Source organism: Corynebacterium sp. TAE3-ERU2 (genome assembly GCF_019209955.1).
Lineage (GTDB): Bacteria > Actinomycetota > Actinomycetes > Mycobacteriales > Mycobacteriaceae > Corynebacterium > Corynebacterium megadyptis.
Genome location: NZ_JAHUTL010000002.1, coordinates 1 through 57,671 on the forward strand (window position 1 = coordinate 1; position 57,671 = coordinate 57,671).

Below are 57,671 nucleotides of genomic sequence, written 5' to 3' on the forward strand. Positions count from 1 at the left end.
ATCCCAGTATCGCGCACGCAGAACAAGGCATTGTTCTCTAAAACAACATGCATGCGGATGTAGCGCAGCTGGTAGCGCATAACCTTGCCAAGGTTAGGGTCGCGGGTTCGAGTCCCGTCATCCGCTCGGATACACCACCCCTTCGGGGGTGTCCTCCTTACACTTAAGGTGTGTATCGTTGTAAATACTAAGTGACACGGTGGAATGGCCGAGTGGTGAGGCAAAGGTCTGCAAAACCTTGTACACGGGTTCGATTCCCGTTTCCACCTCCACTTAAGCGCGTTTAGCTCAGCGGGAGAGCGCTTCCCTGACACGGAAGAGGTCACTGGTTCAATCCCAGTATCGCGCACGCAGAACAAGGCATTGTTCTCTAAAACAACATGCATGCGGATGTAGCGCAGCTGGTAGCGCATAACCTTGCCAAGGTTAGGGTCGCGGGTTCGAGTCCCGTCATCCGCTCTCTTAGAACTCCCGTCTTCTCCTTCTCGGAGAGGGCGGGAGTTTTCTCTGCGTGGCACAATGACCGTTATGGCCCCCACTCCCCTCACCCGCAGTGAGATCCTTGGTACTGAGTGCTCGCCCTCGCAGCCCGAGATCCGCGCTGTCTGCGTCTCCTCGCTCAATGGTTCCGCCACGCTCGAGGGAACCTCCGGCTCCTTGGGCAATGCCAACGACACCCGAGTGCTCAGCACGCTGCGTGCCTGGGCCGATGTGGTACTCGTTGGCGCTGGCACGGTCCGCGCCGAAAACTACGGCGGGGTGCAGCTTGATCCCCAGCAGCGCCAGCACCGCCGCGACCAGGGGCAGGCGGAGACTCCCCCGCTGGCCGTGATCACTGGCGCAGCGGAGATGGACACCACCTCCCGCTTCTTTCGCGACAACACCACCCCACCGATCGTCATCACCGGCGCAGACAATGCGCACACCTCAGCCGAGTTCGCGGCCGCGGGTGCTGAGCTGCTCCTGCTTGAGGATCTCTCCATCGACCACGCCATCACGGCGCTGCGGGAGCGTGGCTATCACCGCATCAGTATTGAGGGCGGGCCCAGCGTCTACGGCCATGTGCTTGCCCAAGGGCTGATCGATTACCTCCACTTAAGCCTCGCCCCGGTGATCACCCCCATGGATCAGCCGCTGTTTAGCTATCCCGCTGCCTCCACCCGGCTGCAGCTCGATGCCGTGCACCACGATGAAGAGGGCTATCTTTTCACCCGCTACCGGCTGCCACGCACCTAGTCCAGCAGTGGTTGCTGTGATGACCACAGTCTCGTAGCCACTGGGTGTGCCGCAGCAAATACCGCGAGGCGAAGCGATTACACTCACTGGGGTGATCGCACCCAATTCCCTCCAGCATCGTGGCCTGATGATCGCGCTGTGGCCGATCGCGCTCGTGATCATCGCCTACCGCGTGGCCATCCAGGCCGCTGCCGGCGGCCGCGCCGATGATTTCTCCACCGTCTATTTCGCTATTCGACGCCACCTCGACGGCGTAAACGTCTATAGCGAGGATTACTCCACCGTGGACCCGCACTACCTCTATAACCCCGGGGCCACGCTCATCCTCTCCCCGCTCGGCTGGTCCACGGATTGGACCACCGCGCGCATGCTCTTTATCTGCGCCAATGCCGTGGCTATTATCGCCGCGATCGTGCTGCTCTTCCGCCTTACCGGGCGCTCGATCCGCACCCCGTGGCTACCGCTTGCCATCTCCCTGGCCTTTTGTACCGAGTCCGTGATCAACACCCTGTTGTTCTCCAATATCAACGGGTTGCTGCTATTGGCGCTGGTGAGCTTCTACGCCCTCACCCACGCCTCCAAGCCCTGGGCGGCGGGGCTGGTTCTCGGCCTGGCCATCGTGATTAAACCCCTCTTCGCGCCCCTGATCTTCATTCCTGTGGTGCTGCTGCGTAGTCACTGGCCGAGCCTGATCGGCGCGCTGGGTGTGCCGGTGATCGCGAATATCATCGCCATGCGCATCGTCACCGGAGCCGGCGAGTATTTCTCTGTGGTCGTGCCCTATCTCAGCCAGGTGCGTGACTACGCCAATGCCTCCCTGCGCGGGCTCACCCTCTACTTCGGGGTGCATCCGGTCGTGGCCATGGCGCTATGGCTGCTGCTCGCCGCCTTTGTGGGCGCCGGATTGATCGCCCTGCTCGCAATCCGCAGCAGCAATCAGGTGGTGTGGCTGCTCACCACTGGTTCCCTGCTGCTCGTCGGGGTGTTCGTGCTGTCCTCGCTGGGGCAGATGTATTACTCGATCTTGCTACTGCCGCTCGTTGCCACCGCCGGCATGCACCGCAGCATGCTGCACAATCCGCTGACTATCTTGGCGATGTTCCTGTTCTACTTCCACTTCCGCACCGATGATCTCGGGGTCTCCCTCTGGGGCTATCTGGTCGGCACCACCATCGGCTACGCCGGCTGGGTGCTGCTCATTGTGGTCATTGCCACCACCGCGGTGAGCTGGCTATTCTGGGAGCCCGATCGGGCCGCGGCACTCGTCGGCCGACTGGGAGACCCCACCTTCGTCCCCGCGGCCCACAGCGCCCGCGCCAGCAGCCACGCCGGCACCCCATACCGCACCCATACACAGCCTGGGCCGAGTATCGCCCACCGAGAGGAACAGACACAATGACGGATTATCGCGAACTCAGCGACAGCGAATGGAAGCGCCGCCTCAACCCGGAGGAGTTCCGTGTGCTGCGCATGGCCGGCACCGAAGCTCCCCATGTGGGCGAATACACTGATACCACCACGGCCGGGGTGTATTCCTGTAAGGCCTGCGGCACCGAACTATTTCGCTCGACGGAGAAATTCCAGTCGCACTGCGGCTGGCCCTCCTTCTTCTCCCCGCTCGCCGGGGAGCGCATCATCGAACGCGAGGATCATAGCCTCGGCCGGGTGCGTACCGAGGTGTTGTGCGCCAACTGCCATTCCCATCTCGGCCACGTCTTTGCCGGCGAGGGCTATGACACGCCGACCGATCTGCGCTACTGCATCAACTCCATCTGCCTCACCCTCGAAAGCGACCCTGAGGCCTAGTACAGGTACAGCAGAATAGACACCGGCGCCCAGCGGCGAGACATCATCTCGCACCGCTGGGCGCCGGTTAGTTATGCGGACATAACCGCATCGCTGCGCATTAGGGCAGCATGCTCACGATCTCTTCGATATCGGAGACGCGACGGCCGGTGAAGAAGGGGGTTTCTTCCCGCACGTGCAGGCGGGCTTGGGTGTAGCGCATGCGATGCATGAGGTCCACCAGACGGTGCAGCTCGGGGCCTTCGAAGGCGAGCACCCACTCATAGTCGCCGAGGGCGAAGGCCGGCATGGTGTTGGCCCGCACATCCGGGTAGTCACGCCCCGCCATGCCGTGCTCGGCGAGGATCTTACGCCGCTTGGACTCGTCCATGATGTACCAGTCATAGGAACGCACGAAGGGATAGACGGTAATCCAGTCGCCTGGCTCCTCGCCCATGATGAAGCTGGGCAGGTGGGACTTATTGAACTCCGCCGGGCGGTGCATGCCGTTGCCGGTCCACACCACCTCAGTGAGCTGGCCCAGCGTGGTCTCGCGGCGGAAGCGGTTGTACGCCTCCTGCAGCTGCTGGTACTCCTCGGCGTGCCACCAAATCATGAAATCCGCATCAGCCTGGATACCGCTGATGTCATAGATCCCGCGCACGACCAGCTGATCGCCGTCGTCAATGCTGGCGAAGAACTGGCGGGCTTCGGCGATCACTTCCTCGCGCTCGGAACCGAGGGCGCCCGGAATGGCCCGGAATACCGCCCACTGGGTGTAGCGCTGGATGGAGTTGAGCTTGGCGTAATCTGGCCGTTCACTCACGAAAAAGACCTCTTTTCACTCTGTTGAGAAAAGTACTGGTCGCGTGGGGAGAAACCACGGGATTTCCTGCATATCTGAGAGTCGACTATCCACGCGATTGCTGACTGTGCAAAGTCTAGCTAACCTCCACGCAATTTAGCCATACCCACCCCGCGTTCAGTGCCGCGGCGGCGGGGCGGATGTGGCGGCGAGATGGCGTCGATAAGCATGCATAGCGGCCGTGGAGAGCGCTGACAAGGCTCGGCGCGCCTCCCGCGCGGCCCCGCGTGCAGAAGCTAGCTTGGATCACGTGAAGGAATCTGACGCAACCCTGGCATCCGCCCCGAATAGGACGTCCTCGCAGGGCTACCCGCAGGAATTTGCTGCGGCTGTGGAGTCGCTGCATAGCGTGTCGCTGCGGCCGGAGATTTCTCTGGGCACGATTCGCCCGCCCCAAAAGCTCGCGCCGTATTCGCATGCGATCGGGCTGGAGGTCGAGCATCCCCTGCGGGAGAACGAGCCCATTCCCACCGAGTCCGAGGGCGACGCCTTTGGCCGCTTGATCGTGCTCTACGATCCCAACTCGGAGGATGGCTGGAACGGCAATATGCGGCTGGTGGCCTATATTCAGGCCGATATGGACGATGCCGTCGCCAACGATCCACTCCTTCCCGAAGTGGCGTGGCAGTGGCTCTCCGAGGGACTCGACGACTCCGGCGCCTCCATCACCGATGTGGGCGGCACGGTCACCTCCACCGCCTCGGTGCGTTTCGGCGATATCGGCGGCTCTCCCCGCTCTTTCCAGCTGGAGATGCGCGCCTCGTGGACCGCACTGGATCAGGACCTCAGCGATCACGTGCGAGCTTTCGCCAATGTGCTCGCCCTCGTGGCTGGACTGCCACCCGAGGGAGTCCGCACGCTGCGCTAGCACTAGAATGCTTCTGGAGCCAGCCATGCCTTAGCCGCTGGTGCGGCTCATTTTGCTTATCGACGCCAACCTCAGGAAGCACAGTGCAGCTTGACGAGCCACGAGACGGCCTGCCCCCTGTTCTCTCCACGCCCACTGAATTTCAGCACGCCGCGACTGCCTTGGCTGCCGGTTCCGGCCCCATCGCTGTAGACACCGAGCGGGCCCAAACCTATCGCTTCGACGATCGTATTTTCCTGCTGCAGCTGCGCCGCGCGGGGGCGGGAACATTTCTCATCGCACCCGAGCGCCATCGCCGCGAGGTCGCGCGCATTCTTGGCCCCGTGCTCAACCCAGAAACGTGGATTCTGCACGCCGCCCACAATGATCTGCCCATGCTGCGCGAATTGGGTGTGTATCCCCGCGGGCTCATCGACACCGAGATCGCTTCGCGTTTGCTCGGCCTGGATAAACCTAATCTCTCCTCCTCTCTGGAGCACTTCCTCGGCATTTCTCTTGCCAAGGGGCATGGTCGAGAAAACTGGTCGCGCTGGCCTTTGCCTTCCTCGTGGCGTAACTACGCAGCACTCGATGTGGAGCTGCTCATTGAGCTTGCGCAGGCCCAAGCGCTGCAGCTTAAGGAGGCCGGAAAGAGCGAGTGGATGGCCCAAGAGTGCGCCCACATGCTTGAGTTATGCGATGTCGATTCCCCCTCCCCCAGCTGGACCGAGGTCAAGGGCGTGGGCAAGGTCCGCAGCCGCAAACAGCTCGCCTATGTGCGCGAAATTTGGCTGGCGCGGCGCACCATTGCGAAAAAGCACGATCTGCCGCCCTTTAAGGTGCTCGCCAATCAGCTCGTGCTGGATCTGGCGCGGCGCCAACCGCGCAGCAAAAAAGAGCTGAAGGATGCGGTGCAGCCGCAGCGGCGGCTGAAAGATCTCCCCCAGCGGGTACGCATGGAGTTACTCGATGAGCTCAGCATGGGGCTCGGCCGTGCCCGCTCTATGAAGAAGGACAGCTGGCCGCAGCGCCCCAGCGATGGCCCCCGCCATCCCGAGTATTGGGTGAAAAAAAGTGATCCCCTCTACAGGGCGAGCCTGCAGACCGTGCGCGAGGATCTCGACGATCTAGGCCAGGAGTTAGACCTCGATCGGAGTTTGCTGATCGACGCCCGCGCGATGAAGAAGATCGTCGCGCACAGCGTGAATATCGGCCCTCTCGATGATTCCACCCTAGATGCGGATTATCAGCGCTTCGGGGTGCGCCCCTGGCAGCAGGAGCTCACCCGCGCCATATTCCATCGGCACCTCCAAGCCTCGAGCAATTACTAGTTACGGCCGGCCCAGCTTAGGACTGATCGGCTGCGCCAGCACGCCAGCCGCGCAGGACGCGCGGCATGGTGGTGAGCATGAGACCGCCGAGCACATTGAGCGGGATCACCCACCACACCCAGCCGAGCCAGGCGAGGAAGCTCACCTCCGGTGCGCCGGAGAAGATCGCGCCAAAGATGATGATGGAGTCCAGTACCGAGTGAAAGAGCGGCGGACCGGCAAGCAGGAAGGCGCCGGCGACCGCGGCAGCAATGGTGGTGGCGCCGTCTTGGGAGCCCACCTGCATGCGCGTCATCAAGGTAATAGCTCCGCCGGCAAGAAATGCTAGGGCCACTCCCTGCACACTGAGTCCCGTTTCGAGGAAGCTGTGCGCGCTCTCGGCCATGGTGCCGTGCAACTCCGGCAGGGCCAGCTGCACCAACCAAATGGAGAAGGCACCACCGATGAAGTTCGTCACCAGGGTAATCGACCACATACGCAGCACTTCCCACCAGCTGCCCTTGCCGGCAGCGACGGCCACCACGGGATAGTAGAAGCCTTCGGTGAACAGATCAGAGTGGGCCAAAAGAAGCGCCACGAAACCGATGGAGAAGGCCAGGGCCGCCAATAAGTGGCTGCCCGTTTCATGCAAGGTCAGCAGGTAGGCCAGCACACCGAAGGTGATCTCGATACCACCCAATAAACCCGTGGCCGTCATCACCCGCCAAGAGCGTTGCAGGCGTTCGGCGCCCGTGACGGCGGCATCGACATAGGCGTCAATGATCTCTTCTTCGAGACTTTCCCGCCCGCGCTCGTACTCCGCTTGATTATGCTCTTTGAGCTGCCGTTTTTTTAATTCAGAGTTTTCTTTCTCAGCCACGAGCTCACAGTATAGGTGGAGCGCGGAGAAAGTGATAAGCGCCCCGCGTGGGGGTGGCTAGCTCTCCGCGGAGTCGGCGTCTGCGTCGCTATCGGCTGCGGGCGTGGCTGCGGGGTTCTCCGCGCCACTCACGGTGGCGCCGATGCCGTCGAGCCAGCCGCGGGTGGAGGCGGCGATGCCGGTGGCATCGAGGCCGATCTCCTCCATGATTTCGTTACGGGAGGCATGCAGCAAGAAGCGCTGCGGTACGGCCGCGTGCCGGGTGGGCACATCCACCTCGGCGGCGTTGAGGGCTTGGGCGATGCTGGAGCCCACTCCGCCGTGGGCCACACCGTCTTCGATGGTGACCACGAGGTCGTGATCGGCGGCCAGCCCGATGAGCGAGGCGGGCACGGGGATCACCCAGCGCGGGTCGACCACCATGGTGGATACCCCCTCCTCCTCGAGGGCACAGGCGGCGTCGAGGGCCGCATGGGCCATCGGGCCCACGGCGATGAAGAGCACCTTGGGGGCGTCACTGTGCTCATCGTCGTGATAGCGCAGCACATCTACCCCATCGTTGAGCGTGCCGACGGCGTCGAGCTGCGGTGGGCGCGCCCCCTTGGGAAAACGCACCACGGTGGGACCGTCGCTGATGTCGAGGGCCTCGCGGAATTGCTCGCGCAGCTGCTGTGCATCGCGGGGTGCGGCGAGCCTGAGCCCCGGCACGATACCGGTGACGGCCATATCCCACACGCCATTGTGGCTGGGCCCGTCCGAGCCGGTCACCCCCGCCCGATCGAGCACAAAGGTGGCGGGCTGCTTGAGCAGCGCCACATCCATCAGGAGCTGATCGAACGCCCGGTTGAGGAAGGTGGAGTAGATGGCCACCACCGGGTGTGTCCCACCGAGCGCCAGTCCCGCTGCGGAGGTGGTGGCATGCTGTTCGGCGATACCCACATCGAAGAAACGATCGGGGAACATCTCACCGAATTCGGCCAGGCCGGTGGGCCCCGCCATGGCGGCGGTGATGGCCACAATATCGGTGCGTTCCTGACCGGCCTTGATCAATTCTTCGCTGAAGATCTTGGTCCACCCCGGCGCGGATTTGGCCAATGGCTCGCCCGTGGTGGGGTCGATGGCGCCGGTGGAGTGCATGAGATCGGCGACGTTGGCTTCGGCGGGAGCATAGCCGCGCCCCTTTTCCGTGACCATGTGCACGATCACCGGCTTGTCGTACTCCTTGGCGTATTTCAGCGCGGAGTTCACCTGCTCTTGATCGTGGCCGTCCACGGGGCCCACATACTTGATTCCCATTTCGGGAAAGAGCACGGTGGGCAGCACGGCGTCCTTGAGGCCCTCTTTGACGGCGTGCATGGTGGTAAAGGCGCGGCGGCCTACCCAGCCCATGTTCTTCAGGGTGGATTTGCCCTGTTCCATAACACGGTCATAGAAGGGCTGCATGCGCAGTTCGGCGAGGTTATTGGCGAAGCCGCCGATGGTGGGTGAATAGCTGCGGCCATTGTCATTGACCACGATCACGAGGTTGCGGTCATTATCCGCGGCCACGTTGTTCAGGGCTTCCCAACACATGCCGCCGGTGAGTGCGCCATCGCCGACGACGGCGACCACACAGCGGTCCGTGTCTCCCTGGAGGGTGAAGGCCTTGGAGAGGCCATCGGCCACGGAGATCGATGCCGAGGCGTGCGAGGATTCGGTCCAGTCGTGCTCGGATTCCCCGCGATCGGTGTAACCAGAGAGACCACCCTTTTGGCGCAGGGTGGCAAAATCATCGCGGCGTCCGGTGAGCATTTTATGCACATAGGACTGGTGCGAGGTGTCGAAGATGAGCGGGTCGTGCGGCGAGTCGAATACGTAGTGCAAACCGATGGTCAGCTCCACCACGCCGAGATTGGGGCCGAGATGGCCGCCGGTTTGGGAGACGTGCTTAACCAGGAACTCCCGAATCTCCCGCGCCAAGGCCTTTTGGCCGGCGATGGTTAATGCCTTGACGTCATCCGGAGTCGAGATGTGTTCCAAGAACCCCATGGATCGGTCTTCCTTTCAAAAGATCTCGGCGCCGTGTTCGGCCGTGGCACAGCGAAGGTGCCCACAGTGTGCTTCCACGTCCGCGAGGCTCACATGGTGCCCTCGGCGGGGCTCATGGTGCGGTGAACATACGCGAACTCACGCGCGGGCCACAAGGCCGCGGTTTCATTCCTGTCTATTGTACTAGGCAGCTCCGCTCGGGTTGCCGAGCGGTAGCCGCGTGCCGTGGGCGTGCTCAGTCGCGCCCGCTGGAGCCGGTATCCGCTGCGGCGGGGCGTAGCAGTGCGATGCTCTCGCAGTGGTGGGAGCCGGGGAAGGCATCCACCACGCTCAGCTGCTCGACGCTATAGCCGTGCTCGGCCCATCGCGCGAGGTCACGGGCAAAGGTGGCGGGGTCACAGCCGATGTGCACCACGGCCTGTGGGCGGCGGGCGGCCGTGCCGGTGATCACTGCGTCCTCCGCGCCGATGCGGGGCGGATCAAGCACCACCACATCCGGATCGGGCAGCACCCCGGCGGTGGTGACGGCCTCGGCGCAATCCCGACGGTGAAAGTGCACGCCCCCGTCCTCAGCGAAGGCGCGCCGGCCGCATGCGGCGCCGTGCTCGGCGAGCTCGACCGAGTGCACCTCACGCCCGGAGTCGCCGCGCAGTGGATCGACGAACAGACCCACACCGCCGTAGAGATCCCAGGCGACATCTCCGCCGATATCGCTGAGAGCCTCGGCGATGAGGCGCTGATAGGTCTCTGGCGCCCGCCGGTGGGCTTGCCAGAAGGCGTCGGCGGGGAGGGTGAATGTCCTCCCGCCGATGGTTTCTTGAGCCTGGCCACTGCCCAGCAGCACCTGCCCTTTCGCCATCGCGTGCACCTGCCCCGCGCTATCGAGGCAGACGCTGAGCTCTCTGGCTCGGGGCGCGGTGAGCGCGGAGATGGCGTCGTGAAGCTGCGGCGCAAAAGCCGAGCAGCGGTGATCGTGCACGACCTCGTGGGAGCCGCGGCGGCGCACGCCGATGCGGCCCAGGCGGTCCACGCCGAGCCGGGCGCGGGTGCGCCAGCCAGTATCCATCCCCAGATCGATGGTGGTGACCTGCTCTGGGGCCTCGAGTTTCGCCAGCCGGCGCAGCTGCTCGAGCACAATGCCGGTTTTGGTCTCGGCCTCCACGGCGGGGTCAAGATAGGCGAAGTCGCAGCAGCCGCCACCCTGGGCGGCCGCTGGACAGCGGGCCTCCACTCGGTGCGGCCCGGGGTTGATCACCGTGAGCACCCGCGCCCGCAGGAAGCGTTTTTTGGCCTGGGTGATTTCTACCTCGAGCTCATCGCCGATCACGCTATCGCGGACGAAAACGATGCGCTGATCCTCGGCTGCATCGCTAAGCCGCGCAATCGCTTCGCCGCCATGGGCCATGCGCAGCACCTGCACGCGCACGCGGGAGCCTTTAACCACATCGAGCACTACGAGAACCTAGTTATCCTTGTCCAGCTCTTTGATCTGCTGCACACCGCTGCCGGGCTCAGACTCCTCCGGGGAGGGCGCCTGCGGCTGCTGCGGCACCTGCGGCTGCTGCGGCTGCGCCTGTTGGGGCTGCTGGCCTGCACCACTGTTCTGCTGGGCCAGGTTGTACTGCGCCAGCGCCTGGGCGGCCTGCCGCTGCTGGCTCTGCTGCTGTGCCTGCTGGGCGTCATTCTTGCGCTTGACCATGGCCTCTTGTACCTGGGCGACGAGCTGCTCCGGCAGCACGACAGGCAAAGAGGTGCCGGCCATCATCGGCTGATCGCCGCGATAGACGAAGGTGCGGGCGAGCACATCGCGGGCGAGATCGCGCAGATCATCGGCGCGTTCTTTGGGGCCGACGAGGGTGGTGCGCAGCATCCAGCGGGGACCATCGCAGCCGATCATGCGGATCTGGGCCTGGTCGGTCACACCGACGAGTTCGGTGCCCCACGGGCCCTCCTCGGTGTGTACCGCGAGTCCATCGTTTTCCATTCCCGCGCGGATCTCATCGATCACGGTGGGCCACTGGGGCTGGGATGCGGCGGCGGCAAAGCCCACCGGGGTGATACGGCCGTGCTCGGTAACGATGTGGAGCATGCGGGGGCCGTTCTCCCCCATTTCCACCTGCACTTGGCTGGGCTTGGGCAGGGCGATCTTCATCGAGCCCAGATCCAAGGTGCCCACAGAGAAATCAGAGAAGTCGAATTCCTCGATATCGACACTCTGGCCATCGAAGGGGCCGTACTCCTCGCCGGCGGCATTGCTATCGGAATCAACCGCGGAGTCACCATAGCTGGCGTCGGGTTGCTCGGTGGCAGACGCCGCCGTCTCCTCAGCTGCTGCGTGCTGCTCTTCGTTCTTCTTGCCAAATGGCCACATGGGCGTCACTACCTAACGTTTATTCGGGTTCTCTTGCGATATGGGTACTACTTTTGCCGAGCCTACTATTTAATTCAGCCCTGTCGAACCATAGCCGCCGGTGCCACGAACGGTGTCGTCGAGTTCCTCCACTTCCTCGAAATCCACCAGCTCGACCTTTTGGATCACCAGCTGGGCGATGCGCATCCCGCGGGTGACCGCAAAACTCTCGTGGCGATCATGGTTAATCAGGCACACCTTGATTTCGCCGCGATAGTCCGCGTCGATGGTGCCCGGGGTATTAACCACGGAAACGCCATGTTTCGCACCGAGTCCAGAGCGCGGATGAATCAGTCCCACATATCCCAGCGGCAGGGCCAGAGCGATACCAGTGTTGATGAGCGCGCGCTCCCCTGGCGCGAGGGTGAGAGAGTCTGCTGCATAGAGATCCACTCCGGCGTCGCCGCGGTGGGCTCGGGTGGGCAAGGGCAAGTCGGGATCGAGTCGCTTGATCTTAAACACAGCACACAGCCTAGTCCTTCTCCCCCGTGACACCCGAAGGGGCAGCGGGTGGATGGACCACGGCTCTAGCACCTAGCCGCCGACGTTAAGGACGGTGATCAGCGGCGCAGCGTGGGCACTGGGTGCTGCTCAGCGCCACCGCAGCGTAGGAAATACTGAGTACATACTGAGAGGAGATTATGAGTGGTGAGGCTAAGTTGGACGTGGTGATAACTGCACTACACTCTAGGGATGTGACTACGTCTACGGAGAAGCGCGCCGCGACCCTCTACCGCGAACGGCAATGGGTTCCGTGGTACTGGTGGGCCCTTGCGCTCACGATGGTGACAGTGTTCTGCCTGCAGTTGATGTTTAACCGCAATGTCTGGTGGTTCATTATTCCCGAGATCATTCTGGGCGCCGCAGTGATCTGGTACCTGTGGTGGATCTCCTCGACCACCGTGGTGGTGGAAGAAGACGCCGACGGGGTGCGCTGGCTCAGCACCGATGGTGCCTCCCTGCCGCACACAGTGGTGGATCGTTCCTTGGCCGTGCCCGCCTCCGCGAAGCAAAACGCCATGGGCCGCCAGCTGGACCCGGCAGCCTTTTTGGTCTCCCATGGCTGGGTGCCCCAGATGGTGATGTTGGTGCTCGATGATAGCGATGACCCCACCCCCTACTGGCTCATTAGCGCCAAGGACCCCGCCGCCGTTTTGGAAGCCTTTGTGCCGGACCAGGCCGAGACCGCCACCGCGCCGCTACGCCGCGGCCAGCACTAGTACCGCTAGGTCCGTAGCACGCATAACGCCGACGATGACACATTCTCATCGCCGGCGTTCGTCGTCTACACAGGGCTATGCTTATCGACGCATCCCTGCTGGATCTCTGCGTACTAGGCGCAGTCGAGACAGATCTCGGAGCCATCGGACTCCACGTGCGACATGCGGTTGCGCTTTTGCACGAGGAAGCAGCTTCCGCAGGTGAACTCGTTCTCCTGGCGAGGCTTGACGTCCACGTTGAGCTCCTCGCCGGACAGATCCAGTGCCGGAAGCTCGAAGGGCTCCACGATCTCGCCATCATCATCAATATTCGAGGAGCTGGTATCAGCGGCGGCCTTCAGGCTTTCCAAAGAATCCGCGTCAAGCTCGTCTTCAACTCGGCCGCGGGGAGCGTCGTAATCAGTAGCCATGGGGAAACTTCCTTGTGTGTCTCGGGCTAGACGGTCAGGTCACACTTCTGGCGAGTTCGATACGCGCTTTAAGGGGTGAACAGGTGGTGAACTCGCTATCGACGCGCATACTAAAACACATACTCAGCTTTGTCACCTTCCCACTCGGACACAGTCGGCACACCCCACCCCCGTTTCCGTGACCGAGCACAGATTCAGCAGCTCAACGCTCATTCCTAGCGGCGTCGACCACCCCCGCTAATTGAGCCGCAACGCCCGGCTGGGCGGCGAGAACCAGCGCATTATCGGCGCTGGAGGTAGACAGCGGCGGACAGGTGACCGTGGCGCCCGCCTCCCGCGCGATGAGCATGCCGGCCGCATAGTCCCAGGCATTCAAACCGCGTTCATAATAGGCATCAACCGTGCCCGCGGCGACGGCCACCAGGTCCAAGGCTGCCGAGCCCATGCGTCGAATATCGCGCACCTGCGGCAGCAGTGTTGCCAGCACCGCGGCCTGTTCGGCACGGCGCTCGGCAGAATAAGAAAATCCCGTGGCTACCAGCGCGGTGGCCAGATGGGCGCTATCCCCGCACTGCAGCGGGCGAGGGTGCTGCGAGGTGGCGTCGTCACGCATATCAGCACCGAGCCCCACCCCGGCGCTTGCGCACGCCCCGGTCGCCACGTTGAGCACGGCCCCGGCCACCACCTCCCCATCGATGGCGGCGGCAATGGACACCGCGTATTGCGGCAGGTTGTAGAGGAAGTTCACGGTGCCGTCGATGGGATCAACAATCCAGACCACCCCCGTGGCACTGCGCTTCTGGGCGCCTTCCTCCCCGATGAGGCCATCGCCTGGGCGCAACTGCTCCAAGCGGGTGGCGATGAACTCTTCGCTTGTCTCATCCACTATCGTCACCGGATCCACGGCCGAGGACTTGGTGCGGGTAACCGCCCGGAGATCACCACCGAACTCAGCGCGGGTGCGCATAATCACCTCGCGGGCCTCATAGGCCACGGTGATCGCCGTGCGACGCAGCTCGTGAACAGTATCCGTACTCAGGGTGTGCGATGTGCCAGTCATGGTCTCTATTGTGCACCCTAAGCGGTCTACCGGCTGGGCTCTGCGCGCCCGCCTGGCTGGCCTGCGGACGCTCTAGCTACTCGCCCCGCCGTGGCCAGCAGTCAAGCGGCGGAAGAAGCGCTGGCAGAGCGGCCGCGTCAGAAGGGTGACCACCGCTGCAGCACCGAAGGCGTTTTGTAAGATGGGGGCTATGACGCGCACAGGTTTTGGTATTGACATCGGCGGCTCGGGCGTGAAAGGCGCCAAGGTTGACCTTGACACGGGTGAATTTATTGGCGATCGCCTGAAAATAGCGACTCCGCAGCCAGCAACCCCAGAGGCAGTGGCCGAGGTTGTCGCCGAGATCGTCGCCCACTTCGAGTGGACCGGACCGGTGGGCATCACCGTTCCTGCCATCGTGAAAAACCAGGTGGCGCTGTCCGCCGCCAATATCGATCCCTCGTGGATCAACACCGACGTCGCCGATCTCTTCTCCCGCCATATCGATAATGAGCAGATCGTCGTGCTCAATGACGCCGACGCCGCCGGCCTAGCCGAGGTGCGCTATGGCGATGAGCGCGCCCGCCAGGGTGCAGCCATCCTGCTGACCATCGGCACCGGCATTGGCTCCGCCATGCTGGTCGACGGCAAGCTCTTCCCCAACACCGAGCTGGGGCATATGAACGTGGGCAAGAAGGAAGCCGAGCAGCTCGCTTCCTCGGCGGCGAAGGACCGGGAGGAATTGTCCTATAAGAAGTGGAGCAAGCGCGTGAGCAAGGTGCTCAACGAGTACGAGCGCTTGCTCAACCCGTCCATCTTCATCGTCGGCGGCGGCATTTCCCGCAAGGCCGATAAATGGGTGCCGCTATTGACCGTGAACACCCCCGTGATCCCCGCCCAGCTGCGTAACCGCGCCGGCATCGTGGGCGCGGCACTCGCGGCCGAGGACAACATCACTCCCTAAAAGTAGCTCCCCACACTGCCGAGCCAGTACCACGCTTAGGGGGTGGGGCTAGTGGCAGTACGGAGGGATACTTCTATATACTGGGCGGTTGTTCTTAACCGATGGCCGAACTATGGCCTCTCTTTGCGCCGCTGGTACGCACTACCGGCTAGCGTTTTCGCTGGCCACTAGGGCGAAACCGGCGGTTGCGTTGGTTAGTGATTCAGCGACACCACCCCATGGCGTCGCCGGCAATGCACAACCGCACACGAAGACACAGCGCTCGACACACCGCACACTTTGGGGAGATCTCCGAGTGTCACGACGAGCGAGACAGACGAGAAAGGGCGTACGTGGCAGCCACTGATCCTTCGGACACCGGCACTCCGGCCGAGGCTGGTTCCAAAGCAACAACTGGGCGTGATAATGCCACGGGAGGCACGACTGTGAAGAAGGCAACCGCTAAGAAGGTCGCACGCAAGGCAGCACGCAAGGCAGCCCCGCGCGCGGCCCGCACCGCTGACACCTCGACCTCGGCAGACACCACAGCCGCACGCAGCGAGGCAACCGCCCCCGCATCGAGTTCGACCGCCGCCGGCGGCGAGACCACGGACGCCCCCACCGCCGCGACAGCGACGAAGAAGGCAGCCAAAAAGACGGCGAAGAAGACCGCAAAGAAGAGCGCCAAAAAGACCGCTCGGAAGGCTGCGAAGAAGACCGCCAAGAAAACGGCCAAGAAGACCGCGAAAAAGACGGCAAAAAAGACAACTAAAAAGACCACGAAGAAGACGGCGAAGAAGTCGACTCGCAAGGCCACCGCTGCGGAAAAGGCTGTGGTGGATGAGGATCTCGAGGAGGATCAGCTCCACGAGCAGGACGTAGACACCGATCTCGACGATGCCGATGTGGACTACGATCCGGATAGCCCCGACTCCGAGGACGAACCCTTCGCCGAGGATGACGCCGATACCGACTCCGAGGACGAGAGTGCCGAGGACGAGGAAGAAGAAGATGATGGCTCCTCAGTGTGGGATGAGGACGAGTCCGCAGCCCTGCGCCAGGCCCGTAAGGATGCCGAGCTCACCGCCTCGGCAGACTCGGTTCGCGCCTATCTGAAGCAGATCGGCAAGGTGGCGCTGCTCAACGCCGAGCAGGAGGTCTCGCTCGCCAAGCGCATCGAGGCCGGGCTCTATGCCACCCACCGTCTTGAGCAGCTGACTGAGGCCTATGCCCAGGGCGATAAGGACGCCAAGCTCACCCCGGCTATGAAGCGCGACCTGCGCTCCATTGCCCGCGATGGCCGCAAAGCCAAGAACCACCTGCTCGAGGCCAACCTGCGCCTGGTGGTGTCTCTGGCGAAGCGCTATACCGGCCGCGGCATGGCGTTTTTGGACCTCATCCAGGAAGGCAACTTGGGCCTGATTCGTGCCGTCGAGAAATTCGACTACACCAAGGGCTATAAGTTCTCCACCTACGCCACGTGGTGGATCCGCCAGGCCATTACCCGCGCCATGGCCGATCAGGCCCGCACCATCCGTATCCCGGTACACATGGTGGAAGTGATCAACAAGCTCGGCCGCATCCAGCGTGAGCTACTGCAGGATCTGGGTCGCGAACCCACCCCGCAGGAGCTGGCGAAGGAAATGGACATCACCGAGGACAAGGTGATGGAGATCCAGCAGTATGCCCGCGAGCCGATCTCGCTGGATCAAACCATTGGTGATGAGGGCGATAGCCAGCTCGGTGACTTCATCGAGGATTCCGAGGCTGTGGTGGCCGTGGATGCGGTGTCCTTCACCTTGCTGCAAGACCAGCTGCAGGACGTGCTGCATACGCTCTCCGAGCGTGAGGCCGGCGTGGTGCGCTTGCGCTTCGGGCTGACCGATGGCATGCCGCGTACCCTCGACGAGATCGGCCAAGTCTATGGCGTGACCCGCGAACGCATCCGCCAGATCGAGTCCAAGACCATGTCTAAGCTGCGCCACCCCTCTCGTTCTCAGGTGCTGCGCGACTACCTCGACTAGACGCCCGCTTAAGATCAACGACTACGGCCCCTGCTACTACGCAGCGGGGGCCGTAGTCGTGTGTTCGAGGCTTATCACACTAGGGCGCAGCTGGCCCCGAATCGCGTTGCTCTGGCTGCCCAGCATCACTGCGGGGCTGCTCCGGCTGCATCTGGGGCTGGTGGCTGAAACGTGGCGGCAGCACCGGTGGCGCCGGTGGCTGCTGCCCGAGCGCTGCTGGGGAACCAGTCGCCATCGCCCCCTGCGGCGGGACGCCGGGGTGCGGCTGCGGGTGGCGGGCCCAATAGTCCGCGGCCAAGCCCTGCTTGCCATATGCCATGCGGCGGTGCAGCGTTTCCAGCGGGCCACGGCGCCCCATGAGCTGCAGCGCATAGGCTCCAAGGACTGTCACCGCCCAGATCGCCGCCGCCAAGCCGGTGGCCACGGCGGCACCGTCGCTCTGCCCCCATCCCAGCCCATAAGAGGCGACGAAGATGGTGGCGAGGAGGGACTGGGCCACATAGCCGGACATCGAACGCTGCCCCAGTGCCGCCACTGGCGCGATCCATATGGGCAGTGCGCGCTCATAGCTCATGCCCTGCGCCGTCTTTTCCGTGATCCGGCGCTGTATCGGGGCGCAGGCGAGAACGATAATCGCCACGATGCCCGGTCCGGTGATCACACCAAAGCCCGTATTGAGCACCATCCACGTCGCGAGACTCTCCTCGTTGCCCAATACGCCGATCGCGTTGAGCCCCATAGGCAGCCCCACCGCAAGCATCACCACGATGCCCGCAGCCGCCGCGATCCAGAGCGTGCGCCGATGCTCCTCTGGATGGGTGAGCACCCCGCGGCGTGCCCAGACGAATCCGAGCAGCATCAAGGGAAAGAGCATGGGGATCTCGGTACCCAGGTTCAGCGGCTGCAGCACCAGGAAGAGCGCGCCACCGCCGAGCTGAGAAAGATAGCTGTCGAGGAAGTTCGAGGCGAGCGGCATCCCACCCGATGCCGTGGTCTCGGGGCCGAAGAGATCAAACTGGGAATCGGCAATCATTAAGACAATGGCGATAATCAGATTGCCTATCATCCACATTGCCGATAACACCCCGGCGATAATGAGCAGGGTTTTATCCCGGAAGTTAATCATCAATGCCAGCAATGCCCCAGCTATGCCATAAAAGACCATGATGTCGCCGAAGTAGAGAAACACCATATGCACGGCGCCGAAGATAGCGAGCCACACATAGCGCATCGCGATAGTTTTCCGGGCTGCGCCGAGTGGGTAGCGTCGTCGAGCCAAAGACATGGCGATCAGGCCCACGCCGAATCCCAGCATGGTGGAAAACATCGGCAAGCCGCGCACGTGGGCCAGCATGGATCCAGCGACCACAGCGACCTTATCCGCCGTAGAGCCATCCACCACTCCCCCGAGTTCTTGGACGCTGGCCCCAGCGGGTCCAGCAAGCCACGTGGTGGTGAGGTTCGCGATCGCAATGCCTAAAAGGGTGAATCCGCGGGCGAGATCGGGGGCGAGCATGCGCACTGTCGTCGCGCTGCGCAGGGGTGGATCTGTCGGAGAGGACGCCGCAGTAGTCGGGGTACTCATCGCTGGTGACGCTCTTTCTGTTTCCTCGAAGGTGGGGGTTGGAAATAAGAAAAGCCGCGTGAGACGGACTCACGCGGCTGCTTCACGTACTTATTGATTCATGTAGTTCTCGATACAGGTTTCCATCTGATCCTCGGGAACATTCTGGCATTCTTCCACAACACCGCTGAGGAGGGTACCGAAGAAGATCGTAATCACAGCGACAATGACCAGCAGCAGCACGGAGATGACCACCGAAATGATGGACATGGTCACGCGGCGCTTCGGCCCCTGCATCTTGCGGCCCTTCACCCACGCGATAATGCCCAGCACGATGCCGGCAATGGCGAGGAATGGCGCAACCACTAGACCAACGACGGTGACCGCGAGAACCACGGCCGCGATGGACACACCCAGTGCCCACGGAGCGATCTTGTTCACCTGCTCCACGGGATAGCCGTAGTGGCCGCCGGGGTGAGCGCCCTGGTCAGAGTAGCCACCCTGATTGGGATACGCGCCCTGATTGGGGTAGCCGCCCGGGCCGGGATAACTGCCCTGCGTGGGATAGCCACTGGGATAGCCACTCTGGTCCGTCTGGCCGGAGTTCTGCACATCCCCAGAGAAGGAGTCACTCGAATTCGGCATCCGGTGCTGTGGCTGGTTATTCGGCCACTCGCCATCATGCCAAGCGTTGTTGGAGTTGCGATCGTTGTTGTCTGCCATATGAGTGTTGTCCTTCCAGACTGTATGCGGCCCTAGCGACGGGAGTACTTCTGAGAAACTATTCCACCTAGGGCACTGTTATCTACAAAAGTTTATCATTGCCTCAGCATCGCGATGGCATATTCACATTAAGCGCAGCTCCACACTCGGGTCCAGCGGGCGAAAGCTGCGCGGGGATTACCACTGGCGCAGGAAATTAATACGCGCCCGCAGCTGTTCCGCCGAACACAATGCCGTGGGTGGGCCGCCGCAGGCTCGCCGCGCTTCATTATGAATAGCGCCGTGTGGCCGACCCGTGCGGGAACTCGTAATCGAGACCACCGCATTAAGCTGCTTGCGCAGCTCGGGGATCAAAGCGGCGTCCTCATCCGAGCTTTCTGCGCTGCGTGTCGACGCCTGCTCGCTGCCCTGCATTCGCTCTGCCGACGAGGACGATGTCACCGGATGAGCAGCGGACTGCGCGGACTGGGACATCTCCTCGGCTTGGCGTTTTTTCAGCAGCTGCCGCATTTGCTCGGCATCGAGCAGCCCTGGGAGGCCGAGATAGTCTTGCTCGGCCTCGCCGATGCTGGCGGTGCCATAGGTGGAGCCGTCGAAAATGAGCGAGTCCAACTCGGCCTCGGCACCAAGAGACTGGTAGGAGGGATCCTCCTCGCCGGGCTCGTTCTTTTCTTTATTGGCCTCGGCGAGCAGCTCATCATCCCAGCCCTCCTTGGGCCGGTCGGGCTTGCCCAGCACGTGATCGCGGGAGACCTCGAGCTTTGCGGCCAGGTCGAGTAGCACGGGCACGGAGGGCAAAAACACCGAGGCGTTTTCGCCCGGCATGCGCGAACGCACGAAACGCCCGATGGCCTGAGCGAAGAACAGCGGCGTGGAGGCCGAGGTGGCATAGACGCCCACCGCGAGGCGCGGCACGTCCACGCCCTCGGAGACCATACGCACCGCCACCATCCACTCATCGGTGGAATTGGAGAATTCCTCGATGCGCTCGGAGGCGCCGGCTTCATCGGAGAGCACCACCGTCACCGGCGTGGAGGAGAGTTTTTCTAGGGCGCGGGCATAGGCGCGTGCCGCAGTTTTATTGGAGGCGATCACCAGCCCGCCGGCATCCGGCATGTTCTGGCGCAGCTGCCCCAACCGGGTGTGTGCCGCCTGCAGCACCGCGGGGATCCAATCCCCCTTCGGGTCGAGGGCGGTGCGCCAGGCGCGGGCGGTCTGTTCCGCATTCAGTGGCTCGCCGAGCCGAGCAGCGTATTCCTCGCCGGCACTATCGCGCCAGCGGGCCTCGCCCGAATAGGCCAAGAACACCACTGGGCGCACCACGCCGTCACGCAGCGCATTGGAGTAGCCATAGGTGTAATCCGCCGCCGATTTCAGGTTTCCTTCGCCATCGTCTTCGTAGCGCACGAAGGGGATGGCGGCATCGTCGGAGCGGAAGGGAGTACCGGTGAGGCACAGTCGCCGCTCCGCGTCGCGGTAGGCGGTGGCGATGCCATCGCCCCAGCTTTTCGCGTCGCCACCGTGGTGCACCTCGTCCAGAATCACCAAGGTGCGCTTATTGGTGGCCAGTTGATAGTGCTTATAGGGGTGCATGGCCACCTGGGCATAGGTAACCACGATGCCCTGATAGGAGGGGTTAATCGCGCCGCTATTGGAGAAGGCGGGGTCTAAGGTGATGCCATTACGTTGCGCCGAGCCCGCCCACTGCACCTTGAGGTGTTCGGTAGGAACAACCACGATCACGCGATCTACCGTGCGCTTATTGAGCAGCTCTGTAGCGAGCCGCAGCGCGAAGGTGGTTTTACCGGCACCCGGGGTTGCGACCGCAAGGAAGTCCTTGGGCTGGGTGCGCTCATATTTGGTGAGGGCGGCCTGCTGCCAGGCGCGAAGGTTAGCACTCACTTGCGGCGCAGACCTCGGAAAATCTGCTCGCAGTCGGGGCACACGGGAGAACCCGGCTTGGCTTGCTTGGTCACGGGAAAGGTTTCCCCGCACAGGGCCACAACCATTTTGCCGCTCACGGCGGAGTCGACAATCTGATCCTTCTTCACGTAGTGGAAGAACTTCGGCGTGTCGTCGTCGGTGCCGGTGTTCTCCCTGATGTCGGGACGCTCGATGGTAGTTGTCTGAGTACTCACCTGAACCATCATGCCCGAAAAGTGTCGTCTTCTCATCCTCCCCCGTAGGAGGAAGGGCTAGGCTTGAACACGATGACTGAAGATGAGGGAAACGTTGCTGAACCGGCCGAGGATCGCTCGGCCGAGGAGACGGCGTCGACACGCGGCCGCCTCAGCGCTCTGCGACGCCGCATGCGCAAAGCAGAGCTCATCACTGATGCCCGCCGCACCCCGGCACAAAACTATCGCCACCGTAAAACCGTGTACGCGATTTTGCAGGGTTCTCGTATCCCTTTTTTGTTCCTCAGCGCCGCCACCTATTTCTTTTGGGAGAATATGGTGGTCTCCGGTGTGCTTTTTGTGATCTCTACCCTGCTGCCGTGGGTGGCGGTGGTGATTGCCAATGGCGCCGGTGAGCCGGAAGATAAGCGGCATCCGCGCCAGTACAAACCGGAGGTGCGCCGCGCCCAGCGTGCCGCCGAACACCAGGCTCTGAATCAGCGCTCTACGCGCCGTGAGCTGGGACCGGGCACCGGCGAGTACATCATTATTGACGCAGACGACGACTAGACAAGGCCTTTGTAGTGACTACCTCTCTCGCCGCGCGCGTGGGTGCCGATCTGGGCGATGTATGCGCCCGCATCGGCTATAGCCACGCCGGTATTGCCAGCTCCCTCGGCCCCGCCGCCTTCGCCGCCCTTGGCCGCGGCGAGCCTGCCGCGGTGCGCCGCGTATTAGCCTCCACCGCGCTGCACGACGCCATCCGGCTCTTTATTCTGCACGACCCCCTTCCCCGCGCACGCTGCGAGACCCTGCTGAGCAGGTCGCTTATCGACGCCCTCCTCGAGCTGTCCTGGGCCGAAGAGGACACCGCCGGTCTGCGGGTGCTCATTGATGTCCGCCCCATCGACCGCGGCAAGCGTGGTGGTCTGGTGTTTTCCGATATGGATGCCTCCATGGTGGAGCACATCCCCGGCAAGGATCATGTGCTCGGTGTGGGTGCGGCCTCGTTGTCTCTGGCGGAGGCCGTGCCGCGCTCAGCGGTGTCGAGCGTGCTCGATCTTGGTTGCGGCTCGGGGGTGCAGCTGGTGCTGCAGGCCGACTATGCAGAGAATCTCACCGGCAGCGATATCTCGGAGCGGGCGCTGCGCTTTGCCCACGCCACTCTGGCGGCATCGGGGGTGGATGCGGAGCTGCTGCAGGGGCCGTGGTTCGAGCCGGTGCAGCAGCGTCATTTTGAGCGCATCGTGGCCAATCCGCCTTTCGTGGTGGGGCCTGCGGCCATTGCACACGTCTACCGTGATTCTGGCGCCGAGCTCGATGGCGCCACCGAGCTCGTGGTGCGCCAGGCCTGCGAGCATCTCGAAAAAGACGGCAGCGCCCACCTCGTGGGGGCATGGGTGTTGAACGCAGACAGCTGGGCGCAGCGCGTGAGCTCGTGGGTGCCGCCCACCGGCTATGCCGTGTGGGTGCTCGAGCGCGATCGCGTGGATGCGCCGCGCTACGTCTCCACCTGGTTGAAGGATGAATCCATCGACCCACGCAGCGAGGAGGGGCAACGCCGCACCGAGCAGTGGCTCTCCCACTTCGATGCCCACGGCGTCACGGGAGTGGGCTTCGGCTTCATTCATATCCAACGGCTCGCGGAGGACACCCCGAGCGAGGTGATGTGTGAGGATTTCTCGGCCGCCTCCACTACTGGTTTGGGCGAGGAGGTCGAGGAGTATTTCCTCCGCACCTCCTGGCTGCGCGAACAAGATGCCAGCTCCATGCTGTCGAGCCGTTATCAGCTGCGTCCCGGGGTCTGCATCGATCGCATCAGTCGCGCCGACACCGAATCCGGTATCGGGATGAAGGCCGAAAGCATCCATATCGCCCGCACCGAGGGCCCCCGCTTTAGCCACGAAATCGACGAGGCCGTCGCCTCCCTCGTCGCTGGGCTGCACCCACAGGGTCTGCCCCTTGCGGAGATCGTGGAACTCTACGCGGCCACCGAAGAGATCGATCCCACGGAGATCGTGCAGCCGGTCATCGCCGTGATGGTGGATCTTATCCGCCACGGCCTGGTGCTTCCCGCCGAGTTGCTCGCCGACTAAGACCATCCACCCCACCTACGGCTGAAGGAGTTATATCGCCATGAAAGCAGTATTGACCCGCGTCACCGAGGCCGCCGTCACCGTCGAGGGCCGCACCGTCGGCGCTATCGACTGCCCCACAACCGGTGGGCTCTTGGCCCTCGTGGGAGTCGCCCGCGACGACACCGACGCCGATGTGGAACTCATGGCCCGCAAGATCGCTGAACTTCGGATTCTCGACGGCGAGCGCAGCGTGGAGTCCTGCTCCGCCCCGGTATTGCTCGTCAGCCAATTCACCCTCATGGGGCGGACGAAAAAGGGGCGGCGTCCCTCGTGGTCCGATGCGGCGGGCGGCGCCGAGGCCGAGCCGCGCATCGCGGCGATTGCCGCGCTCCTCCAGCAGCGGGGCATCCCTGTAGAAACCGGACAATTCGGTGCCTATATGAAAGTGTCCTCCGTTAATGATGGCCCGTTTACGGTGTTGGTGGACACCACATCATAGGTAACTAACCACAAATAGGGGGAGCGAGGTGAACGCATCACCCCAGCTCGCAGCGTAGGGGCAGCAGTTTTGCTAGCGGTGGAACTAAATCGGTCGTCGTGGCGTTAAACAAAATGACATTCTCGATGGAGCAGGAGGCGCCAATGAGCTCTGCAGCTGAAGCCGCACGAGCGACCGATAACGAAGCCGGTGATACCCGAGGACGACGCAATCAGACGAATGACAATCCTGCCGCCGATCTCGTCCGTGTGTATCTCAATGGTATTGGCAAGACCGCGCTGCTCACCGCCGAAGACGAAGTAGAACTGGCCAAGGCGATCGAGGTTGGCCTTTATGCCGATTATTTGCTGAAAAACAGCACCGATCTCACCCGCGCGAAAAAGCGCGATCTGAAGATCTTGGCCAAGGAAGGGCGCAAGTCGCGCGCCCACCTGCTCGAGGCGAATCTCCGCCTCGTGGTCTCATTGGCTAAGCGCTACACCGGTCGCGGTATGCCGCTTTTGGATCTGATCCAGGAGGGAAACCTCGGGTTGATCCGTGCCATGGAAAAGTTCGACTACGCCAAAGGTTTTAAATTCTCCACCTACGCCACTTGGTGGATTCGCCAAGCCATTACTCGTGGCATGGCGGATCAGTCCCGCACCATCCGCCTACCCGTGCACTTGGTGGAGCAGGTAAATAAGCTCTCCCGCATCAAGCGCGAGCTTTACCAGCACCTCGGCCGCGAGGCCACCAATGAGGAATTGGCCGAAGAGTCCGGCATTGATGAGGCCAAGATCGAGCTGTTGCTCCGCCAATCCCGCGATCCGGTGAGTCTCGACATGCCGGTGGGCGCCGATGAAGAAGCCCCCTTGGGCGACTTCATTGAAGACTATGACGCCACCGATGCCGAGACCGCCGTGGTGGCCTCCTTGCGGCACTCCGATATTCGCGCGGTACTCGGTACTCTCGAGCAGCGCGAGCAGGATGTGATCAAGCTGCGCTATGGCTTGGACGATGGCGTGCCCCGCACCCTCGATCAGATCGGGCGCCGCTTCGGGCTCTCCCGGGAGCGCGTCCGCCAAATCGAGCGGGAAGTCATGTCGAAGCTGCGCGACGGCGACCGCGCCGACAAGCTACGCGCCTACGCGCTCTAGACGCAGAGGGACTCACGCTGGGCCGCCACCGGCCCCAGCGCGCGTCTCTGCAACGGATAGCTGCACGCAGTAAGCTAGATTAAATTACAGGGACTAACAATTGTGATGTCCTCTTATCGCCACAGACCATGGGGCTATAAGAGGAGCGAACAGAGAAGGGCTATAGCTTCGTGAAGGATCTTGTCGATACCACCGAGATGTATTTGCGGACGATCTACGAGCTCGAAGAAGAGGGCATTATTCCCCTTCGAGCACGCATCGCCGAGCGTTTGGAGCAGTCCGGCCCCACCGTGAGCCAGACGGTAGCCCGCATGGAGCGCGACGGGCTGGTGGTGGTCGCCAATGACCGCAGCCTCCATTTGACCTCCGATGGCCGCCAGCGGGCGATCGCGGTGATGCGCAAGCATCGCCTCGCTGAGTGCCTTCTTACTGACGTCATTGGCTACGACATCGAGAAGGTTCACGATGAGGCCTGCCGCTGGGAGCATGTGATGAGCGACGAGGTCGAGCGCCGCCTGCTGGACGTGCTGCCCAATGTGGACCGCTCCCCCTTCGGCAACCCGATCCCAGGTCTTGATCGTCTGGGCCGCCGCGAGCACGTCGAACCGGATCACGGCACCCGCATCGTGGACTTGGCAGAAAACACCGATCACAAGGTGCGGATCGTGCAGGTCAATGAGATCCTCCAAGTCAATGATGACGAGATGAAGCGCCTGATCGCCGCGGGAATTTGCACCGGAAGCGCGGTCACGGTCTATCACGACCGCAATGGCGTTACGTTCAAGACCGAGGATAAAGAGGTACGCCTCTCCCCTGCCTTGAGTCACGCCGTGCGAGTCGAAAAGGCCTAGTCCCTCACGTAGTTGTATTCACTTTTCTCCGCCCCTCGTCGGTGCCATTGTGGTGCCCGCGCGGGGCGGAGAGCTATGTGTACGGTCGCGCTGCGTAGTGTGAGCAGCGCCCTATCGGCAGACGTCCGACGTGTAACTGAGAATGAGTAGGCTGGAGTCTATGAACATTCTGGTCACTGGAGGCGCCGGCTACGTAGGTAGCGTGTGCGCTCAGGTTTTCATTGAACAAGGACATTCCGTCACCGTCATCGACAACTTCTCCACCGGAAACCGCGAGGCTGTGCCCGCCGAGGCCACACTCGTGGAAGGCGATGTTCGCGATGTCGCTGCCACTGTGCTCCGCGAGCACAACATCGACGCCGTGGCCCACTTCGCGGCCCGCTCGCTCGTGGGCGAGTCTGTGGAAAAGCCCGAGGAATACTGGCAACACAATCTCGTCACCACTCTCGCGCTTCTCGACGCCATGCGCGAGAACGGGGTGAACAATCTGGTGTTCTCCTCCACCGCCGCCACCTACGGCGAGCCGAAGACAGTGCCCATCACCGAGGACATGCCCACCGCCCCCACCAACCCCTACGGCGCGACCAAGCTGTCCATCGACTACGCGATCACCAGCTACTGCCACGCCTATGGCCTGGGGGCAACCAGCCTGCGCTACTTCAATGTGGCGGGGGCCTATGGCACGATCGGCGAAAACCGCGAGGTGGAAACCCACCTCATCCCGCTGGTGCTGCAGGTGGCGCTGGGCCACCGCGATAAGATCATGATCTTCGGCGATGACTGGCCCACCGAGGATGGCACCTGCGTGCGCGACTATATTCACATCCGCGATCTCGCGGACGCACACCTTTTGGCACTGGAGTCCAATAGCTCTGGCGAGCACCGCATCTTCAACCTGGGCTCGGGTGAAGGCTACTCGGTGGCCCAGGTGATCGATGCCTGCCGCGAGGTGACCGGCCACCCGATCCCCGCCGAGGTCGCACCCCGGCGCGCCGGTGATCCCGCTACTCTCATCGCTTCCTCGGCCAAGGCGATGGACCAGCTCGGCTGGACCCCCACCCGCACAGATCTGCGCACCATTGTCCAGGATGCGTGGTCCTTTACCTCGCAGCTGGGAGATCGGGCCTATAGTGCGCGGCGATAACGAGCGTGTCTGCGCCCTAGCACTCCCATAGCGCAGAGCGATAGCGAGAGGCGGCAGCCCAGTGTGGTTGCCGCCTTTCGCGCTGTCAGGGCCTGGCTCGGCCGCCTCGATTCGAGCCAGCGGTGGCTCTCTCCGCTAGGGCTAGCTGCATCGGGCGCGGTGAATGCCGACGCTGGAGCACAGCTGCTCGGCGGCCTCGGTGCAGGCGGTGACCGAGTCTGTGATGAGCCCGTGCATATAGGCATTAAAGAGCAGTTGGGCCAGGGTGTGTCCCTGCTCTTCTTCTTGGGCGCAGCCCAATGCGGCGGGCACGACTGTCATCCACTGTCGGGCTGCGGCTTCGAGGGCGAGCAGGCTGAGTGCATTGGCCCGAATCGTGCCGGAAAAGACGTGCGCGGCTGCCTGAAGGGCGCGGTAGAGCACCATGGATGAGGTGTTGCCGACCGCGACGATGGCCATATCTCGGAGGGCGCGATCGGCGAGACAGGATCCCAGCAGCTCGAGGAAGGCAAGATCCTCTTTGATCTCCTCCACCGTGACCTCGGCGGGCAGTTGATCGAGCGCGGCGAAGAACTCCTCCACGAGCGCATAGGGGGCGCTGTCTTTGTCCTCGCTGTCGTAGAGATCCATCACTTTGTTCTCCAGCGCCCAGGACCAGAGGCGGGACTGCTCCTCGGAGATAGCCTCGGTATCGCGTCGGAATTGCCCAAGGAAACTCTCGCGATCCAGCTCCGGTAGCTCTTCGCCGCGGGCGATGAGTTCCCGCATCGATGAGGTGCGCTCCAGCGGTGGGATCACATCATCGCGCAGATGGTGCTTCCAGGAGGAGATCGCTGCGACGGTATCGGAGACGAACTCTAAACGCACCTGCTCGCCTGCGGCGATCTCATAGGTGGACCACAGGGCCCCGAGCGGAATCTCAGCAGCGCGGCAGTGTGTGTCCACCTGCTGGGCGAGTGCACGGCTATTGCCCTGGCGGACGATGAAAGCAAGGAAGAAATCACTATCGAGGGCGTCGAGAGTCTCGGAGATGGCGTCGATACGCTCGAGATCGCTGAGGCTTAAGCGCGCGATGGGACCGGAGGTGACCGTGGCTGTCGTCTGCCCAGGCTGCGGGGAGTTGAGGTGGAAGCCGGCCAGCACGAGGGAGTCCTGCGGGAAGAAGCCGAGGGTGGCGGGGATGGAGGCGAGAAAGGAACCGGGAGAGAAATGCTGTGTGCTCATGGCAGGTATCGTTGCCGAGGATCGCGCGGACGACAGCCCCTATGCCCGTTTTCGGCGCTGTGCTGTGGATGGCGCAGAGTTATCCACAGCCTCCCGTGTGGCCGCAGTCCTGCCAGTGGGGTGAGATGCGCTATGGTTATCCGGCTATGCGGTATGCGAAAATAGCGCCACCGACGCGCACCCTGCGAAGACCCGCACTGGGAATAGCAGGCGCGGCTCTGGCGTTGTTGCTCACATCAGGACAGCATCCGCACGGTGCTGGACGCGTTAGCGGGAGAGAAAAACACTAAGCTAATAACACAGGCGTAACTAACGCGCCGGCAGGTGTGTTCCGCCCGCTCTATGACCTAAGGAGGCACGATGGCACGAGACGATTTCTCGATGTACGAACTGGAGTACCCTTCTCCAGAGCTGTCTTCCTCCGCCGAGCGAGACAGCGATGGCGATAGCACTCCGGGGCTGACGATGTTGATTGCTTTGGAGGGCTACGCTGATGCTGGCCGCGCCGTGGAGATGGTATCGCGGCATTTGCTCTCCGCCTTGGACCATCGCCTCATTGCCTCGTTTAACAATGATGAGCTCATTGACTATCGTTCCCGCCGCCCGCCGGTGGCGATCGATCAGCAGCGCGTAGTCGAGATCGATGATCTCAAGCTCACGCTCAATGTGGTGCGCGATACTACCGGCCGGTCCTTTCTGCTGCTCTCCGGCCCGGAGCCGGATTTGCGCTGGCAGGCGTTTAGCAAGGCTGTGGCCGATCTGGCGGAGCGCTATGGTGTGGAACAAACTATTGCGCTCTACGCTGCCCCCATGTCGGTGCCGCATACCCGCCCACTGATTGTGTCGGCCCACGGCAATGATCCGCAGCTGGTTCAGCCGCTCTACACCATGGATTCCCAGATCATCGTGCCCGGCGCGGCGGCACTGCATATCGAGCGGCTGCTCAATAAGCGGGGCCGCAATGTGGCCGGCTATACCGCGCATGTGCCGCACTATGTCTCCGCCTCGGAGTATCCGGAGGCCGCGTTGAGTCTTTTGCACGCCATTGGTGATGTCGGTGAGCTGGTGCTGCCGCTGAAGTCCTTGCAGGCCGATGCCGAGCGGGTCAAGCGCGATTTGGCGGAGCAGACGTTTAACTCCCAGGAGATTCAGCAGGTGGTCTCCTCCCTGGAGGAGCAGTACGACGAGCAGCTGGCGCGCTTCCGCGAAGCTAATCCCCAAGCGCTGATTCCCCGGAACGTGGAGATTCCCTCCTCCGAGGAGCTGGGGGCGGAGTTTGAGGAGTTTCTTGCCTCCGTTGCCAGCGATGCCTCGGCTGCCGCCGACAGCGAGGACAGCGCCCAGGACGCCGCCGAGGATGGGCAGCCCCGCACCCGCTGGCAGGCCATGCTGGAGCGTCTCGGCGGCGAGGAGCACAGTATGTATCACGCCGAGCCTCAGCAGGAGGAGCCCCAGCCGGGCGCGGAGGACTCCGTTGCGGAGGATTCCGGCGAGGAAGCCGATAGCGGCGAGGGCGATAGCGAGTCCCACTAAGCGGGCGGACGCCCCGCAGCTACCCTTCGCGCTTGGCTGCGAGGGGCCTGCGGCACCGCGGCAGCGAGGCTAGGTAGTCTGAGTAAGTGTGAAAACGACGCTAACTCAGTTCCTGCCGGATCTCGCCGAAGTACCCGAGTCGCTGCTTGATGAATCAGTATTCGATTCCTATCTGCGCTGGGTAGACGATAGCGGGATGAGCCTCTACCCCGCCCAGGAGGAAGCGTCGCTGGGGATTCTCGCCGGCGATAATGTTATTCTCGCCACCCCCACGGGCTCGGGTAAGTCCATGGTGGCGATCGCCGCGGCCTTCATCGCGATGGCCCGTGGCCAGCGCTCCTACTACACCGCCCCCATTAAGGCGTTGGTGAGCGAGAAGTTCTTCGCCCTCTGCGATATTTTCGGCCCCGAGCAGGTGGGGATGATGACTGGCGATGCCACCGTCAATGGCTCGGCGCCCATCATCTGCGCGACCGCGGAGATCGTGGCCAATATCGCCCTCCGCGATGGCGCGGATGCCGCCATCGACCAGGTGATCATGGACGAGTTCCACTACTACTCCGATCCCCAACGCGGCTGGGCGTGGCAGGTGCCGCTACTCGAGCTGCCCAAGGCCCAGTTTTTGTTAATGTCCGCCACCCTGGGCGATACCACGCACCTAGAAAAGGATCTCAGCGAGCGCACTGGCCGCGATACCACCCTGGTCGCCGGGGCGACGCGGCCAGTTCCGCTGGAGTTTTCCTATGTGTATACCCCGGTACACGAGACCATCGAGAAGCTGATCTCGCAGGACAAAGCCCCCATCTATGTGGTGCACTTCACCCAACGCGAGGCCACCGAGCGCGCCCAAGCGCTGACCTCGCTGAAGGTCATTAACGATGAGGAAAAGAAAAAGATCGCCGAGGAGATCGGCTCCTTCCGCTTCTCTACCCGTTTTGGCACCACCTTGTCCTCGCTGCTGCGCAAGGGCATCGGCATTCACCATGCCGGCATGCTGCCGAAGTATCGCCGCCTCGTCGAACGCCTCTCCCAGACCGGGCTCTTAAAGGTCATCTGCGGCACCGACACCCTAGGTGTGGGCATCAACGTGCCCATTCGCACCGTGTTGATGACGGGGCTGGTGAAATTCGACGGCCAGCGCCAACGCCTCGTGAAATCGCGGGAATTCCACCAGATCGCCGGGCGCGCGGGCCGGGCCGGCTTCGACACGGTGGGCACCGTGGTTATTGAAGCGCCGGAGCATGAGATCGAAAACTATAAGCTGCGCAAGCGGGCCGGCCAGGATGAGGCGAAGCTGAAGAAGCTCCGCAAAAAGGCTGCCCCGAAGGGCGAGGTGACGTGGACGGACACCACCTATGAGCGGCTTATCGACGCCGAGCCGGAGAACATGCACTCCCAATTTAGGGTGTCGCACTCCATGCTGCTCAACCTGCTCGCCCGCGAGGGCGATGGGCTCCACCACATCACGGAGTTGATCCGGCGCACCCATGACCCGCGCGCTAAACAGAACACCGAGTTACTTACCTCTATCGACTTGATTAAGGGCTTGGTGGCGACAGGTATCGTCGATAAGCATGCGGGGAGTGGCCCGCATGAGGAGCGCTATCAGCTCACCGCCGAGCTGCAGCGAGACTTTGCGCTCAACCAGCCTCTGGCGCCCTTTGCCATCGCCGCACTGGAGGTACTGGACCCGGAATCGGAGACCTTCGCACTCGATGTGATCTCGGTATTTGAGGCGATTCTGGAAAATCCCCGACAGCTGCTGGTCGGCCAGGAACGCGCCGCGCGCGGGGCGGAGATTCAGGCGCTCAAAGCGGAGGGCTACGACTATCACGATCGCATGGCGATGATCGAGGAGATCACCTATCCGCAGCCGCTGAAGGAGCTGCTGGAGCAGACCTACGACACCTATGCCGAAACCCAGCCCTGGGTAAAAGAGTTTGAGTTAAAGCCGAAGTCTGTGGTGCGGGAAATGATCGACAAGGCCATGACCTTCTCCGATCTCGTCTCCACCTATCAGCTGGCCCGCTCGGAAGGCGTGGTGTTGCGCTATCTCACCGATGCGTGGCGCACCCTCGAGCACTCGGTACCGCCGGAATACCGCACCGAGCAGGTGGACGACATCATTGTGTGGCTGGGCGAGCTGGTGCGCCAGGTCGATTCCTCGCTCTTGGATGAGTGGGCCCACATGGCCGATCCCGACCAGCCCATCGATCAGGACACCGTAGATCAGCAGGTGGCCTTCGGGGTGGAGGATCCGAGCGCGCTCAGCGCGAATCGCCGCGCCTTCACCATCATGGTGCGCAATTACTTCTTCCGCCTCACTCAGCTCTTCGCCTATGAGGAGGAGGACGCCCTCGCCCAGATGGTCGACTATCTCGACGAGGCCCCCGACTTCCCCGCTGCCATGGACGCCTATTTCGACGAGTACGCGGACATGGATGTGGGCCCAGAGGCGCGCGGCCCCGAATACTTCCACCTCAGCCAGAATGGGCGCAGCTGGTCGGTGCGGCAAATATTCAAAGACCCCGAGGGCGATAACTCCTTCGCGCTCCAGGGCGTCGTGGATCTCGATGCCTCCGATGCGGCCGGCGAGGTGCAGCTCAGCGCCCTAGAGATCGACTACCACTAAACAGCACCCGCCGGAGAGAGACCACCGCGCTCGCCTCGGACCACGAACGGTACTGGGCAGCGCGGTGTCCGTGTGTAGACACACAAAAGACGACGCTCCATCGGTGGTGATGGGCGTCGTCTCGGTGCGAGAATCGGCTCTTAGCGAGCAGCCTCAATCTCTACAGCTTGGGCAACAGCCTGGACGGTGGCGGCGACCTTCACGGCCTCCCAGACCTGTTCCTTGGTCAGGCCCTCTTCGCGCACGGTCTTGTCGTGGGCGACAGAGCAGTGCTCGCAGCCGTTGATGGTGGACACGGCGAGGGAGTACAGCTCGAAATCGGCCTTATCGATGCCCGGCTTCGCGATGATGTTCATGCGCAGACCGAACTTCACCTTGGCGTAGTCATCGCCCAGCCAGCCCTTGGCGCGGTAGGCAACGTTATTCATCGCCATGATGGTGGCGGAGCCCAAGGCGGCGTCGAAAGCCTCCTCGGAGAGGTGCTCCTTGGCCTCGTCGGCGATCTCGGAGAACACCGTCTCGTTGCGGGTAGCGGCGGCGGAGGCCACGAGGGCGCCCCACAGCTGCTGCTCGTTGAGCTCAGAGGTGCGGGTCAAAGAACCCAGGTTGAGCTTGACGTCCTTGGCGTAATCGGGCAGGGACGAACGCAGGTTATCAATCGACATCTATTACTTCAGACCTTCCTGGAGCACGTCCATCTTGTTGATGTTCTTGGTGGGGTCATTAGCTTCCCAGTTGCAGGCGCAGACCTCTTCGGACTGCAGAGCGTCGAGGGCACGCAGCACCTCGTCGACGTTACGGCCCACAGCGTCCGGGGTCACGGACACGAACTGGATCACACCATCGGGATCGATGATGAAGGTGGCGCGGTCAGCGACACCATCAGCGTTTTCCACACCGAGGGTGCGGATAAGCTCGTGCTTGACGTCGGAGAACATCGGGAAAGGAACGCCCTTGAGCTCCGGGTGGGTGGCACGCCAGTTGAAGTGAGCGAACTCGTTATCGGTGGAGCCGCCCAGCACCTGGGTGTCGCGATCCAGGAACTCCTCGTTCAGCTTGCCGAAGGCAGCGATCTCGGTCGGGCACACGAAGGTGAAGTCCTTGGGGTAGAAGAACACAACCTTCCACTGACCCTCGTACTTGTCGAGGGAGACAGTCTCGAAATAATCCTCGGGAGAGGTGGCGTTGGCCTCGTGCAGGTCGCCGCCCTTAAGAGCAGTGAGCTCGAACTCAGGGAACTTTTCTCCAACGGTCATGATAGCCATGTGTTTTCCTCCAAATATCGCTGATGCGATGTAGCAATGTACAAGCGGTGCAGACAGCCGTGATGGTGACTGCAGTGCAGACAACAACTGTCCGCGGGCTTTAATTGCAACTCCGATGGCCGCGGCTGACGCCCCTTCACCCGAACGTGAGGCATATCACCTCTGTCTGGCTCTGGTAGCCGCCGCATCGTGGCGAACGCGCCGCTCTCTAGGCTTTTTACCCTCCCATTGCTGGGAAAAAGCAGCTCGCTCTCACGGGATGCAGTGGGCTTATAAGCTCCTGCCCCGCCATCTGCGTTGCTGCCATAAGTATGCCACATATTCCGCTGGCGTCAAGAAGTAAAACTTTTCGTCTTGTTATAGAGTAATAAGCATGAACAATAAAGACTACCGCCCGACCCTTGCGCAGCTGCGCACCTTCGTCACCATCGCGGAAAAGCGGCACTTCGGCATCGCCGCCGCCAAGCTCAACATCTCTCAGCCTTCCCTCTCCCAAGCGCTCGCCGCTCTCGAATCTGGGCTCGGAGTACAGCTGATCGAACGCTCCACCCGTAAGGTCATCGTCACCCCGATCGGCGCGAAACTGCTTCCCTTCGCCAAGGCCACCTTGGAGCAGGCCAATTCCTTCCTCTCCCAGGCACGCGGCGCCGATGGGCCACTCCAAGGTCCCTTAACGATTGGCATTATTCCCACCGCCGCGCCCTATCTCTTGCCTGAGCTGCTCACCTTGCTCTATCGGGACTATCCCGAACTGGAGCCACGCATCGTCGAAGATCAAACCCACTATCTCGAGGCCATGCTCCGCGATGGCCAGATCGACTGCGCCCTGCTGGCCACCCCAGTCAGCCGCAGCGGTCTCGAAAGCTATTCCCTCTACGACGAGGACTTCGTGATCGCCGTGAACGAAAACGATCCCTTGGCCGGCCGCACTGACGTCACACTGTCGTCGTTGAAACAGCTACAGCTTCTCTTGCTTGACGACGGCCATTGCCTGCGCGATCAGATCATTGATCTCTGTCGCGTGGCCAAGACTGACCCAGAAGATCAATCCTCGACCTTCACCCGCGCCACCAGCCTCACCACGGTGCTGCAGTGCGTGGGTGCCGGTTTTGGCTCCACCCTTATCCCCGCCTCCGCTCTGAAAGCTGAGGGCGGCCGGCAAGGCGTGGCCATCGCCCACTTCGCCCCCTCGGTGACAGCACAGCGCACCATGCGCTTGGTCTATCGCTCCTCCTCCTTCCGCAGCGAGGACTTTAGCGCGCTCGGCAAGGAAATCACCCGCGCCTACCAGGCCACGGTCGGCACCACCGACGAAGCCGCCAGGGCGGACTCGCCTAGCGCCTGAGATGACTACGGGGTGCGGGCTACTCGCCCCTGGATGCAGCTAGTGGCTAGAATCTAAGTTCTTATGCCTCGCTCTGAACACGGATCCCCTGCAGCATCGTCCTCCGCGCCGAGTAAGAAGGAGCTGCTCGCGCGGCTTGAGAACGTATCGCTTGCCGCCGAGCGCTCTTTCCGGCGGCGACTGCGCAAGGCCCGCTCCCCACGAGCGTTGAACGCGATTGCCGCCGATATCGACTCTGCCGAGCTCTCTGTGCTCGCCATCGATGAGCGAGTACCGGCGCTGAACTATCCCGAGAGCCTGCCCGTCTCTGCCCGGCGCGAGGACATCAAGGAGGCCATCCGCGATCACCAGGTGGTGATCATCGCGGGTGAAACCGGTTCGGGTAAAACCACCCAGATCCCGAAGATGTGTCTCGAGCTCGGCCGGGGTCGGCGCGGGCTCATCGGCCATACCCAGCCGCGGCGTTTGGCGGCGCGCACCGTGGCTGAGCGTATCGCCTCCGAACTCGATCAACAGATTGGCGACTCGATTGGCTATGCCATCCGCTTCGATGATCGCGTCTCGGAGACCACTGCGGTCAAGCTGATGACCGACGGTATCCTGCTGGCCGAGATGCAGCGCGACCGCTATCTCAACGCCTATGACACGATCATCATCGATGAGGCCCATGAGCGCTCGCTGAATATCGACTTTCTGCTCGGCTATCTCAAACGCCTGCTCCCGAAGCGCCCGGATTTGAAGGTGATTATCACCTCCGCCACGATCGACCCCGAGCGTTTCGCCACGCACTTTGGTGGTGAGTCCACTCCTGCCCCCATCATTGAGGTCTCGGGGCGCACCTACCCGGTGGAGATCCGCTATCGGCCCCTGGAGATCACCCAGGGCGAGAAAACCATCGATATTGATCCCCTCGATGGATTGCTCGAGGCGATTGAGGAATTAATGCAGGAGGGACCGGGCGATATCCTGTGTTTCTTTCCCTCCGAGCGCGATATCCGCGACGCCATGGAGGCCATCGAGGCCAAGCGCTATCGCGGCCTGGAGGTCACTCCCCTCTTCGGCCGACTTTCGAATGCCGAGCAGCATCGCGTGTTCTCCCCGCATGCGGGACGACGCATCGTTCTTGCCACCAATATCGCCGAGACCTCCCTCACCGTGCCCGGTATTCACTATGTGATCGACACCGGCACGGCCCGTATTTCTCGCTATTCCACCCGCACCAAGGTGCAGCGGCTTCCCATCGAGGAGATCTCTCAGGCAAGCGCTCGCCAGCGTTCGGGCCGCTGTGGCCGTGTCGCTGAGGGTATTGCGATCCGACTCTACTCGGAGCAGAATTTCCTCTCCCGCCCCGAGTTCACTGACCCGGAGATATTGCGTACCAACCTCGCCAGCGTCATCTTGCAGATGGCGTCGTTAAGGCTGGGCGCGATCACGGAGTTTCCCTTCGTGCAAGCACCGGAGTACAAGGCGATTCGCGATGGTTTGATGCTGCTGCACGAGCTCGGGGCGCTCGAGCAGGGGGAAAAGGACGGCAACCCGATCCTCACCCCCATCGGCCGGCAGCTGGCGCGGATCCCCTTGGATCCCCGCTTGGCACGCATGCTTATTGCGGGCAATGAGCGCGGCGTCGCCCGCGATGTCATGGTGCTCACGGCCGCACTGACTATTCAGGACGTGCGGGAACGGCCCCTCGAGAAGCAGGCCCAAGCCGATCAGGCCCACGCCCGCTTCAAGGACACGAGCAGTGATTTTCTCAGCCTGCTCAACCTGTGGGACTATATCCAGGCTTCGCGGGCGGAGCTCTCGGGCAATAAGTTCCGCAAGAAAATGCAGAGCGAGTATCTGCACTATATGCGTATCCGCGAGTGGTGGGATCTGGTGCGCCAGCTGGAGCAGGTGGCTCGCCAGCTGGGCTGGAAGCGCCACGACGCCCCCACCGAGCCGCAGGCCACCGCCGAGGAAGTCATCGCCCGAAATAAGGACACAGAGCATCGCGATGTCACGGGTATTCACATGAGTATGCTCGCCGGTTTGCTCTCGCATATCGGTGTGCGCGAGGAGAAAACCAAGGAGTATCTGGGCACCCGCACCACCCGCTTTCGGATTTTCCCTGGCTCGCATGTGGCGAAAAAGCAACCGGCCTATGTGATGGCCGCTGAGCTGGTGGAGACCTCCCGGCTATGGGGGCGCACCGTGGCGGAGATCGATCCGCGTTGGGTGGAAAAGCTAGCCAAAGATCTCCTGCGCCATCAGTATTCTGAACCGCATTGGTCCTCGAAGCGGGCCGCCGCGATGGTCTATCAGCGCTCCACGCTGTGGGGTGTGCCCGTGGTGGTTGACCGGCTCACGGCCTATCACACGGTCGATCGGGCCGCGGCGCGGGATATGTTTATCCGCCACGCCCTCATCGAGGGCGACTGGAACACCCATCACGAGTTCTTCCACTCGAATGCCGCCAAGCTCGACGAGGCCTCCCATCTCGAGGCGAAGGCCCGCCGCCGCGACATCGTGGTGGACGAGGACACTCTCTTCCGCTTCTATGATGAGCGTCTGCCCGAGGATGTGACCACGGGCCCGAGTTTCGATGGCTGGTGGAAGCGCAAGCGGCGCGACGCCGCCGACTATTTGGATTTCGATCCGGCCAAGCTGGTCAACCCCGACGCCGAGGATGTGGCCGAGGAGGCCTTCCCCGATAAATGGCAGCAGGGCTCGCTGGTATTCGACCTCAGCTACGAGTTCGAGCCGGGCTCCGAGTTCGACGGCGTGACCGTGCGTATCCCCATCCCCGTACTCGCCGGCGTCGAGGCCGCCGAGTTCGCGTGGCTGGTACCCGGCCTGCGCTCCGAGCTCATCACCGAGCTTTTGCGTAGCTTGCCGAAGCATCTCCGCCGCAGCGTCGTCCCCGCACCCACCTTCGCCGAAAGGGTACTGCCCAGCCTGGTGCCCTATACCTCTACCGTGACCCAGCAGCTGGCCGAGGGGCTGAACAAGCTCGGCGCCACCGGGATTAATCCCGGCGATTTCTCCTTCGAGAAACTGGATCCGCATCTGCGCATGACCTTCGCCGCCATCGATAAGCGGGGAAAGATCGTGGATCACGATAAGGATCTGGAGGCGTTGAAGAAGCGTCAGGCCGGCCGGATTCAGTCCTCGGTGCGCAAGCGCGCCCACTCCCGTGCTGCCGCTCCCGTGCACAGCTGGGATAAAGACTCGATTGGTGAGATCGCGGAAACGCACGACACCCGGGTGGATGGGCAGAGCTTTACCACCTATCCGGCGCTGGTGATTAAAGATGGCGGCCTGGTGGTGGAGGCTATGCCCACCAAGGAGGCCGCCGATGCGGCGATGCTCACCGCGCAATTGACGCTGCTGATGCGCTCTATTTCTGTAAATCAACGCCAGATACTCAATGGTTTGCCCCTCAAGCAGCGCGTTGCCGTGGAGAACTATCCGCACGGCAAGGCTGCGGGCTTGATTGAGGATGCACGGGTGACCGCCATTCGTGATCTCATGCTCGCCCACGGCGGACCGGTACGCACCCCCGAGGAGTTCGAGGCCCTTAGCGAGGCGGTGAGCCCAGAGGTTCCTGGACGGGTGCGTTCCATCATCGTGGCGCTTGCCCCGGGCTTGGTGGACTATTCCTATCTGGCTAGCGAGCTCGAGCAGTGGACGGGCGACGCCATTGCGGATATGAAAAAGCAGCTGGAGTTTTTGCTACCGCAGGGAGCGGTGGCCAAACACGGTATCGAGCATCTCCGGCATCTCCCCCGCTATCTGGCGGCTATGCGAATTCGGCTCGATGATATGGAACGCGACCCCGACCGCGATTTCGACTTGCTCGATGAGGTTGAGGCCGTGGAAGACACCCTAGAGAACAAGCTCAACTCGCTACCGGATACGCGGGCCCGCACCCGCGAGGTCAAAGATATTCGGTGGATGATTCAAGAGTTTCGGGTCTCGCTTTTTGCCCAGCGGCTCGGCACCTCTGGCCCGGTTTCGGCCAAGCGCATCGACAAAGCGATTGCCCGCCTGCGCTGATAGTGCGCTGGGCGGGCTACTGTCCGTGGTGAGGGCGAGCTAGAAGGAGTCGGATTTCTTCGCGACGCGACGCATCTTGCGAATTTCTGCCTCGAAGTCATCGGCACTGCTAAAGGAGCGATAGACGGAGGCGAAGCGCAGATAGGCGACCTCATCGAGTTCGCGCAAAGGCTCGAGGATGGCCAAGCCAATGTCATTGGCATTGACTTGTGAGCTGCCGTGGCTACGCACGGTCTCCTCCACCTCTTGGGCCAGCCGCTTGAGTGCGTCATCAGAGACGTCTCGGCCCTGGCAGGCGCGGCGCACACCGGTGATCACCTTCTCGCGGCTAAAGGGTTCGGAGACGCCATTGCGCTTGAGTACCAACAGCATGGCCTTTTCGATGGTGGTGAAACGGCCGCCGCATTCGGAGCATTCACGGCGGCGGCGGATGGCCGATCCGGCATCAATCACGCGGGAGTCGATCACGCGCGAGCTCTGGTTCTGGCAAAAGGGACAGTGCATGGTGGCGAATCCTCAATAATCCAATCCGATCAGGTGCCGGCATACACCGCCGACACAGCGGCTCTGAGAACCTCACCTCAACACCGCTATCTGACACGCCAGTCTAGCGAAGCGCGACCCGGCTCCGAGAGCAGCTACCGAGATGGGGACACCGCTCCAGCCTCACTCGCGCCTGCTGTACTAGTGCACACTCGCCGTCTGGGTAACCAGGTTCGGCGGGGTGTACGGAGCCTGGCCGTCTTGGGTGCTCATCGCGGCATGGAAACCACCAGCCAAGAGCACACCCACACAGGTGGACACGAGCGCTTGCTTCAGCACGGCACGCCACGGGGCACCGTGGGAGGAATGAGCTACACCAGCGGAGCAGCCATTCGAACGATCACACGCATCCCCGGCGAGCCGAGAAAACGACGCATCATACACCCCGTGGCCAGCACCACCCACCCCAGGCGATCGCCGTGGTGTTCTATCTGAATGAGAAAGCGTTCGAACACCACACGCCGAGCGGGAGAGCTCTCGGCGTTGCACACCGCTCCAGGTGGCGGCCGGAGACACCACCGCCGGAGAGGACTGCGGGTAGGAAGAGCCCACACCACGAGCGCTACGAGGTGCAGATACGGGGTTAAGGGAGAGAGTCATGAGAAGTCCTTTCACTGAGCGAGTACATCACTAGGGGCCACTGTAGGAAGAGCGCCGGACGTTCGAAACAATCCTTCACTCACATGTTCGACTATAGACAGTGTGTTCGATAGCGCGCAAGTGCAATCGAACACCGCAGTCATGCTTGCTCTGCTGGGCGAACAGCCGTATGATTTGAAGAGAAAAATGTTCGATTGGGCGTGTTCGAACGCCACGCCCCTTTCGGGCCGTAGCGCACAGTGGGCCATATCGGCCCTTGTCGTGCTCCGCACCTGCTCGCTCATCGCCAGACAACTTTCGAAGGACTCCTCATGGCCCGCACCCCCTCCGAACCTGACTACAGCGCCCTCTCCGAGCGGCAGCGGCGCATTCTCGAAGTGATTCGGGATGCCGTTGTTCTCCGCGGCTATCCGCCGAGCATTCGTGAAATTGGCGATGCCGCCGGACTGCAGTCCACCTCCTCCGTGGCCTATCAACTCAAGGAGCTGGAGAAGAAAGGCTTTTTGCGGCGCGATCCCAATAAACCGCGCGCCGTCGATGTTCGCCATCTACCGGAATCGGCAAAGCGCCCCGGCCCGAAGTCCAAGCGCAGCCAGAAGCCCTCCCCGGCCGATGAAGTCCCGGAAAGCACGTCGAGCACCACCTATATTCCGGTTGTGGGATCCATCGCCGCAGGGTCGCCGATTCTTGCCGAGCAGAACGTCGAAAGCTACTACCCCCTACCGCAGGACATCGTCGGCGATGGTGAGCTCTTTATGCTCCAGGTCGTTGGCGAGTCTATGAAAGACGCCGGCATCCTCAACGGCGACTGGGTGGTTGTCCGCTCCCAGCCCGTAGCCGAGATCGGCGAGTTTGTAGCAGCCATGATCGATGGCGAAGCAACGGTCAAAGAGTTCCATAAGGATCGCAGCGGCGTCTGGCTGGTCCCGCACAATATGGAGTTCGACTGGATCAAGGGCGATGAGGCAGAGATCCTCGGCAAAGTCGTATCGGTGATGCGCAAGCTCTAAGTGGCTCAATCCCCACAGAACGGACAGCATATGGCCACCTCAGCGCCGATAAACGGGACACAATCCATGCCTCGCTAGCGCCTAAGACCACATACTCACACCCCACGAACAGAGAATTACCCTCATTCGTGGGGCTTTTACTGTGCACCAGGCGCCGCTGTTGCCAAAGTAACAACATCGGACATCACACTCTGCGGCTGCACGCTAGATGCCGGTGTCACCGCAGCTCATCACAGCAGCACATCCATCTGTGCCCGCAGCGATGGCGCACCCTACGGGGGCGGAGGACGGACACAATGCGGAGCAATGCCACACCCATGTGTGGAATTTGGCCCGATTCTTTCTAGGTTCCCGCCCGATCGTGCGAAAATGGATCTACATAATTCGATAACAAACCCACATAGTGCAGGCCGCGAACTTTTATTTTCACACACGCAGCCTCGCCCGATGCCCCGACTGTGTGCCACAGCGTCGCCGTTGGTGCCCCGCACAGTGGGTGATTATCTGTATATGGTCTGCCCCAGCTGTTGGCGCGAGCGCGGCTGTATGCGGACGCGTTTGTTCTAACTGAGGAGAAGTGGACACCGATGTACGCCGAAGAACGCCGGAGACAAATTGCCTCCCTGACATCGATCGAAGGCCGCGTGAATGTCACGGAGTTGGCCACCAAGTTTGGTGTCACCGCTGAGACCATTCGCCGCGATCTCGCCGTCCTTGACTCCGAGGGCACCGTGCACCGAGTACATGGCGGCGCGGTGGCGAGCCAAAGCTTCCAGACCGCCGAGTTCAGCGTGGATGCCCGTTCCCGCTCTGCCTCCGGCGCCAAATCCGCCATCGCGCGTGCCGCCATGGAGTTTCTCCCCGATCGCTCGGGCGGCATGTTCCTCGACGCCGGTACCTCTATTTCCGCCCTGTGCGAGCTCATTTCCGAACACCCCAATGCCCGCGCCTGGTCGATCGTGACGAACTGCCTCGCGCATGCGATGCACTTGGCCAGCAATGGTTTGGATGAGGTGCAGCTTCTCGGCGGCTCCGTTCGCGCCATTACCCAGGCAGTCGTCGGCGATACCGCACTACGCACCCTCGCGCTGATGCGTGCCGACGTAGCCTTCATCGGCACCAATGCCTTAACGCTCGATCACGGCCTCTCCACGGCGGACTCCCAGGAGGCCGCGGTGAAACGCGCCATGATCACCAATGCCCGCAAGGTCGTTGTGCTGTGCGACTCCACCAAACTGGGCAGTGATTATTTGGTGAGCTTCGCCTCGATCACCGATATTGATGTGCTCATTACCGATGCGGGCGCACCGCAGACCTTCGTGGATAATCTGCGCGAACGCGGCGTTCATGTGGTGTGCGCCCAATGATTCTCTGCGTCACCCCCACCCCCGTGCTCCAGCGCGCGGCACGGATCTCCTCCCCCATTGCTCCCGGCGAGGTCAACCACTTCAACGATGTGGGCATCACCGCCGGCGGTACCGGCACCAACGTTGCCTATGCCCTGTATTTGGCAGGCCAGTCCGCCCAAGCTCTCTTCCCAGCCCCACAGATCAGCCACTATATGCGCCTGATCACTGAGATGGGTCTGGCCCATGACTACATCGAGGTGCCTGGCCCGATTCCCATGCACTCTGCCGTGATCGAATCGGATCTCACCACCACCGAGTTCCGGGATCCGCCGATGCCGCTCGATAGCCACCAGCTGGCCATGCTGCGGGATAAGACGGTTGCCGCAGCCGAGCATCATCAATCGGTGCTGCTTACCGGCCCGCTGCCCATTGTGGCCACCCACGGCTGGTATTCGGATGTGCTGCGTAGCCTGTGCCTCTACCACCCCAACAAGAAGGTCTCGATCGCCTCGACGGGGCCGGCACTGCAGGCCGTGCTGCGCCAAGTGGGCACGATTGCCCCGCATTCCGTGATGTGTCACCTCGAAGACATCGCCACCTGGGCGCGCAGCGACGTCGAGGAGCTGCGCTCCCGCATCCTGGCGGAGCCGGAGTCCAGCGCTTCGGAGCTGGCTCGCACCTGCCAACCATTGCTCGACGCCGGCATCCACACCCTCCTCATTGGTATTGATCGCCGCCACAGCCTGCTGCTCACGGAATCTATGAGCGCGCTCGGGCGCTACACCGGCACGCCGGGCTATATGTCTATCCCGTGGCGCGATAGCCTCGTCGCCGGTTTCCAGCTCGGGGTGTGCGAGGATGCGCCCTGCGCCGAGCAGCTACGGCTCGCTGTGGCCTTCGGCGCCGCCGAGGGCGATAGTCTGCACTCGTTCATGCCCACCAAGGACGGCGCCCGCTGCGACCAAGTGGAGATCATCCCGCTCTAGGGCTGCGCCCCTACGCTCGAGATACCCCATACACACCAACACCGCGCCGGCGACTACGAGAGATGATCAGGTAGTCGCCGGCGCGGTGCGTCAAGGCCGCGAAGGCTTAAAGGCCGAGCAGTTCGCGCACTGCGCCCTTGGCCTCGGTGGCACCGGCGGAGTCCAGTGCCACGGCAGCGGCGTGCTGGCACTCCTCGAGAGTGACATGCGCCAGCTGGGCGCCAACGCCGGCAATGGCGGTGGCGGCAGCCGAGAGCGAATTAACGCCAAGGCCGGTGAGCACACACGCCAGTGCCGGGTCGGCAGCGGCCTCGCCACACACGCCCACGGCGGTGTTCGTTTCCTTGCCCTGCTCGCAGGTGCGCTCGATCAGGCGCAGTACCGCAGGCTGCCACGGATCGGTGAGATAGGCCAGCTGCGGCGACATGCGATCGGCGGCCATGGTGTACTGCGTGAGGTCATTGGTGCCGATAGAGACGAAGTCCAGATGCGGCATGAGCTTATCCGCCATCAAGGCAGCGGCCGGAACCTCGATCATGGCGCCGGGAATAAGGTTGCGCTCGCGGCACAAGCCGGCGAACCACTTGGCCTCGCGGGCGGTGGCCACCATCGGCGCCATCACCCAAGTGGGAGCGGCTTCATCGCGGCCCAAGCTCTCGCTGGCCAGGGCGATGGCGTCGAGCTGGCGCGTGAGCAGGTCCTCATTTGCGCGGGCGATGCGGAGACCACGCACACCAAGCGCTGGGTTTTCTTCCTCTGCCATATTGGCGAAGGCCACCGGCTTATCCGAGCCGGCGTCGAGAGAGCGCACCACAACCTTGTTGGAGGGGAACACCGACAGCACCTTCTTATACACCTCTGCCTGCTCCTCGACGGAGGGCTCGGAGGTGGCGGACAAGAAGCACATCTCGGTGCGGAAGAGGCCAATGCCCTCGGCCGGGGTTTGGGCGGCGACGCGGGCGGCGTTGCCATCTTGGACATTGGCCAAGAGCTGCACGCGGTGGCCATCCATAGTCTGGGCGGGGCCACGCCAGCGGGCGACGCGCTCGGCCATCTCCCGGGACTTGCGTACCTCGGCGGCGGCAAACTCCGGATCGGCGTGGGTGGACACGGTGCCCATGGCGCCATCGACGAGCACCTCAGTGCCGGATTCGATCTCATGGATGCCCGTGCCTGCGGCGACGATACAGGGCACGCCCAGCTGGCGGGCCAGAATAGCGGTGTGGCTGGTGGGACCGCCCAGCTCGGTAACCAGGGCGGTGAAGTAGGTGGTGTCGAGAGCCGCAGTATCCGCCGGGGAGAGGTCATCGGCAAAAAGCACGACTTCCTTGTTCACGGCCGGCAGGCCGGGCTCTTCCTCGCCGCGCAGCTCGGCGATCACGCGGTCGCGGATATCACGAAGGTCGGTCACGCGCTCGGCCATCACGCCGCCGGCGGTCTCGAACATGGTGATGAACTTATTGGTGGCAGTCACCACGGCGTACTCGGCCGGGTGGCCGCCACGGATGGCTTTGCGCACGGTCTTCTGCCAGCCCTTATCCCGCACCATGCCGGCGGTGGCTTTCAGAATTTCCTTGGCGTGATCGACCGCATCGGCCGAACGGTTCTCGAGACGTTCCGCCACGGTGGCGGCAGCAGTCTGGAAGCGCTCGAACTCGGCGTCGCGCTGGTCCTCTTCAATAACGGGACCCGAGGTGGGCAGAGCGGGGCGTGGACGAATCCACACGGCCTCGGCGTAGCATACGCCCGGCACAACGCCGGTTCCCTTGTATGTGGTGGCCTGGGAGGTATCAGTCATGAGGCGGGGACACCTTTCTTATATGGGCGTCGTGTGACGGTTTGGTTACTATCTGCGCTGTCCATCCTAGGTAAGGGATGCCACGTGCAGTGTTATGCTGCTCACACCTCACCGCGAGACGGCGATAGGTTGATAGTCTGTCGCGCCGATTGATGCCGGTCACTATGACGGGAGCATTGTGTTCGGAGCCTAGGGACCCAATATAGCACGCCCACGATGTCCGAGCGGCAAAAAATGGAACAGAATCCAACATCACACTTTTGACAAACCCACATAAATGGGCGTAAACAGATACATTGAACAACATTCTCAGGACGTCCCCTCCCGAGAAGGGGTGTAGGGCCCGTCACCTGTGCATTGTGGCCCCGCCGGACTGCACCGTCCACGAGGACACGGCGGCAGATGTGGTGTTTCCCACACCGACACTGCTATCGCGTTCCGACTGTGCGTCCTCGCCCCTGACCACACGATCACTAAGGGCTGACACATATGCTTTCTGTCCATCAGCGCAGAGGAGAGATTTCCTCGCTGACGAACACGCAGGGCCACTCCTCGGTGGCCGAGCTGGCGACCCGTTTTAATGTCACCCCAGAAACGATTCGTCGGGATCTCAAACAACTGGAGAATGCTGGATTATTGCAGCGGGTCCATGGCGGCGCCGTGGTGCATCAGTCTGGGCAGCAGTCGCGGCGTTCCTATGCGGCTGCGGAGCTTGAGCGTTCCCGCGAAAAGCGCACCATCGGTGAGCTCGCGGCCACTCTCATCCCGGATGGCCCCGCGGCCATTTTCATGGACGCTGGGACCTCGACAAATACCCTCGCCAGCGTGATGGCTGAGCGTTATAGCGAGCAGTCGTGGACGATTGTGACCAATTCCTTGTCCATCGGCATCACTTTGGCCGCCGCTGGGGTGCCCGGGGTGAATCTGGTGGGCGGCACGATGCGCGCCTTCACCCGCTCGGTCATTGGGGAGCAGGCTGTGGATACCATCTCCGCCTTGCGCGCTGATATCGCCATTATGGGCACGAACGGCCTCAGCGAGGCTCATGGGTTGTCTACCCCCGACCCCTCTGAGGCAGCGATCAAAAGAATGATGGTGCAGAATGCTTCCACAGTGATTGCGCTGTGTGACTCGTCGAAATTCGGGCAGGACTACATGGTTACCTTCGCCGATATGAACGATGTGGACTATGTGGTCACCGATGAAAACGTCGACAGCCACTACAGAGACACCTTAGAAGCCCACGGAATAGAGGTCGTGCACCCGTGATCGTCACATTCACCCCCAACCCGAGCCTGGATCGCACGCTGTCGCTCGAGGAGCCGCTCAGCCCCGGCTCTGTGCAGCGTTTGAGCGAAACTATCGATTTCGCTGGCGGCAAGGGAATCAATGTGGCCCATGCCTGCGCCCTCGCCGGCGAGGATACCCTCGCCGTCTTACCTGCCCGCGCCACCGATCCTTTTCTTATGGTCATGCAGGAAACCCCCATTCCCTTCGAGGCCACTCCCTCCTCGGGCACGGTGCGCACGAATATCACCATCACCGATAGTGCCGGGGAGACCACCAAGCTCAACGGCCCCGGCCCCGTGCTCAGCCCGCTCGATGTGGATGCCGCCTTGTCTACGCTCGTCGAGCATGCGGCCAACGCCGATTACATGGTGCTGGCCGGTTCCCTGCCCCGCGGTGTGGACGTGGATTTCTATTGCACCGTGGCCCGCACGCTTCACGACGCTGTCCCGCAGCTTCCGCTCGCAATTGACACCTCCGATGACCCGCTGCGTGCCCTCGCACCGCAGCTGGAATCGCTCCAACTTGATGTGTTGAAGCCCAATGGTATGGAGCTGGGGCAGATTGTGGGTGTCTCTGGCACCCAGCTTGAGGCCAGCGCCCAGGCGGGCGACTACGCACCGGTGGCCGAGGCTGCCAGCCATCTCATCGCCCGGGGTCTGGGCACCTGCATCACCACTCTCGGCGCGGCCGGGGCGGTACTGACCACTGCAGAAGGCTCCTGGGTGGCCCGGAGCGAGGCGATCACCCCTGTCTCCACGGTCGGGGCCGGCGACTGCACCCTTGCCGGCTATGCCATGGCCCGTACCCGCGGCGATAGCCCCTGCCATGCCCTGAAGTTGGCGGTGTCCTATGGCACCGCAGCGACTCTCAAGCCGGGCACGATGATTCCGAGCGCCGCGGAGGCCGCAGCCATCCGGGTGGACGTCGACAAGCTATAAAGCGCACCGTAGAGCGAGGACACACCGCTTCATGACAGACTCCATCATCACCGAGTCCGTGGTCTCTGTGGACGTTGACTTAGGGGCGCGGCCCGCGGATGTCATTTCCGCATTGGCCACGCGCATTGCCGACGCTGGTCGGGCGAGTTCCGCCGCGGCGCTGGCCGACGCTGCGCTCGCCCGCGAGAGCTCCGCCGGCACGGGTGTCGCCGGCCGCGTCGCTATCCCCCACTGCCGCAGCTCCACCGTCACTGTGCCCACCGTGGCCTTCGCGCGGCTGAGCCGTCCCGTGGATTTTTCCGGCCCCGATGGCGACGCCGATCTCATTTTCCTCATCGCCGCACCGGAGGACGGCAACGCCGAACACATGCGTATCCTCTCGCGATTAGCGCGGGCGTTGGTGCAGCAGGATTTCCGCACCACGCTTCGCGACGCCAGCTCCCGCGAGGACGTGGTGCATGCGGTCACTGCTGCGCTCGCCACCACCAGGCGCCGGGCGCGCAGTACCACCTCCTCCCCGCAGCCGCGGATCCGCCGCATCGTGGCGGTCACCGCCTGCCCCACCGGAATCGCGCATACCTATATGGCCGCCGATGCTCTCAAAGCCGCCGGCGCAGAGCGCGCGGATGTGGACCTGCAGGTAGAGGCCCAAGGCTCCTCTTGGCTCGAGCCACTCGATCCGGCAGTGATCGCCGCAGCCGATGCCGTGATCTTTGCCAGCGATGTAGGAATACACGACCGCCAGCGCTTCGCCGCCACACCCGTGGTCGAGTCTGGGGTGAAGCGAGCAATCAACGAGCCGGCGGCGCTGCTGGATGAGGCGCTTGCTGCGGCGGATAACCCCGCGGCACCCACCGTGGCTACATCCGCTCCCGCCGCCCCCGCCGCACGCCGTGCCGGGCAGGTCGGCTGGCCCATGCGCATGCAGCAGGCAGTGATGACCGGGGTGTCCTATATGATCCCCTTCGTCGCCGCCGGCGGTCTGCTGCTGGCCCTCGGTTATCTGGTGGGCGGGGTGGAGACCTCCAGCTACTGGCAAAGCATCCTCGCCCAATACTCGCTCAGCACTCTGCCTCCGGCGGAGTTCATGAGCCAGACTGGCGCTGCCGTCTCCTTCGACCGGCCCGCGCTCGCCGTCTACATCGGGGCCGTGCTTATCGCCACAGGGCAGGCCGCGATGAGCTTCATCGTCGCCGCGCTCTCCGGCTATATCGCCTATGCGCTCGCCGATCGCCCCGGTATTGCCCCTGGTTTTGTGGGCGGCGCGATATCCGTGGCGGTGGGCGCCGGATTCATCGGCGGGCTAATCACTGGGCTGATTGCCGGCGCGGTGAGCGCATGGATCGCCAGCTGGCGAGTACCGCAGGTGCTGCGCTCGCTCATGCCGGTGGTGATCATTCCACTGCTGAGCACCCTCAGTGTCGGGCTGGTGATGTTCCTGCTGCTAGCACGTCCCCTCGAAGCGGTCATGACGGGGCTTCGCCAGGGCTTGGCAGGCATGTCCGAATCCTCCGCAGTGCTGCTCGGCATCGTGCTCGGGGTGATGATGTGCGTCGATCTGGGTGGCCCAGTGAACAAAGCGGCCTATCTTTTCGCCACCGCTGGGCTCTCCACCGGCGATCAAGCCTCGCTGCACATCATGGGCGCGGTGATGGCGGCAGGCATGGTCCCGCCGCTTGCGCTCTCACTGGCCACGTGGCTGCGCGCCTCCGCGTTTAGCACGGCCGAGGTAGACAACGGCAAGTCGGCGTGGGTGCTGGGGTTGAGCTTCATCTCCGAAGGGGCGATCCCCTTCGCCGCCGCCGATCCGCTGCGCGTAATCCCCTCGATGATGGCCGGCGGTGCGGTCACCGGGGCGCTGTCCATGGGCCTCGGCGTGGCCTCCCACGCCCCACATGGCGGCATCTTCGTACTTTTCGCCATCACGCCAATGACCGGCTTTCTCGTCTCTCTGCTCGCCGGAGTAACAGTAAGCACCGTGTGCGTGATCGCTACCAAGACTCTGATCAGATCCCGCTCGGCGCCGCACGGCACCACCGGCGCGGGCTCTGGTCACGAGAGAAATGCCACAGCGCAGGTTTAAGCTGCGGCATCTCTACTGAAACATCCCACCTCGGGTGTTACGCAAGCTGCTTTTATCCACGGATGTGACTATCCTTGGGTGAGAACTATTAAGGCCCCCTGCTTCAAAGTGGGGCTAGCGTAGACACCCTTTTATAGAAAGGACATTATCCATTATGGCTTCTAAGACCGTGACTGTCGGCTCCGCTGTCGGCCTCCACGCCCGCCCCGCCACCATCATCGCCGAGGCTGCCGGCGAATTCGATGAGGACATCTTCCTCAACCTCGTTGGTGACGACGACGAGGACACCGACGCCGCCTCCTCCCTGATGATCATGGCCCTCGGCGCCGAGAAGGGCGATGAGGTTGTTGTCACCTCCGACAACGCCGAGGCTGTGGAGAAGATCGCTGCTCTGATCGAGAAGGATCTCGACGCCGAGTAATTCTTCGCTCACGCAGATACATTTACTGCCGCCCACCACATGGTGGGCGGCAGTTGTCTTTGGCGCAGCTATGCGGACTATGAGCGGCGCTCCGCCGGGGCGTAGCGCCCCTCACCGAGGCTGCGGTAGAGCTTCATCATCACGGGATAGAACACGATGATCCCTGCAGAACCCCAGGCGATACCTTCCAGCGAGATCGAGCCAATAGACAAGGTGAGATTGCCGATGCCGGCGACCAGCGCCACGGCCGCGGCCATGAGATTGACGGGGTTATTGAAATTGACGCGATTGTCCTGCCAGATCCGCACTCCCAGCATGCCGATCAAGCCATAGAGCACCAAGGTGGCGCCACCCAAGACGCCGACAGGAATGGTGAAAATTAGCGCCCCGAACTTCGGGATGAAGGCCAGCGCCACCGCGGTGAAGGCAGCGACCCAATAGGCGGCGGTGGAATAGACCTTGGTGGCGGCCATAACGCCGATATTCTCCGCATAGGTGGTGGTGCCGGAACCGCCAAAACCACCCGCGAGCATGGTGGCCATACCATCGGCCATGAGCGCATCGCCTGCCAGATCATCCATATCGCGGCCCGTCATTTCGGACACGGCTTTGACGTGGCCCACATTCTCCGCGATCAGCACAATCACCACCGGCAGGGTCACCAGAATCGCGCTGAGCTCGAAGTGCGGGCTATGGAAGGTCGGCAGACCCACCCACGGGGCGGCGTCGATAGTGTCCACAGCGCCCTCGGGCAGGTTGCCGGTCAGCGCGGCGAAGATCCACCCCACCAGCACACCAATGAGGATGCCCAAGCGGGAGACCATACCGCGCCCAGCCACCGTGGCACCGAGAATCACCAGCAGCGTCACCGTGGCCACAAGCGGCTGGGTTTGGAAGTTTCCGGCCGCCGTGGGGGCGAGATTTAGCCCGATCAGTGCCACAATGGCGCCGGTCACCGCCGGCGGCATCACCGCGTCAATCACCTGCTTGCCAGCGGCTTTCACGATCACACCCACCACAACCAGGGTGAGGCCGGCAACGAGCACACCACCGATTTGGGTGCCGATACCCGAGCCTTGGGTGGCGCTCAGCGGCGCGATGAAGGCAAAAGAGCTGCCCAAATACGAGGGCAGCCGGTTGCGGGTGATGAGCAAGAAGAGCATCGTGCCCAACCCTGAGAACAACAACGTGGTGTTCACGGGGAAGCCGGTGAGGGTGGGCACCAGCAGGGTCGCGCCGAACATGGCGATCACATGCTGCATGCCAATACCGATGGTGCGCGACCAGCTCAGTCGCTCCTCGGGGGCCACCACAGCACCGGGCAGGATCCTTTTGCCATCGCCATGCACCGACCAGCCGAGGCCCAACGGCCCCGTTCCGCCGCGGCCGGCACTCTCGCTCGAGCGGGACGAGGTGTCTTGAGATTTCGCGGGATTGTTCACAAACCCCCACTCTATAACGCCCAGCCTGCGCAGCAGAGAGCGCCTCCGCCTAGACGCTGCCCTTAAGGGCCCATCCTTGGCGGTGGCGCTGGCTGATCCGGCGAGGTGGCGTCGATAAGCGCTTGTGCCCTAGTGCGTGTGCACCACGTAGCGGGCGAGCTCCGCGGCCAGCTGGCGGGGCAAACGCACATCCATGGTGGTCCCCTCCTCGCCATACTCCTCGCCTAAGACGGTGGCCTGATCGTGCAGCCGCGCCACCACATCACCATCGGTGAAGGGAATGAGCATCTCCACATGCGCGTCGAGGCTATTGAGGAATAGCTCGATGCGGGCCTGCAGCTCCGGGATTCCCTCGCCCGTGTGGGCGGAGACGAACACGCAATCATCCAGCATGGCCTTGGCCTCGGCGAGCACCAGCGGATCTGCCTGGTCGATCTTGTTCACCACAATGATCTCCGGCGGGGCCTGGGTGTCTTGCTCACGCACGATATCGGTGATCACCTCATTCACGGCCTCGATCTGCTTCAGCGGGAAGGGATCAGAGCCATCAACCACGTGCAGCAGCAGATCGGCCTCGAGGATCTCCTCCAGTGTGGAGCGAAACGCCTCCACCAAGTGGGTGGGCAGATGCCGAACGAAACCGACCGTGTCGGTGAAGATCACGCTGCGACCATCGGCGAGCTCGGCGCGCCGGGTGGTGGGGTCCAGAGTGGCGAACAGCGCATCCTCCACCAGCACACCGGCGCCGGTGAGGGCATTGATCAGCGAGGACTTGCCGGCATTGGTATAGCCGGCGATGGCGATTTGCGGGGTGGTCGAGCGCTGGCGGCGGGCGCGCTTGATATCGCGGGAGGTCTTCATCCCCGCGATCTCCTTGCGCAGCTTGGCCATATCCGAGCGCAGGCGGCGACGGTCCGCCTCAATCTTGGTCTCACCTGGGCCGCGCAGGCCAACGCCACCATTCGACCCGGCGCGACCGCCGGCCTGGCGGGACAGCGCCCCACCCCAACCGCGGACGCGGGTGATGAGGTATTCCATCTGGGCGAGCGCCACCTGCGCCTTACCCTCATTGGACTTCGCGTGTTGGGCGAAGATATCGAGAATGAGCATGGTGCGGTCGACGACCTTGACGTCCAGGGCCTTCTCGAGGGCGATCATCTGGCCCGGGCTGAGTTCGCCATCGCAGACCACGGTGTCGGCGTCGGTGGCCTCCACGAGGTGGCGCAGCTCGGTAACCTTGCCGGCGCCGATATAGGTTCCTGGGTCCGGTTTATCTCGCTTTTGGTAGAGCACCTCGACGACCTCCGAGCCGGCGGTTTCGGCCAGGGCTTGCAGCTCGGCGAGGGTGGCCTCGATTTCGGCGCTGGTGCCCTCGGTCCATACGCCGACGAGGATGACGCGCTCGAGGCGGAGCTTGCGGTACTCCACGTCATAGCCGTCATCGCGCTCGGTGCGGCGGATCTGGGTGTCGCGGGTGATGTGGCGGAAGCGGCCGCGCTCCTCGAGGTCAAGCTCACCGGTGGTGGGGGCCTCGGTGGTGGGGGCCTCGGCGGGTTTGGCAGAAATGAGTCCGGTGTGGTCTCGACCGGCGTCGCGTTCCTCCGGCACCACGGTGGGCCGGTGATCGCGGAATGCCTCAGTCATAAGTTCATCATGAGAATCTGTCATCGTATCCGCGATACTACAGTAGTGCGCGTCTCACCTGCGACATTCCTTCTCACGGGCGCCCTTGTCTGCCCACGGTGGGCACTGCGCCCTTCCCTGCCGCCGCTTATCGACGTCTTAGTCACGCGGTGGCAGCGGGCTGAGGCTGAGGGTGACGATTCCTCCCTTGCTCTCACCTTGGGTGGGGACCTCGCAGGAGCCATGGGCGGTGCAGCTCGCACAGGAGCGAGAGGTGGAACACGCCGATACTTGGAGTTTCCGGGTGAGCAGGTTCATTCTTTCGAGCTGTTCGAGGCCGGCGCGAATAACGGAGGCGCTCAAGCCGGTGGCAGCGGAAATACTGCCGATGGTGCTGCTGCCGTGCAGGATGGCACTGCGGATGGCGCTGAGCGGGCGTACCGGTGCGGTGGAATCAGTGCTGGCTTCGGAGGGGGTCGTCGACGATGGTGCGGTCATGACAATGTCACTGCCTTGAGATAGGAGAGGAAAGGACTGGCCGGGCGAAGTATCGCGGGGCCGAGATGGTGCCGCGCCGCTCGCCTTGCAGCGAATGGTGCTGGCCACACGATGCGCGTTCATACGCATCGTGCAGGCGCGGCAATGATTGATAGGGCCTAGCTGGGCAGTGGGTTTAGAGGATGAGCCTGAGCACCTGGAAGACGGCGACGGCTAATACCCACGCGGTCAGTAGCTGGAAGCAGATGCCCACCACAGTCCACTTCAGGCCGATTTCTCTGCGCTGTGCGGCCAGCGTGGCCACACACGGGGTATAGGCGAGGATGAAAATCATAAACGCCCAGACTGCGGCGAGAGTATGGCCGCCGGAGGTTTTCTCGAAGTCGCCGCGGACGGCCTTCGCCAGCGGCGAGGATGCCTGTTCTGTGGGGGTGTCATCGGTGACATCGTCGAGCGCATAGGTTTGCGCCCAAGAGGCGATCACGGCTTCCTTGGCCACGAATCCGGTAATCAGGGTGCCGGTGATGGACCAGGAGCCGAAACCGGCCGGCTCGAATATCGGCGCGATCGTCTCAGAGACCTGGCCGTAGACGCTTTCGCGGGGGCTGAGGTTCTCATCGGCAAAGGAATACTCGTCGGTGACGGGGATGGATTGCAGCAGGAACACCACGGTGACGGTGGCGACGATAATCGTGCCGGCGGTGTGCAAGAAGCCGCGCAAGCGTACCCAGGCCGAGGCCAGGGTCAGCCGCAGCCGGGGCACCTGGTAGTCGGGCAGATCGATCACGAGCGGATCCGAGGGCATATTGCGCCACAGGGTGCCGCGCATCAATAAACCGGTGCACACAATCAGCACGATTGAGATGAGGTACATGGCAAATACCGTCGTGCCCGCATGCTGCGGGAAGAAGGTCGCCGCGAGCATCACATATACCGTCAGGCGCGCCGAGCAGGAGGTGAAAGGAATCAGCAGTGCGGTGAGCAGGCGCTGGCGCGGGTTGGGTAGCACGCGCGTGGCCGAGATCGCCGGAACATTGCAGCCATAGCCCACAATCAGTGGGATGAAGGCGGTGCCGGGCAGGCCGATGGTGCGCATGACGCGATCGGTCACCACGGCCGCACGGGCCATATAACCGGAGTCTTCCAACACGGCCAAGCAGATAAACATCAACGCCATCAGCGGAGCGAAGGTGAGCACCATGCCCACACCGGCAATGATGCCATCAACCAGCAGGGCCTCGATCACTCCCCCGCCAAGTCCCACCGCGCCGAGCAGGGATCGAGCACCATCGCTCACCGGCCCGCTGAAGAGGTTATCGAGGGCGTCTTGCAGCGGCACCGCCACGGTGGTGGTGATCTGGAAGACCAGCCACATCACTCCGAGGAACACGAGCAGCCCCGCCCAGCGGTTCAGCGCCACGGCATCGATCTTCTCGGACATGCTGGGGCCGTGCTCGCCCTCGTTATTCACCGCCGCCTGGACGGCCGCGTCGATATAAGCGAAGCGTTCATCGGCGGCGTCGAACTCATCCGCGGGCGCTTGTCGACGCTGTGTCTTCGGCGTGTTGAGCTCCAATTCCACCGCCTGCGGCAGGGCCTCAACATTCTTCATGCGCCGTGGGTCCACGTCGATTACCGGCATGCCCAGTGCCGCGGACAGGGCGCGGGCATCCACCGGCACGCCCTTGGCGGCAGCCATATCGTTTTTACTCAGGGCCACCACAACCCGCAGGGGCTGCTCGGCCAGCTGGGAGATCATGTACAAGCTGCGGGCCAAGTTGGAGGCATCCACCACGGCGATCACACAGTCGGGCTTCTCCTCATCGGGGCCGTCGATGAGCACATCGGCGGTGAGTTGCTCATCGGGGCTGACGGGATCCAAGGAATAGGCACCGGGGAAATCGATGAGATCGAAGGTATGTCCATTGTGCTTCCACAGCACACGCGAGGTTTCTACCGTGGTGCCCGGCCAGTTACCGGTGCGGGCTTTGGTGCCGGTGAGGGCGTTGAGCAGGGTGGACTTGCCGGCGTTGGGGGATCCGACGAGGGCCACCACAGGGGTTCCCTCGGGGGCGGCGACGCCGTGGGTAGAGCAGTGACAAGACGATGGTGAAGCCACGGGCTGGCCTCTTTTCTTCAAATTATGGGGTGAACGGAACACTCCGTCGGGGATATGCTCTGGCGGAGCGCAGGATGATGCGGCGCCACATCGTGTACGGCCACGCATGGTGGCGCAGGCACGGGGGCGACAACGCAGATATCAGCTAAGGCTGGGCGTATTAGACCTGCAGACGCATTGCTCGCGCGGTATGGGCATCAAGCGCATAGCGGGAGGAGCCGACGCGGACAACAACGCCGCCGCCGGCTGTGTGGTGAGTGATCTCAATCGAGCAGCCTTCACGGAATCCGAGCTGGGAAAACCGGCGGTAGCACTCGGGGCTGACGTTATCGTGATCGATGCCATCGAGGCGGCCGCGCTGACCTTTCTCCATCTCGGCGAGAATTGCAATCATGGATGACCTCTTATCAGTTTCAAAGGGTGAACTATCTAATCCTAACGCCGCGCGACAAGCCAAGGCTATGCTGGCCGAGTATGAGAATACTCTCAGTGAGTAATGCCTCACCTGCCCAGCATTGATGGACCACACTCGATGCGCGCTGTCGCGGCCCTCACACCCCTCCCGCGGCTTTCCGCCGCCGCGCGCGACCCCGTGGGTGCCCCCGCCACATCGAGCGCTTCTACCCCACCCGCTGAGAGGGAAAAACGCAGGTCATACTGGGCTGTGGCTATTACCACAGAAATCCACGGATTATCTAGGGAAAATACCGTGGGCTGTATTTTTATCTCGTTGTGTCCTTGCCTACCATGAGTCTCATGACCAGTGACCTTAAAAGTATCGGCATGGACTTCCCCGAGTGGCAGGACGCAGTAGAGGCCGCTATCTCCTCCAACCAGCTCGCCGTCACCGGCGAGGTCGGCGATGGCCAGCTTGTGCAGTTCACCGACGCCTCCGGCGCCCAGATCAACATTCTGGCCGCCGAGCCCTTCTCTACCTATGCGGGATTCCTCTCCCCGCTCGTGGCGCGCGGTCATGTCACCATGGTCAATGACGTACTCGGCCAGATCGAGGTGCTCGACGATCACGACGAGACCATCACCACCCTCACCGCCAATATCGCCCAAGGGCCGCTGCTCGTAGAGGAAGGCCAGCAGCGATTCCAAGAGCTGTCCATTACCGCTCTGGGTATTTCTTTGGCCGGTTTTAGCGACCCCGATAGCTATATCGCCTCCAGCACTGGGCTGAAGCTCGGCACGGTCCTCTCGCACGGCGCCGAGATCATCGCCTCCGGAGATGGCTCGACCCCGCCCGACTCGGCCGCCCAGATCGCCTTCCAGGTCTCCCACTCGGAGTACCGCACCAATGCCCTGACCGGGCAGCGCTTCATTTATGTGCGCGTCTCCTCTCCCTTCCCAATGGATCTATGCCTGCCCGCCGATTCTGATCTGCCCGCCTCGGGCACGGTGATTGCCGGGCGGGTGTCTCTGACCGCATCCATCCTTGCCCCCAGTGGCGGCGGCTGCGGCTCCGGCGGCGGTTGCGGTTGCGGCTCGGGAGGCTGCGGCAGCCACTAGCCCGCTGGGCACAGGTGGGGAACAATTCTTGAGCACGACTCGTTGCCCCCATGTCCCCCATCATCTAGTGAGCAACTCGCCGCCGCGAGGACAGAAAGGAGCGCAGTGCGAAACCATTGGCCGTCCCTCGACTGGACCCACTACATACTGCTGGTGTGTTGTGTCGCCCTCATCGTCTTCCTGCGCTTCGAAGGCATCATCTTGGTGCTGCTGGTCTCCGGCGTGGTGTGGTACACCCTGCGCAATCGCCCCGATAGCAAGGAGACGGCCGCCGTGGTCTCCTCCATCCGCTATTCCGCAGAGGATATTC

49 protein-coding genes, 4 tRNA genes and 2 pseudogenes (1 of these 55 running past the window's edge) are annotated in these 57,671 nt (G+C 62.7%); 31 read left to right on the forward strand and 24 right to left on the reverse strand.

From position 1 onward, the window contains the following. Positions 1-53: 53 nt before the first annotated feature. The 7 genes from KRX12_RS02950 to msrB all read left to right on the forward strand — a co-directional run bounded on the left by KRX12_RS02950 (position 54) and on the right by msrB (position 3,042). Positions 54-126, forward strand: a tRNA-Gly gene (locus tag KRX12_RS02950). A 72-nt stretch (positions 127-198) separates the two neighbouring features. Then, a tRNA-Cys gene (locus tag KRX12_RS02955) sits at positions 199-272 on the forward strand. A 5-nt stretch (positions 273-277) separates the two neighbouring features. Continuing rightward, positions 278-349: transfer RNA gene (locus KRX12_RS02960), tRNA-Val, on the forward strand. 37 nt (positions 350-386) lie between these two features. Further along, positions 387-459: transfer RNA gene (locus tag KRX12_RS02965), tRNA-Gly, on the forward strand. A 69-nt stretch (positions 460-528) separates the two neighbouring features. Then, a complete protein-coding gene (locus KRX12_RS02970; RefSeq protein WP_218365701.1) occupies positions 529-1,236 on the forward strand; it encodes a pyrimidine reductase family protein in 708 nt (235 codons plus the stop codon). Between the two features lie 91 nt (positions 1,237-1,327). Then, positions 1,328-2,635, forward strand: a complete 1,308-nt coding sequence (locus KRX12_RS02975; protein ID WP_218365703.1) for a glycosyltransferase family 87 protein — start codon at positions 1,328-1,330, stop codon at positions 2,633-2,635. Beyond that, positions 2,632-3,042: a peptide-methionine (R)-S-oxide reductase MsrB gene (gene msrB / locus KRX12_RS02980; protein WP_151528637.1), complete on the forward strand. Its 411-nt coding sequence runs from the start codon at positions 2,632-2,634 to the stop codon at positions 3,040-3,042. Before KRX12_RS02975 ends, msrB begins: the two co-directional genes overlap by 4 nt. A gap of 100 nt (positions 3,043-3,142) precedes the next feature. Here the strand turns inward: msrB and hemQ are convergent, their stop codons facing one another. Next, positions 3,143-3,847: a hydrogen peroxide-dependent heme synthase gene (gene hemQ, locus KRX12_RS02985; RefSeq protein WP_151528636.1), complete on the reverse strand. Its 705-nt coding sequence runs from the start codon at positions 3,845-3,847 to the stop codon at positions 3,143-3,145. 289 nt (positions 3,848-4,136) lie between these two features. On the opposite strand from hemQ, the gene KRX12_RS02990 reads away from it, so the two are divergent. Together KRX12_RS02990 and KRX12_RS02995 are read left to right on the forward strand one after the other, a co-directional pair. Then, a complete protein-coding gene (locus KRX12_RS02990) occupies positions 4,137-4,754 on the forward strand; it encodes a DUF3000 domain-containing protein (protein WP_192795872.1) in 618 nt (205 codons plus the stop codon). 83 nt (positions 4,755-4,837) lie between these two features. Then, positions 4,838-6,064, forward strand: a complete 1,227-nt coding sequence (locus KRX12_RS02995; RefSeq protein ID WP_218365705.1) for an HRDC domain-containing protein — start codon at positions 4,838-4,840, stop codon at positions 6,062-6,064. 16 nt (positions 6,065-6,080) lie between these two features. On the opposite strand, the gene KRX12_RS03000 is transcribed toward KRX12_RS02995, so the two are convergent. The 5 genes from KRX12_RS03000 to dut all read right to left on the reverse strand — a co-directional run bounded on the left by KRX12_RS03000 (position 6,081) and on the right by dut (position 11,832). After that, entirely contained in the window at positions 6,081-6,923 is an 843-nt protein-coding gene (locus KRX12_RS03000; protein ID WP_370625120.1) for a formate/nitrite transporter family protein, read from the reverse strand. Positions 6,924-6,980: 57 nt separating this feature from the next. Next, complete coding sequence (gene dxs, locus KRX12_RS03005; protein WP_218365707.1) at positions 6,981-8,951, reverse strand: 1-deoxy-D-xylulose-5-phosphate synthase; 1,971 nt, start codon at positions 8,949-8,951, stop codon at positions 6,981-6,983. A 235-nt stretch (positions 8,952-9,186) separates the two neighbouring features. Continuing rightward, positions 9,187-10,404 (reverse strand): class I SAM-dependent RNA methyltransferase, encoded by a 1,218-nt coding sequence (locus KRX12_RS10990; protein WP_370625525.1) that lies wholly within the window; start codon positions 10,402-10,404, stop codon positions 9,187-9,189. A gap of 9 nt (positions 10,405-10,413) precedes the next feature. Next, positions 10,414-11,322, reverse strand: a complete 909-nt coding sequence (locus tag KRX12_RS03015) for a DUF3710 domain-containing protein (protein WP_218365709.1) — start codon at positions 11,320-11,322, stop codon at positions 10,414-10,416. Between the two features lie 69 nt (positions 11,323-11,391). Next, positions 11,392-11,832: a dUTP diphosphatase gene (gene dut, locus KRX12_RS03020; RefSeq protein WP_370625543.1), complete on the reverse strand. Its 441-nt coding sequence runs from the start codon at positions 11,830-11,832 to the stop codon at positions 11,392-11,394. Positions 11,833-12,056: 224 nt separating this feature from the next. Here dut and KRX12_RS03025 point away from each other — a divergent pair, with 224 nt between their 5' ends. Then, entirely contained in the window at positions 12,057-12,581 is a 525-nt protein-coding gene (locus KRX12_RS03025) for a DUF3093 domain-containing protein (protein WP_370625123.1), read from the forward strand. Between the two features lie 113 nt (positions 12,582-12,694). On the opposite strand, the gene KRX12_RS03030 is transcribed toward KRX12_RS03025, so the two are convergent. After that, positions 12,695-12,991 carry a DUF4193 domain-containing protein gene (locus tag KRX12_RS03030; protein WP_151528629.1) on the reverse strand — a complete coding sequence of 99 codons (297 nt, stop codon included), beginning with the start codon at positions 12,989-12,991 and terminating at the stop codon, positions 12,695-12,697. A 202-nt stretch (positions 12,992-13,193) separates the two neighbouring features. Next, positions 13,194-14,051 (reverse strand): inositol monophosphatase family protein, encoded by an 858-nt coding sequence (locus KRX12_RS03035; RefSeq protein ID WP_218365711.1) that lies wholly within the window; start codon positions 14,049-14,051, stop codon positions 13,194-13,196. Positions 14,052-14,241: 190 nt separating this feature from the next. Between KRX12_RS03035 and ppgK the strand changes: the two genes are divergently transcribed. Beyond that, a complete protein-coding gene (gene ppgK / locus KRX12_RS03040; RefSeq protein ID WP_218363383.1) occupies positions 14,242-14,994 on the forward strand; it encodes a polyphosphate--glucose phosphotransferase in 753 nt (250 codons plus the stop codon). Positions 14,995-15,326: 332 nt separating this feature from the next. Beyond that, the gene (locus tag KRX12_RS03045; protein ID WP_370625526.1) at positions 15,327-16,997 is read left to right on the forward strand and encodes an RNA polymerase sigma factor; all 1,671 of its coding nucleotides are present in this window, start codon (positions 15,327-15,329) and stop codon (positions 16,995-16,997) included. A gap of 79 nt (positions 16,998-17,076) precedes the next feature. Here the strand turns inward: KRX12_RS03045 and KRX12_RS03050 are convergent, their stop codons facing one another. From KRX12_RS03050 to KRX12_RS03065, 5 genes and pseudogenes are all read right to left on the reverse strand, one after another. Next, complete coding sequence (locus tag KRX12_RS03050) at positions 17,077-18,582, reverse strand: DUF418 domain-containing protein (RefSeq protein ID WP_218365713.1); 1,506 nt, start codon at positions 18,580-18,582, stop codon at positions 17,077-17,079. A 90-nt stretch (positions 18,583-18,672) separates the two neighbouring features. Then, entirely contained in the window at positions 18,673-19,284 is a 612-nt protein-coding gene (locus tag KRX12_RS03055) for a hypothetical protein (protein ID WP_218363385.1), read from the reverse strand. A 177-nt stretch (positions 19,285-19,461) separates the two neighbouring features. Beyond that, positions 19,462-19,638, reverse strand: a pseudogene (locus KRX12_RS10995) (ATP-dependent helicase); the annotation flags it as partial. Positions 19,639-19,760: 122 nt separating this feature from the next. Next, positions 19,761-21,186: pseudogene (locus KRX12_RS03060) on the reverse strand (DEAD/DEAH box helicase); the annotation flags it as partial. Next, positions 21,183-21,422, reverse strand: a complete 240-nt coding sequence (locus KRX12_RS03065) for a DUF3039 domain-containing protein (RefSeq protein WP_151528623.1) — start codon at positions 21,420-21,422, stop codon at positions 21,183-21,185. The pseudogene KRX12_RS03060 and the gene KRX12_RS03065, both read right to left, overlap by 4 nt. A 72-nt stretch (positions 21,423-21,494) precedes the next feature. On the opposite strand from KRX12_RS03065, the gene KRX12_RS03070 reads away from it, so the two are divergent. From KRX12_RS03070 to galE, 6 genes are all read left to right on the forward strand, one after another. After that, positions 21,495-21,971, forward strand: a complete 477-nt coding sequence (locus tag KRX12_RS03070) for a DUF3099 domain-containing protein (protein WP_218365715.1) — start codon at positions 21,495-21,497, stop codon at positions 21,969-21,971. Positions 21,972-21,985: 14 nt separating this feature from the next. Then, entirely contained in the window at positions 21,986-23,497 is a 1,512-nt protein-coding gene (locus tag KRX12_RS03075) for a methyltransferase (RefSeq protein ID WP_218365717.1), read from the forward strand. Between the two features lie 40 nt (positions 23,498-23,537). Beyond that, a complete protein-coding gene (gene dtd / locus KRX12_RS03080; RefSeq protein ID WP_218363389.1) occupies positions 23,538-23,978 on the forward strand; it encodes a D-aminoacyl-tRNA deacylase in 441 nt (146 codons plus the stop codon). A 143-nt stretch (positions 23,979-24,121) separates the two neighbouring features. Next, positions 24,122-25,114, forward strand: a complete 993-nt coding sequence (locus KRX12_RS03085) for a sigma-70 family RNA polymerase sigma factor (RefSeq protein WP_151528619.1) — start codon at positions 24,122-24,124, stop codon at positions 25,112-25,114. Between the two features lie 170 nt (positions 25,115-25,284). Next, complete coding sequence (locus tag KRX12_RS03090; protein ID WP_218365719.1) at positions 25,285-25,965, forward strand: metal-dependent transcriptional regulator; 681 nt, start codon at positions 25,285-25,287, stop codon at positions 25,963-25,965. Between the two features lie 160 nt (positions 25,966-26,125). Then, the gene (galE, locus tag KRX12_RS03095) at positions 26,126-27,109 is read left to right on the forward strand and encodes a UDP-glucose 4-epimerase GalE (protein WP_218365721.1); all 984 of its coding nucleotides are present in this window, start codon (positions 26,126-26,128) and stop codon (positions 27,107-27,109) included. A gap of 141 nt (positions 27,110-27,250) precedes the next feature. Here the strand turns inward: galE and KRX12_RS03100 are convergent, their stop codons facing one another. After that, a complete protein-coding gene (locus tag KRX12_RS03100; protein WP_218365723.1) occupies positions 27,251-28,333 on the reverse strand; it encodes a DUF4192 domain-containing protein in 1,083 nt (360 codons plus the stop codon). Positions 28,334-28,693: 360 nt separating this feature from the next. Between KRX12_RS03100 and KRX12_RS03105 the strand changes: the two genes are divergently transcribed. Continuing rightward, entirely contained in the window at positions 28,694-29,866 is a 1,173-nt protein-coding gene (locus KRX12_RS03105) for a PAC2 family protein (protein ID WP_218365724.1), read from the forward strand. Between the two features lie 88 nt (positions 29,867-29,954). Next, positions 29,955-32,498 (forward strand): DEAD/DEAH box helicase, encoded by a 2,544-nt coding sequence (locus KRX12_RS03110; RefSeq protein WP_218365725.1) that lies wholly within the window; start codon positions 29,955-29,957, stop codon positions 32,496-32,498. A gap of 140 nt (positions 32,499-32,638) precedes the next feature. On the opposite strand, the gene KRX12_RS03115 is transcribed toward KRX12_RS03110, so the two are convergent. Together KRX12_RS03115 and KRX12_RS03120 are read right to left on the reverse strand one after the other, a co-directional pair. Next, positions 32,639-33,163, reverse strand: a complete 525-nt coding sequence (locus tag KRX12_RS03115) for a carboxymuconolactone decarboxylase family protein (RefSeq protein ID WP_151528613.1) — start codon at positions 33,161-33,163, stop codon at positions 32,639-32,641. Between the two features lie 3 nt (positions 33,164-33,166). Continuing rightward, the gene (locus KRX12_RS03120; protein ID WP_151548720.1) at positions 33,167-33,763 is read right to left on the reverse strand and encodes a peroxiredoxin; all 597 of its coding nucleotides are present in this window, start codon (positions 33,761-33,763) and stop codon (positions 33,167-33,169) included. 373 nt (positions 33,764-34,136) lie between these two features. Here KRX12_RS03120 and KRX12_RS03125 point away from each other — a divergent pair, with 373 nt between their 5' ends. Beyond that, positions 34,137-35,108, forward strand: coding sequence for a LysR substrate-binding domain-containing protein (locus tag KRX12_RS03125; RefSeq protein ID WP_218365726.1), 972 nt, complete (start codon positions 34,137-34,139; stop codon positions 35,106-35,108). A 63-nt stretch (positions 35,109-35,171) separates the two neighbouring features. Next, the gene (gene hrpA, locus KRX12_RS03130) at positions 35,172-39,146 is read left to right on the forward strand and encodes an ATP-dependent RNA helicase HrpA (RefSeq protein WP_218365727.1); all 3,975 of its coding nucleotides are present in this window, start codon (positions 35,172-35,174) and stop codon (positions 39,144-39,146) included. Between the two features lie 39 nt (positions 39,147-39,185). Here the strand turns inward: hrpA and nrdR are convergent, their stop codons facing one another. Continuing rightward, positions 39,186-39,650 (reverse strand): transcriptional regulator NrdR, encoded by a 465-nt coding sequence (gene nrdR / locus KRX12_RS03135; protein WP_151548723.1) that lies wholly within the window; start codon positions 39,648-39,650, stop codon positions 39,186-39,188. A 180-nt stretch (positions 39,651-39,830) separates the two neighbouring features. Next, positions 39,831-39,968 (reverse strand): hypothetical protein, encoded by a 138-nt coding sequence (locus KRX12_RS03140; RefSeq protein WP_218363398.1) that lies wholly within the window; start codon positions 39,966-39,968, stop codon positions 39,831-39,833. Between the two features lie 632 nt (positions 39,969-40,600). On the opposite strand from KRX12_RS03140, the gene lexA reads away from it, so the two are divergent. The 3 genes from lexA to KRX12_RS03155 all read left to right on the forward strand — a co-directional run bounded on the left by lexA (position 40,601) and on the right by KRX12_RS03155 (position 43,634). Beyond that, positions 40,601-41,299, forward strand: coding sequence for a transcriptional repressor LexA (gene lexA, locus KRX12_RS03145; RefSeq protein ID WP_218363399.1), 699 nt, complete (start codon positions 40,601-40,603; stop codon positions 41,297-41,299). Between the two features lie 587 nt (positions 41,300-41,886). Then, on the forward strand, positions 41,887-42,666 hold the full coding sequence (locus tag KRX12_RS03150; RefSeq protein ID WP_218363400.1) for a DeoR/GlpR family DNA-binding transcription regulator: 780 nt from the start codon (positions 41,887-41,889) through the stop codon (positions 42,664-42,666). Beyond that, positions 42,663-43,634, forward strand: a complete 972-nt coding sequence (locus KRX12_RS03155) for a 1-phosphofructokinase family hexose kinase (RefSeq protein WP_218365728.1) — start codon at positions 42,663-42,665, stop codon at positions 43,632-43,634. Before KRX12_RS03150 ends, KRX12_RS03155 begins: the two co-directional genes overlap by 4 nt. Positions 43,635-43,740: 106 nt before the next feature. On the opposite strand, the gene ptsP is transcribed toward KRX12_RS03155, so the two are convergent. Beyond that, positions 43,741-45,432: a phosphoenolpyruvate--protein phosphotransferase gene (ptsP, locus tag KRX12_RS03160; protein WP_218365729.1), complete on the reverse strand. Its 1,692-nt coding sequence runs from the start codon at positions 45,430-45,432 to the stop codon at positions 43,741-43,743. Positions 45,433-45,921: 489 nt separating this feature from the next. On the opposite strand from ptsP, the gene KRX12_RS03165 reads away from it, so the two are divergent. The 4 genes from KRX12_RS03165 to KRX12_RS03180 all read left to right on the forward strand — a co-directional run bounded on the left by KRX12_RS03165 (position 45,922) and on the right by KRX12_RS03180 (position 50,164). After that, complete coding sequence (locus KRX12_RS03165) at positions 45,922-46,701, forward strand: DeoR/GlpR family DNA-binding transcription regulator (protein WP_218363403.1); 780 nt, start codon at positions 45,922-45,924, stop codon at positions 46,699-46,701. Then, positions 46,698-47,660 (forward strand): 1-phosphofructokinase family hexose kinase, encoded by a 963-nt coding sequence (locus KRX12_RS03170; protein WP_218365730.1) that lies wholly within the window; start codon positions 46,698-46,700, stop codon positions 47,658-47,660. The genes KRX12_RS03165 and KRX12_RS03170 overlap by 4 nt, the downstream gene beginning before the upstream one ends. A 31-nt stretch (positions 47,661-47,691) precedes the next feature. Continuing rightward, positions 47,692-49,743 (forward strand): fructose-specific PTS transporter subunit EIIC, encoded by a 2,052-nt coding sequence (locus KRX12_RS03175; protein WP_218365731.1) that lies wholly within the window; start codon positions 47,692-47,694, stop codon positions 49,741-49,743. A 154-nt stretch (positions 49,744-49,897) separates the two neighbouring features. Continuing rightward, positions 49,898-50,164 carry an HPr family phosphocarrier protein gene (locus tag KRX12_RS03180; protein WP_151528602.1) on the forward strand — a complete coding sequence of 89 codons (267 nt, stop codon included), beginning with the start codon at positions 49,898-49,900 and terminating at the stop codon, positions 50,162-50,164. Between the two features lie 77 nt (positions 50,165-50,241). Here the strand turns inward: KRX12_RS03180 and KRX12_RS03185 are convergent, their stop codons facing one another. The 5 genes from KRX12_RS03185 to KRX12_RS03205 form a co-directional block, all read right to left on the reverse strand. Further along, entirely contained in the window at positions 50,242-51,531 is a 1,290-nt protein-coding gene (locus tag KRX12_RS03185) for a uracil-xanthine permease family protein (RefSeq protein ID WP_218365908.1), read from the reverse strand. A 204-nt stretch (positions 51,532-51,735) separates the two neighbouring features. Further along, positions 51,736-53,274, reverse strand: a complete 1,539-nt coding sequence (gene hflX / locus KRX12_RS03190) for a GTPase HflX (protein WP_218365732.1) — start codon at positions 53,272-53,274, stop codon at positions 51,736-51,738. A gap of 114 nt (positions 53,275-53,388) precedes the next feature. Further along, positions 53,389-53,727 carry a hypothetical protein gene (locus tag KRX12_RS03195; RefSeq protein ID WP_218365733.1) on the reverse strand — a complete coding sequence of 113 codons (339 nt, stop codon included), beginning with the start codon at positions 53,725-53,727 and terminating at the stop codon, positions 53,389-53,391. Between the two features lie 175 nt (positions 53,728-53,902). Then, complete coding sequence (feoB, locus tag KRX12_RS03200; RefSeq protein ID WP_218363663.1) at positions 53,903-55,783, reverse strand: ferrous iron transport protein B; 1,881 nt, start codon at positions 55,781-55,783, stop codon at positions 53,903-53,905. Positions 55,784-56,006: 223 nt separating this feature from the next. Beyond that, complete coding sequence (locus KRX12_RS03205; protein WP_151528598.1) at positions 56,007-56,240, reverse strand: ferrous iron transport protein A; 234 nt, start codon at positions 56,238-56,240, stop codon at positions 56,007-56,009. Positions 56,241-56,602: 362 nt separating this feature from the next. Between KRX12_RS03205 and KRX12_RS03210 the strand changes: the two genes are divergently transcribed. Together KRX12_RS03210 and KRX12_RS03215 are read left to right on the forward strand one after the other, a co-directional pair. Next, a complete protein-coding gene (locus tag KRX12_RS03210; RefSeq protein WP_218365735.1) occupies positions 56,603-57,361 on the forward strand; it encodes a hypothetical protein in 759 nt (252 codons plus the stop codon). 105 nt (positions 57,362-57,466) lie between these two features. Further along, on the forward strand, positions 57,467-57,671 hold the start of the coding sequence (locus tag KRX12_RS03215; protein ID WP_151528596.1) for a hypothetical protein. The gene runs 308 nt beyond the window's last position; only the first 205 of its 513 coding nucleotides appear in the window; it begins with the start codon at positions 57,467-57,469; its stop codon lies beyond the right edge, outside the window.

Coding starts and splice junctions, on each gene's coding strand:
- hflX (WP_218365732.1), bottom strand. CDS start 53,274: ATGACAGATTCTCATGATGAACTTATGACTGAGGCATTCCGCGATCAC.
- KRX12_RS03195 (WP_218365733.1), bottom strand. CDS start 53,727: ATGACCGCACCATCGTCGACGACCCCCTCCGAAGCCAGCACTGATTCC.
- KRX12_RS03205 (WP_151528598.1), bottom strand. CDS start 56,240: ATGATTGCAATTCTCGCCGAGATGGAGAAAGGTCAGCGCGGCCGCCTC.
- KRX12_RS03015 (WP_218365709.1), bottom strand. CDS start 11,322: ATGTGGCCATTTGGCAAGAAGAACGAAGAGCAGCACGCAGCAGCTGAG.
- KRX12_RS03180 (WP_151528602.1), top strand. CDS start 49,898: ATGGCTTCTAAGACCGTGACTGTCGGCTCCGCTGTCGGCCTCCACGCC.
- KRX12_RS03035 (WP_218365711.1), bottom strand. CDS start 14,051: ATGACTGGCACATCGCACACCCTGAGTACGGATACTGTTCACGAGCTG.
- hrpA (WP_218365727.1), top strand. CDS start 35,172: ATGCCTCGCTCTGAACACGGATCCCCTGCAGCATCGTCCTCCGCGCCG.
- galE (WP_218365721.1), top strand. CDS start 26,126: ATGAACATTCTGGTCACTGGAGGCGCCGGCTACGTAGGTAGCGTGTGC.
- KRX12_RS03175 (WP_218365731.1), top strand. CDS start 47,692: ATGACAGACTCCATCATCACCGAGTCCGTGGTCTCTGTGGACGTTGAC.
- KRX12_RS03165 (WP_218363403.1), top strand. CDS start 45,922: ATGCTTTCTGTCCATCAGCGCAGAGGAGAGATTTCCTCGCTGACGAAC.
- dtd (WP_218363389.1), top strand. CDS start 23,538: ATGAAAGCAGTATTGACCCGCGTCACCGAGGCCGCCGTCACCGTCGAG.
- KRX12_RS03125 (WP_218365726.1), top strand. CDS start 34,137: ATGAACAATAAAGACTACCGCCCGACCCTTGCGCAGCTGCGCACCTTC.
- lexA (WP_218363399.1), top strand. CDS start 40,601: ATGGCCCGCACCCCCTCCGAACCTGACTACAGCGCCCTCTCCGAGCGG.
- ppgK (WP_218363383.1), top strand. CDS start 14,242: ATGACGCGCACAGGTTTTGGTATTGACATCGGCGGCTCGGGCGTGAAA.
- ptsP (WP_218365729.1), bottom strand. CDS start 45,432: ATGACTGATACCTCCCAGGCCACCACATACAAGGGAACCGGCGTTGTG.
- dxs (WP_218365707.1), bottom strand. CDS start 8,951: ATGGGGTTCTTGGAACACATCTCGACTCCGGATGACGTCAAGGCATTA.
- KRX12_RS03150 (WP_218363400.1), top strand. CDS start 41,887: ATGTACGCCGAAGAACGCCGGAGACAAATTGCCTCCCTGACATCGATC.
- KRX12_RS03105 (WP_218365724.1), top strand. CDS start 28,694: ATGGCACGAGACGATTTCTCGATGTACGAACTGGAGTACCCTTCTCCA.
- msrB (WP_151528637.1), top strand. CDS start 2,632: ATGACGGATTATCGCGAACTCAGCGACAGCGAATGGAAGCGCCGCCTC.
- KRX12_RS03100 (WP_218365723.1), bottom strand. CDS start 28,333: ATGAGCACACAGCATTTCTCTCCCGGTTCCTTTCTCGCCTCCATCCCC.
- KRX12_RS03120 (WP_151548720.1), bottom strand. CDS start 33,763: ATGGCTATCATGACCGTTGGAGAAAAGTTCCCTGAGTTCGAGCTCACT.
- KRX12_RS03210 (WP_218365735.1), top strand. CDS start 56,603: ATGACCAGTGACCTTAAAAGTATCGGCATGGACTTCCCCGAGTGGCAG.
- KRX12_RS03055 (WP_218363385.1), bottom strand. CDS start 19,284: ATGGCAGACAACAACGATCGCAACTCCAACAACGCTTGGCATGATGGC.
- KRX12_RS03050 (WP_218365713.1), bottom strand. CDS start 18,582: ATGAGTACCCCGACTACTGCGGCGTCCTCTCCGACAGATCCACCCCTG.
- KRX12_RS03155 (WP_218365728.1), top strand. CDS start 42,663: ATGATTCTCTGCGTCACCCCCACCCCCGTGCTCCAGCGCGCGGCACGG.
- nrdR (WP_151548723.1), bottom strand. CDS start 39,650: ATGCACTGTCCCTTTTGCCAGAACCAGAGCTCGCGCGTGATCGACTCC.
- KRX12_RS03030 (WP_151528629.1), bottom strand. CDS start 12,991: ATGGCTACTGATTACGACGCTCCCCGCGGCCGAGTTGAAGACGAGCTT.
- KRX12_RS02970 (WP_218365701.1), top strand. CDS start 529: ATGGCCCCCACTCCCCTCACCCGCAGTGAGATCCTTGGTACTGAGTGC.
- KRX12_RS03085 (WP_151528619.1), top strand. CDS start 24,122: ATGAGCTCTGCAGCTGAAGCCGCACGAGCGACCGATAACGAAGCCGGT.
- KRX12_RS03115 (WP_151528613.1), bottom strand. CDS start 33,163: ATGTCGATTGATAACCTGCGTTCGTCCCTGCCCGATTACGCCAAGGAC.
- KRX12_RS03070 (WP_218365715.1), top strand. CDS start 21,495: ATGACTGAAGATGAGGGAAACGTTGCTGAACCGGCCGAGGATCGCTCG.